At 40.0% G+C, this 45,898-nt stretch carries 44 protein-coding genes; 30 read left to right on the forward strand and 14 right to left on the reverse strand.

The features are described 5' to 3' along the window. Positions 1 to 2 precede the first annotated feature (2 nt). From A5875_RS13020 to aroD, 3 genes are all read left to right on the forward strand, one after another. A complete protein-coding gene (locus tag A5875_RS13020) occupies positions 3 to 1,184 on the forward strand; it encodes an MFS transporter (protein WP_254911872.1) in 1,182 nt (393 codons plus the stop codon). A gap of 171 nt (positions 1,185 to 1,355) precedes the next feature. Then, positions 1,356 to 2,234, forward strand: coding sequence for a shikimate dehydrogenase (locus A5875_RS13025; RefSeq protein WP_088933990.1), 879 nt, complete (start codon positions 1,356 to 1,358; stop codon positions 2,232 to 2,234). A gap of 10 nt (positions 2,235 to 2,244) precedes the next feature. Beyond that, positions 2,245 to 3,000 (forward strand): type I 3-dehydroquinate dehydratase, encoded by a 756-nt coding sequence (gene aroD / locus A5875_RS13030; protein WP_088933991.1) that lies wholly within the window; start codon positions 2,245 to 2,247, stop codon positions 2,998 to 3,000. A gap of 149 nt (positions 3,001 to 3,149) precedes the next feature. On the opposite strand, the gene mnmG is transcribed toward aroD, so the two are convergent. The 6 genes from mnmG to rpmH all read right to left on the reverse strand — a co-directional run bounded on the left by mnmG (position 3,150) and on the right by rpmH (position 8,958). After that, on the reverse strand, positions 3,150 to 5,048 hold the full coding sequence (gene mnmG, locus A5875_RS13035) for a tRNA uridine-5-carboxymethylaminomethyl(34) synthesis enzyme MnmG (RefSeq protein WP_088933992.1): 1,899 nt from the start codon (positions 5,046 to 5,048) through the stop codon (positions 3,150 to 3,152). 15 nt (positions 5,049 to 5,063) lie between these two features. Next, entirely contained in the window at positions 5,064 to 6,461 is a 1,398-nt protein-coding gene (gene mnmE / locus A5875_RS13040; protein ID WP_088933993.1) for a tRNA uridine-5-carboxymethylaminomethyl(34) synthesis GTPase MnmE, read from the reverse strand. Between the two features lie 218 nt (positions 6,462 to 6,679). Further along, positions 6,680 to 7,432 (reverse strand): RNA-binding cell elongation regulator Jag/EloR, encoded by a 753-nt coding sequence (gene jag, locus A5875_RS13045; protein WP_088933994.1) that lies wholly within the window; start codon positions 7,430 to 7,432, stop codon positions 6,680 to 6,682. A gap of 79 nt (positions 7,433 to 7,511) precedes the next feature. Next, positions 7,512 to 8,333: a YidC/Oxa1 family membrane protein insertase gene (locus A5875_RS13050; RefSeq protein WP_088933995.1), complete on the reverse strand. Its 822-nt coding sequence runs from the start codon at positions 8,331 to 8,333 to the stop codon at positions 7,512 to 7,514. Between the two features lie 17 nt (positions 8,334 to 8,350). Then, positions 8,351 to 8,686, reverse strand: a complete 336-nt coding sequence (gene rnpA / locus A5875_RS13055; RefSeq protein ID WP_088933996.1) for a ribonuclease P protein component — start codon at positions 8,684 to 8,686, stop codon at positions 8,351 to 8,353. A 137-nt stretch (positions 8,687 to 8,823) separates the two neighbouring features. Beyond that, positions 8,824 to 8,958 (reverse strand): 50S ribosomal protein L34, encoded by a 135-nt coding sequence (gene rpmH / locus A5875_RS13060; protein WP_006703104.1) that lies wholly within the window; start codon positions 8,956 to 8,958, stop codon positions 8,824 to 8,826. A 621-nt stretch (positions 8,959 to 9,579) separates the two neighbouring features. Between rpmH and dnaA the strand changes: the two genes are divergently transcribed. From dnaA to A5875_RS13135, 14 genes are all read left to right on the forward strand, one after another. Beyond that, a complete protein-coding gene (gene dnaA, locus A5875_RS13070; protein ID WP_088933998.1) occupies positions 9,580 to 10,905 on the forward strand; it encodes a chromosomal replication initiator protein DnaA in 1,326 nt (441 codons plus the stop codon). 266 nt (positions 10,906 to 11,171) lie between these two features. Continuing rightward, positions 11,172 to 12,302: a DNA polymerase III subunit beta gene (gene dnaN / locus A5875_RS13075; protein WP_088933999.1), complete on the forward strand. Its 1,131-nt coding sequence runs from the start codon at positions 11,172 to 11,174 to the stop codon at positions 12,300 to 12,302. Positions 12,303 to 12,535: 233 nt separating this feature from the next. Then, positions 12,536 to 12,778, forward strand: coding sequence for a S4 domain-containing protein YaaA (gene yaaA, locus A5875_RS13080; protein ID WP_010747417.1), 243 nt, complete (start codon positions 12,536 to 12,538; stop codon positions 12,776 to 12,778). Further along, positions 12,765 to 13,883 carry a DNA replication/repair protein RecF gene (gene recF, locus A5875_RS13085; RefSeq protein WP_088934000.1) on the forward strand — a complete coding sequence of 373 codons (1,119 nt, stop codon included), beginning with the start codon at positions 12,765 to 12,767 and terminating at the stop codon, positions 13,881 to 13,883. The genes yaaA and recF overlap by 14 nt, the downstream gene beginning before the upstream one ends. Further along, complete coding sequence (gyrB, locus tag A5875_RS13090) at positions 13,884 to 15,833, forward strand: DNA topoisomerase (ATP-hydrolyzing) subunit B (RefSeq protein ID WP_088934001.1); 1,950 nt, start codon at positions 13,884 to 13,886, stop codon at positions 15,831 to 15,833. Positions 15,834 to 15,921: 88 nt separating this feature from the next. Next, a complete protein-coding gene (gene gyrA / locus A5875_RS13095; RefSeq protein WP_088934002.1) occupies positions 15,922 to 18,450 on the forward strand; it encodes a DNA gyrase subunit A in 2,529 nt (842 codons plus the stop codon). A 287-nt stretch (positions 18,451 to 18,737) separates the two neighbouring features. Then, positions 18,738 to 19,040, forward strand: a complete 303-nt coding sequence (gene rpsF, locus A5875_RS13100; protein WP_010742561.1) for a 30S ribosomal protein S6 — start codon at positions 18,738 to 18,740, stop codon at positions 19,038 to 19,040. A 44-nt stretch (positions 19,041 to 19,084) separates the two neighbouring features. Beyond that, a complete protein-coding gene (ssb, locus tag A5875_RS13105; RefSeq protein ID WP_088934003.1) occupies positions 19,085 to 19,594 on the forward strand; it encodes a single-stranded DNA-binding protein in 510 nt (169 codons plus the stop codon). Positions 19,595 to 19,617: 23 nt separating this feature from the next. Next, positions 19,618 to 19,851 (forward strand): 30S ribosomal protein S18, encoded by a 234-nt coding sequence (rpsR, locus tag A5875_RS13110; protein ID WP_010742563.1) that lies wholly within the window; start codon positions 19,618 to 19,620, stop codon positions 19,849 to 19,851. A gap of 187 nt (positions 19,852 to 20,038) precedes the next feature. Continuing rightward, the gene (locus A5875_RS13115; RefSeq protein ID WP_088934004.1) at positions 20,039 to 22,003 is read left to right on the forward strand and encodes a DHH family phosphoesterase; all 1,965 of its coding nucleotides are present in this window, start codon (positions 20,039 to 20,041) and stop codon (positions 22,001 to 22,003) included. After that, a complete protein-coding gene (gene rplI, locus A5875_RS13120; protein ID WP_088934005.1) occupies positions 22,000 to 22,452 on the forward strand; it encodes a 50S ribosomal protein L9 in 453 nt (150 codons plus the stop codon). Before A5875_RS13115 ends, rplI begins: the two co-directional genes overlap by 4 nt. A gap of 127 nt (positions 22,453 to 22,579) precedes the next feature. Continuing rightward, positions 22,580 to 23,941 (forward strand): replicative DNA helicase, encoded by a 1,362-nt coding sequence (dnaB, locus tag A5875_RS13125; RefSeq protein WP_088934006.1) that lies wholly within the window; start codon positions 22,580 to 22,582, stop codon positions 23,939 to 23,941. A 175-nt stretch (positions 23,942 to 24,116) separates the two neighbouring features. After that, the gene (locus A5875_RS13130) at positions 24,117 to 25,409 is read left to right on the forward strand and encodes an adenylosuccinate synthase (RefSeq protein ID WP_088934007.1); all 1,293 of its coding nucleotides are present in this window, start codon (positions 24,117 to 24,119) and stop codon (positions 25,407 to 25,409) included. 74 nt (positions 25,410 to 25,483) lie between these two features. Then, positions 25,484 to 26,350 carry a DegV family protein gene (locus tag A5875_RS13135; RefSeq protein ID WP_088934008.1) on the forward strand — a complete coding sequence of 289 codons (867 nt, stop codon included), beginning with the start codon at positions 25,484 to 25,486 and terminating at the stop codon, positions 26,348 to 26,350. A gap of 37 nt (positions 26,351 to 26,387) precedes the next feature. Here the strand turns inward: A5875_RS13135 and A5875_RS13140 are convergent, their stop codons facing one another. Further along, positions 26,388 to 27,281, reverse strand: coding sequence for a LysR family transcriptional regulator (locus tag A5875_RS13140; protein WP_088934009.1), 894 nt, complete (start codon positions 27,279 to 27,281; stop codon positions 26,388 to 26,390). Positions 27,282 to 27,403: 122 nt separating this feature from the next. Here A5875_RS13140 and A5875_RS13145 point away from each other — a divergent pair, with 122 nt between their 5' ends. Next, a complete protein-coding gene (locus A5875_RS13145; protein WP_088934010.1) occupies positions 27,404 to 29,044 on the forward strand; it encodes a malolactic enzyme in 1,641 nt (546 codons plus the stop codon). Between the two features lie 17 nt (positions 29,045 to 29,061). Beyond that, a complete protein-coding gene (locus A5875_RS13150) occupies positions 29,062 to 30,027 on the forward strand; it encodes an AEC family transporter (RefSeq protein WP_088934011.1) in 966 nt (321 codons plus the stop codon). Positions 30,028 to 30,083: 56 nt separating this feature from the next. Here the strand turns inward: A5875_RS13150 and A5875_RS13155 are convergent, their stop codons facing one another. After that, positions 30,084 to 31,703 (reverse strand): ABC-F family ATP-binding cassette domain-containing protein, encoded by a 1,620-nt coding sequence (locus A5875_RS13155; protein WP_088934012.1) that lies wholly within the window; start codon positions 31,701 to 31,703, stop codon positions 30,084 to 30,086. Positions 31,704 to 31,842: 139 nt separating this feature from the next. Here A5875_RS13155 and A5875_RS13160 point away from each other — a divergent pair, with 139 nt between their 5' ends. Further along, the gene (locus tag A5875_RS13160; protein WP_242550872.1) at positions 31,843 to 32,220 is read left to right on the forward strand and encodes a PTS sugar transporter subunit IIA; all 378 of its coding nucleotides are present in this window, start codon (positions 31,843 to 31,845) and stop codon (positions 32,218 to 32,220) included. 41 nt (positions 32,221 to 32,261) lie between these two features. Here the strand turns inward: A5875_RS13160 and spxB are convergent, their stop codons facing one another. Next, positions 32,262 to 33,983 (reverse strand): pyruvate oxidase, encoded by a 1,722-nt coding sequence (gene spxB / locus A5875_RS13165; protein WP_088934013.1) that lies wholly within the window; start codon positions 33,981 to 33,983, stop codon positions 32,262 to 32,264. A gap of 248 nt (positions 33,984 to 34,231) precedes the next feature. On the opposite strand from spxB, the gene A5875_RS13170 reads away from it, so the two are divergent. Both A5875_RS13170 and A5875_RS13175 read left to right on the forward strand, forming a co-directional pair. Next, positions 34,232 to 35,050 carry a ZIP family metal transporter gene (locus tag A5875_RS13170; protein WP_088934014.1) on the forward strand — a complete coding sequence of 273 codons (819 nt, stop codon included), beginning with the start codon at positions 34,232 to 34,234 and terminating at the stop codon, positions 35,048 to 35,050. A gap of 164 nt (positions 35,051 to 35,214) precedes the next feature. Beyond that, positions 35,215 to 35,712 carry a hypothetical protein gene (locus A5875_RS13175; RefSeq protein ID WP_141108302.1) on the forward strand — a complete coding sequence of 166 codons (498 nt, stop codon included), beginning with the start codon at positions 35,215 to 35,217 and terminating at the stop codon, positions 35,710 to 35,712. A 76-nt stretch (positions 35,713 to 35,788) separates the two neighbouring features. On the opposite strand, the gene A5875_RS13180 is transcribed toward A5875_RS13175, so the two are convergent. Further along, the gene (locus A5875_RS13180) at positions 35,789 to 35,983 is read right to left on the reverse strand and encodes a hypothetical protein (RefSeq protein WP_010747399.1); all 195 of its coding nucleotides are present in this window, start codon (positions 35,981 to 35,983) and stop codon (positions 35,789 to 35,791) included. 287 nt (positions 35,984 to 36,270) lie between these two features. Between A5875_RS13180 and A5875_RS13185 the strand changes: the two genes are divergently transcribed. Continuing rightward, entirely contained in the window at positions 36,271 to 36,843 is a 573-nt protein-coding gene (locus tag A5875_RS13185) for a TMEM175 family protein (RefSeq protein WP_088934016.1), read from the forward strand. Between the two features lie 132 nt (positions 36,844 to 36,975). Here the strand turns inward: A5875_RS13185 and A5875_RS13190 are convergent, their stop codons facing one another. The 4 genes from A5875_RS13190 to A5875_RS13205 form a co-directional block, all read right to left on the reverse strand. Then, complete coding sequence (locus A5875_RS13190; protein WP_088934017.1) at positions 36,976 to 37,560, reverse strand: DUF2922 domain-containing protein; 585 nt, start codon at positions 37,558 to 37,560, stop codon at positions 36,976 to 36,978. A 21-nt stretch (positions 37,561 to 37,581) separates the two neighbouring features. Beyond that, on the reverse strand, positions 37,582 to 37,974 hold the full coding sequence (locus A5875_RS13195; protein ID WP_088934018.1) for a hypothetical protein: 393 nt from the start codon (positions 37,972 to 37,974) through the stop codon (positions 37,582 to 37,584). A 120-nt stretch (positions 37,975 to 38,094) separates the two neighbouring features. Then, positions 38,095 to 38,307 (reverse strand): DUF2922 domain-containing protein, encoded by a 213-nt coding sequence (locus tag A5875_RS13200; protein WP_088934019.1) that lies wholly within the window; start codon positions 38,305 to 38,307, stop codon positions 38,095 to 38,097. Positions 38,308 to 38,329: 22 nt separating this feature from the next. Next, complete coding sequence (locus A5875_RS13205) at positions 38,330 to 38,536, reverse strand: hypothetical protein (protein WP_088934020.1); 207 nt, start codon at positions 38,534 to 38,536, stop codon at positions 38,330 to 38,332. A 358-nt stretch (positions 38,537 to 38,894) separates the two neighbouring features. Here A5875_RS13205 and A5875_RS13210 point away from each other — a divergent pair, with 358 nt between their 5' ends. From A5875_RS13210 to A5875_RS13240, 7 genes are all read left to right on the forward strand, one after another. Then, on the forward strand, positions 38,895 to 39,572 hold the full coding sequence (locus A5875_RS13210; protein ID WP_088934021.1) for an HAD family hydrolase: 678 nt from the start codon (positions 38,895 to 38,897) through the stop codon (positions 39,570 to 39,572). After that, a complete protein-coding gene (locus tag A5875_RS13215; RefSeq protein ID WP_088934022.1) occupies positions 39,565 to 39,972 on the forward strand; it encodes a DUF4809 family protein in 408 nt (135 codons plus the stop codon). The genes A5875_RS13210 and A5875_RS13215 overlap by 8 nt, the downstream gene beginning before the upstream one ends. A gap of 362 nt (positions 39,973 to 40,334) precedes the next feature. Further along, positions 40,335 to 42,410, forward strand: a complete 2,076-nt coding sequence (locus tag A5875_RS13220; protein WP_088934023.1) for a BglG family transcription antiterminator — start codon at positions 40,335 to 40,337, stop codon at positions 42,408 to 42,410. Further along, the gene (locus A5875_RS13225) at positions 42,410 to 42,883 is read left to right on the forward strand and encodes a PTS sugar transporter subunit IIA (RefSeq protein WP_088934024.1); all 474 of its coding nucleotides are present in this window, start codon (positions 42,410 to 42,412) and stop codon (positions 42,881 to 42,883) included. The genes A5875_RS13220 and A5875_RS13225 overlap by 1 nt, the downstream gene beginning before the upstream one ends. Positions 42,884 to 42,915: 32 nt before the next feature. Then, positions 42,916 to 43,206 (forward strand): PTS sugar transporter subunit IIB, encoded by a 291-nt coding sequence (locus A5875_RS13230; RefSeq protein ID WP_088934025.1) that lies wholly within the window; start codon positions 42,916 to 42,918, stop codon positions 43,204 to 43,206. A gap of 145 nt (positions 43,207 to 43,351) precedes the next feature. Then, positions 43,352 to 44,620: a PTS galactitol transporter subunit IIC gene (locus A5875_RS13235; protein WP_088934026.1), complete on the forward strand. Its 1,269-nt coding sequence runs from the start codon at positions 43,352 to 43,354 to the stop codon at positions 44,618 to 44,620. A 71-nt stretch (positions 44,621 to 44,691) separates the two neighbouring features. After that, positions 44,692 to 45,750: a zinc-binding dehydrogenase gene (locus tag A5875_RS13240; protein WP_088934027.1), complete on the forward strand. Its 1,059-nt coding sequence runs from the start codon at positions 44,692 to 44,694 to the stop codon at positions 45,748 to 45,750. The last annotated feature ends 148 nt before the right edge of the window (positions 45,751 to 45,898 follow it).

The raw sequence follows: 45,898 nt of genomic DNA on the forward strand, positions 1-45,898 counted from the left end.
TAATTTCTAGTTTATATTTTAATTATATTTTTCAAGGAATGGCTGCTATTATTTTATCTCAAAATATGGCAAATTTAAAAATACACTGGCAAGCCTCCACCGCTCAAGTCACGTTAGTCATGAGTGCTATCGGACTGGGAAGAATTTTAAGTTTATATTTTTCTGGTTACATTTCAGATAAATTCGGACGAAAAAAAACAGTCTTAATTGCTATCGCTTCTTATATGATTTTCTTTTGCGGCATGCTTCTTAGTCCTAACTATAAATTAGCGTTTTTCTTAGCTATGTTTGGTGGTGTCAGCAATGCCTTTCTTGATACTAGTACCTATCCGACATTAGTTGAAGCTTATCCTGATGAACGGGTAAATAGTTCTTTAAGTGTTTTAAACAAAGCTTTTATCTCTCTTGGTCAATTTCTATTACCCTTTATTACACGTTATTTACTGCAACATGATCTATTTTTTGGGTGGCCGTTTATCCTATGTGCATTGTGCTTATTCGCTAATATGTTTTACTTGCTTTTTGCTCGCTTCCCGAAGTCAGCAACGCTCATAAAAAAGGATATGGACATTACAACAGCTCCTACGCCTAAAAATCGTGGAAAATTTAAAATAGACGGAATTGCATTATTGATTTTTTCTTTTGTTTCCGTCTCATTATTTAATATTTTTATTTTATGGATTCCTCAATATGCTGAAAGTATGCAGATTGTTTCTCATGAAAATAGTTTGATTTTCGTCAGCCTTTACAGCACGGGATCATTTATCTCAGTATTCTTTACTTCGGGTATAGTAAAAAAAGGGATCAATATTCCTAAGTTTATCAGTTTCTGTCTTTTGATCTCGGGGATATCGCTGCTCTTGATGCTAATTTATCCAAGTTTCGCTACAGTCATTGCAGCAGCTATCTGCATTGGAATTTTTGCCGCTGGCGGTATTTGGCAGTTGGGGTTAGCCTTGATGCTGGAACTGTTTCCTAAAAAGAAAGGCAAATGCACTAGTTATTATTCACTAGCAACTTCTGTCTCTATTATGGTTACACCCTACATTACAGGCATACTTAGTGAACAAGGTATCGCTTATGTTTTTTGGTTCGTTATTCTTTTAAACGTGATTGGGTTGATTGCTTCACTCGTTATCGTTCATCGCTACAATAAATTAGTAAAACGATTAGTCTTAAGCTAATCGTTTTATTTATTCGCTTTATTGATTTTATCAATATAAAGCATTAGTTTTCCATCGAATTAAATTCTAAAATGGGTATAATCAATTGTGATTTAATTCATAAGAAGAAAAAATAGAAAACGCTTTGATTGAGAATTGTTGAACAAATAAATTGAAAAGAGGAATTTACAAATGACTGAAAGACTTACTGGACACACTTTATTAATTAGCTTGATTGCAACACCCATCCGCCACAGCATGTCTCCTACAATGCATAACGAAGCTTTTGCTAAGTTAGGACTTGATTATGCCTATTTAGCATTTGAAGTTGGTAATAACGAGTTGAAAGATACGGTTCAAGGGATTCGTGCCTTGGGTATCCGTGGTTCAAATGTTTCAATGCCTAATAAACAGGCTATTATTCCTTATCTAGACGAAGTTTCTCCCGAGGCCTCTTTAATTGGTGCAGTTAACACTGTTACAAATATTGATGGCAAAGGACACTTGGTAGGGTACAATACAGATGGAATAGGTGCAATGGAGGCGCTAAAGGATGAGGGCGTCGAAGTGAAAGACCAAATCATTACCTTAACAGGTGCCGGCGGAGCTGGTACAGCTATCGCCATCCAAGCTGCTTTTGATGGCGCTAAAGAATTACGAATTTTCAATATTAATGACGCTGTTTTTGAAAATGCTAAAGACACGGCACGTAAAATCAACGAAAATACAGACTGTCGGGCAACTGTAACTGATCTAGCCGACCAAGAGAGTTTCAAAAAATCTATCGCAGAGAGTAGTATTTATATTGACGCGACTGGTGTCGGCATGAAACCATTGGAAGATATGAGCCTAATTACTGATCCATCTATGATTCGGTCAGACTTAGTTGTTTTTGATGTTGTTTACTCTCCTCGTGAAACAAAATTATTGAAATTCGCTAAAGAGCATGGTGCCAAAAAAGCGATCAATGGACTAGGTATGATGCTTTATCAAGGTGCTGCTGCATTTAAACTATTTACTGGAGAAGATATGCCCGTCAACTATATTAAGGATCTTCTATTTAAAGACTAGGAGGAATAGAATGAAAACAGTAACTGTTGACCACGTTAAAATCGGGGAAGGTCTCCCAAAAATTATCGTACCAATAGTAGGTAAAACTACAGAGGACCTGTTATCAGAAGCAGAAACAGTCCATGCATTAGATTGTGACTTAGTAGAGTGGCGGATAGACTTTTTTGAACTCGTTCACGAGCCGCAAGCCGTCGCTAAACTTTCACATAATCTGAAAGCAATTTTAGAAAAACCGCTGCTGATTACTTTCCGTACGAAAAAAGAGGGCGGCGTTTGTGAGCTTTCAGATGATGATTACTTTAACCTTTACAAAGTAATTATTTTGGAAGGTGATTTAGATTTATTAGATGTGGAGTTGTTCATGCCAGAAAAAAAAGTTACTGAAACAATCGACTTAGCACATCAAAATGGAATTAAAATTATCATGTGCAACCACGATTTTGATAAAACTCCAGAAAAAAATGAGATAATCACTCGCTTACGTTCTATGCAAGAAAAAGGAGCAGATATCTGTAAGATTGCAGTAATGCCGCAATCTTCTGCTGATGTATTAACCTTGTTAGACGCTACACGCGAAATGTATGAAGAGTATGCCAATGTCCCATTAATTACGATGTCAATGGGGGCGCTAGGTATGGTCAGTCGCATTTCTGGTCAAGTTTTCGGTTCTGCCGCTACTTTCGGTTCTGCCGGAACAGCTTCTGCACCAGGACAGGTTCCGGTTGTTGAATTACGTAAAATGTTAACGACGCTGAAGTTAAGCTAAATGATTTTATCTATACTAAAAAAACAGACAAGAATGTAGGACCTTCAGAAGTTAGATTTTGGATCTAACTTCTGGGGGCGGTACAAACTGTCTGTTTTTTTAGTATTACGGTTTTATCAAATAAATCAACCTGATCTTATGCTGTTTCGCTACTTACCTTCACTTACCTTCGCTATTTTTCCTTGCTCCACATAAACCATTAGTATACTGATATCTGCGGGATTCACGCCACTGATACGGCTGGCTTGAGCAATCGTTTCTGGTTGAATTTTTTGTAATTTTTGTTTTGCTTCTGTGGCTAGGCCGTTAATAGCTTCGTAGTCAATTCGTTCAGGAATACGTTTTGCTTCCATTCGTTTTAATTTTTCTACTTTTTCCATCGCTTTTTTGATATAGCCTTCATATTTAACTTGAATCTCTACTTGTTCTACTTCTTTTTCTGACAGCTCATCATTCGTAGGAATAAATTGCAACAATTCTTGATAATAAATCTCTGGACGTTTCAAAAAGTCGCTCGCTAAAACACCGTCCTTCAATTCTGCGCTATTTTTAGCCCGTAGGAAGCTTTGAACTTCTGCATTAGGTTTTATGCGAATAGACTGCAAACGAGCCATCTCCGCTTCAATATGCGCCTTCTTGATCAAATATGCTTGATAGTTCTCTTCTCCCACTAAGCCAATCTCATGTCCTATTTCTGTCAAACGTAAATCTGCATTATCGTGACGTAATATCAAGCGATATTCTGCTCTTGATGTCAATAGTCGATAAGGTTCATTGGTTCCTTTTGTAACCAAGTCATCAATCATAACCCCGATATATCCATCGCTGCGTTTCATAATAAAAGGTTCTTTGTCTTGAATCTTTAACGCTGCATTAATTCCCGCCATCAAACCTTGACCGGCAGCCTCTTCGTAGCCACTAGTTCCGTTCGTTTGGCCAGCTGTATAAAGATTTTCAATTACTTTTGTTTCAAGTGTTGGGCGTAATTGATGAGGAGCTACCATATCGTACTCGATGGCATAACCTGTTCGCATCATTTCCGCATTTTCCAAACCTTCAATTGAATGTAAAACCTCGTTTTGTACATCTTCTGGTAATGACGTTGATAAACCTTGAACATAGACTTCTTCTGTGTGCCGTCCCTCTGGTTCTAAGAAGAGTTGGTGGCGTTCTTTGTCAGCGAATCGGACAATCTTGTCTTCGATGGATGGACAATAACGGGCCCCTACTCCATCAACAATACCAGTAAACATCGGCGCACGATGTAGATTATTTTGAATGATCTCATGACTTTTTGGATTCGTGTAGGTCAGCCAACAAGGAATTTGTTCTTGCAAGTATTGGCTATCTGGTGTTTTATAACTAAAATGATTTGGTTTTTCATCACCAGGCTGAATTTCAGTTTTGCTATAGTCAATTGAGCCTGACTTCACTCGCGGCGGTGTTCCAGTTTTAAAACGGTGGATTTCCAAGCCTAACTCTTGTAAATGATCCGCTAATTTAATCGATGGTTGTGAATTATTAGGTCCTGATGAATATTTTAATTCTCCGATTATGATTTCGCCGCGCAATGCTGTGCCCGCAGTAATAATTACTGCTTTTGCTGAATAAACAGCTCCAGTCGAAGTTACAACTCCCTTGCAGACACCGTCTTCAACAACTAAACGATCAACGACTCCTTGCTTTAACGTTAGTTTTTCCTCTTTTTCGATTGTATGCTTCATTTCTTCCGCATAAGCATGTTTATCTGCTTGCGCTCTTAACGCTCTTACGGCAGGACCTTTACCTGTATTTAGCATCCGCATTTGTATATATGTTTTATCAATATTGCGTCCCATCTCACCGCCCAGTGCGTCGATCTCTCGTACGACAACACCTTTAGCTGGACCGCCAATAGACGGGTTACATGGCATGAACGCCACCATATCTAAATTGATTGTGATTAATAATGTCTTTTGACCCATGCGAGCCGTTGCTAGGGCTGCTTCAGAACCAGCATGTCCTGCACCAACAACGATTACATCATAATTTCCTGCTTGATATTCCATGTAGCAACTCCTTCTTTATTTTCCTAAACAAAATTGGCTGAATAATTGTGTAATCAGTTCATCTTGTACACTATCGCCAACAATTTCACCTAAATAGTCCCAACAACGAGTCATATCTATCTGAACTAAGTCCACTGGCATGCCTGCCATAATTCCATTGCGAACTTCATTCAATGATTGTCCTGCTTTTTCGAGCAATGCAATATGTCGAGTGTTTGATACATACGTTGCATCTTTTTCGCCTGTTTGACCTCCAAAGAAAAGTTTAGCAATTGCTTCTTCTAACTGATCCATACCGGCTTTTTCTAAAACAGAAATTGCAAAAACTTCATCTTCATTTAGATAGGTTGCGAGATTTTCACGCGACAATTGACTTGGCAAATCTGTTTTATTTAATAAAATAATCCGCTTTAATCCTTGCGTTGCTTCCAATAACTCTTTGTCTTCTGAAGTAAGAGGCTCACTTTGGTTCAATACCAATAAAATCAAATCAGCTTCACTTAAAGCTTTGCGACTGCGCTCCACACCAATCCGTTCCACTACATCATCTGTTTCTCGAATTCCTGCAGTGTCGATTAATTTTAATGGTACCCCACGGACATTCACATATTCTTCAATTACATCACGTGTTGTTCCAGCAATTTCTGTCACGATCGCTTTTTCTTCATGCAGCAAGTAATTCAATAAGCTTGATTTTCCAACATTAGGACGACCTATAATAGCCGTACTTAAACCTTCACGTAAGATTTTTCCTTGTTTGGCATTCAATAGCAATGCATCAATTTGCTGCCCCACTTGTTGCGCTTTTTCTAATAGTAATTGTGTGGTTAACTCTTCCACATCATCGTATTCCGGATAGTCGATATTTACTTCCACTTGCGCTAATGTTTCTAAAATTTCTTGACGCAACTGCCGAATCAAATGAGATAAGTTACCATCTAATTGGTTAATGGCAATATTCATTGCGCGATCCGTTTTCGCTCGAATCAAATCCATGACAGCTTCTGCTTGAGATAAATCTACTCGGCCGTTTAAAAAAGCTCTTTTAGTAAATTCTCCCGGCTCAGCTAAACGTGCTCCTGAACGTAAAATAAGCTGTAGTAATTGATTAACAACCACAATTCCGCCATGACAGTTTATTTCAACGATATCTTCGCGTGTAAATGTCTTCGGTGCCCGCATCACACTGACCATCACTTCATCGACCACTTGCTGATCAGCTGGGTCAATAATATGGCCATAATGAATCGTGTGTGTCGGTACATCTAACAAACACTTTTTCCCGCTGCTAAACACACGATCTGCTATTGTTACAGCCTGGTCGCCACTTAAGCGCACAATACTGATTGCTCCTTCACCTGGTGGGGTCGAAATTGCCGCAATCGTATCAAATTCTAAGGTGATCTCTGCCACTTTTTTTCCTCCTATTAATTAAGAACATAAAAAAAGTGCCTACTCCACCCCTTGTTAAAGGAGTAGATTGAGCACTTTGACTGCTTTTTCTACAAAATTCTGGTGTAAGATTAGCACATTTTTTTTGACAATTCAAGCATACGTGCTGAAATAACGTCACTTTCTCAAATTTTGATAAAGAAAAAGCTGTACCGAATTATTCGGCACAACTTTCTAGTTTAGAAATATTTTTTCGCTGGTTCCACAACCAGATAGCGATAAGGGTCTTCACCTTCAGAATGAGTTTTAATATACTCATCTTTGCTTAACGCTGAATGAATCATTTTTCGTTCGAAAGCTGGCATTGGTTCCAAAAAGACTGGTCGCCCTGTTTCTTTTACTTTCTCTGCAGTTCGCTGAGCTAAACGCGTTAAGACTTCTTCGCGTTTTTGACGATAATTACCAACATTCACCACTACTGACAGTTTTTCTTTTGCGACACGATGCAGAAAAACTTGTGCTAAATATTGTAGAGCATTCAATATCTTACCATGTTTACCAATCAGCATCCCTTGTTTGCTAGTTTCTAAATTCATGATAATTAGGCCGCTAGCTTCATGTTGAATCTTGACTAACGCTGGCACGCCCATATCATTAGTAACATTTGTCAGGTAGATTGCCAATTCTTTAGTTGCTTCTTCTTCATCCAATTCGTTCAATTGATTAGTTGAAGAAGCTTCTTTTAGTACCATTTCTTCTGTTTCTGCTTCACTTGAGGTATTTTGCTCTTTTGTTGTTACATCAGGAGTAACCACAGGTTCTTCAACCTTGATCGCTTCAATTGAAACACGAGCATCCTTTTTCCCCATTCCTAAGAAACCCTTTTTTGCATCTGCTAAAATTTCAATATCAACAGCTTCTTTCTTCAACCCTAAGGCTTGCAATCCTTTTGAAATTGCTTCATCGATTGTTGGTCCTTCATAAACAGGCATTTTCTAAACCTCCTTATTTATAATTAATGTAAATTATTTAACTTATAGCAATGAAACGAATTAAATCCACTAAATAGCTTTATTTTTTACGTTTCTTCTTCGGATGCTTAGCCTTCTCCAGAGCTCGTTCTCTTGCTCGAAGCTGACGAGCTGCTTCTTCTCGTTCTCGACGGATTTTAAATGGGTTATTAATTAATAATGTTTGAACTACTTGGAATGCATTGGAGATAACCCAGTACAAGGATAATCCACTTGCTAAGTTCAAAGCCATAACAAAAATCATAACTGGCATTGCAAAGTTCATAATTTTTAGTGAAGCATTGGACTCAAGTTGACTCATACTTGATAAATAGCTACTTGCAAAAGTAAAGACTGCCGCAAGAATCGGTAAAATAAAGTAAGGATCAGATTGACTCAAGTTTAACCATAGAAAATGACCGGATCGTAACTCTGGAATTCGTAAAATAGCTTGATACAAAGCCATCATTACAGGCATTTGCACTAGAAGCGGCAAGCAGCCTGCGTAAGGGCTCACATTATTTTCTGCATATAACTTTTTGGTTTCCTCTTGCAGCTTTTGTTGTGTTTCTTGATCACGAGAACTATATTTTTCTTGCAACGCCTTGATTTTCGGTTGCAATTCTTGTGTTTTACGCATGCTTTTGGTCTGGAAATGCATTAATGGCATCAAAATGATTCGGATAATAATCGTAAATAAAATGATACCTATCCCAACATTGCCAAAAGCTAAGCCTTTAATAGCTTGACCGAAGTAATAAACCACATAGCGATCCCATACACCAGTACTGTGTGCACTGACTTCTCCTGTTCCACAGGCTGATAATAAGAAGACGAGGCTCAGCAATCCCGTCATCAATAATATTTTTTTATATTTCTTCACCTAAATCTGTTTCCTTCCTAACTTAATATTTTGGCTAATTTTAAAACATGTATAAGATTCGAACGCATTTCATCATGAGATAAGTCTTTTGTGGTCGGACGTGCAATCACAATAAAATCTATTGCCGGCAACTCCAATTTTAACTCTTGCAAGATAGCACGGATCTGCCGTTTCACTCGATTTCGCGTTACAGCATTTCCAACTTTTTTACCGACTGACAAACCTACTCGAAAATGTTTTTGACCAGAAGGTTCTAGACGATATACTACGAATTTTCGATTCGCAAAAGAAACACCTTCTTGAAACACTTTTTGAAATTCTCGTTCTTTTTTGACCCGATATTTTTTCTTCATCTAGTTTCCTTCGTTTCTTTTAAATCTATACCTGACAATAATACCATACTTCAAAATAAGGATTCATCCTTATTTGTCAGAAAAATTCCTTAAGAATATCATTTTAGATACAAAAAAAACCACTGACCGGCAGTGGCTTAAGCAGCAAGTACTTTTCTTCCTTTACGACGACGGCTTGCTAATACGCGACGGCCGTTTTTAGTGCTCATGCGTTTACGGAATCCATGAACTTTTTGACGTTTACGTTTATTTGGTTGATAAGTTCTTTTCATTAAAATACACCTCCATAGCTAACATTACATAGACATACCCGAATATTATAACGACTCTCCCCCTACTTTGTCAATCATGAAATGAAAAAGACCAGGCAAGATACCCAGTTTTTCGAATACAAATTGATCAAATGTTAAACGTCTTATTATCGAATCAACAATTTTTTCAAAAAGAAGAGCATCAAAATTGGGCGATTGTCTCAAAATATGGAAGAAATTTTTTATCCACAAAAACTGGGGATAAATCTCTTTTTCCTGTGCAAAACATTTTAGCGAAAAAAAGTTGGATAGATTTTCCAAAAGTTTTTCCCACAAAAATTTAGCACTTGGAAAACTTGTCCACATGGTGGATAAGTTTTGTGCATAACTATCTTCCGTATTTATCTATCAAGGTGCTTTTTTGCTTAGTTTTGTGAATTTGTTAGTGGAAAAAGCAAGGTTTCCACAATTTTTCTACAAGCTGTGAATATATTTTTACGCCTATCTGAATATCTTTTTGTATTTTTATACATTTTGTGGAAAACCAAGAATTTAACTATATTTATTTCTGGTTGTGGAAAACTTTTATAAAAAATGATAAAGTAAGTCTATCTGAATTTTATTAATTAGGAGGCGACTTATTTGACCTCATTGGACAATTTCTGGCAGGAATTGAAGGACAGCTATAAAAATGACCTCAATCCTGCCAGTTATGATGCTTGGGTAGGGACAGCTAAACCCTTAACTTTATCAAATAATCAATTAACTATAGAAGTTACAAGTGATTTACATAAACGTTATTGGGAGAAACATTTAGCCGCAAAAATCGTAGAAATCGGTTTTAAAGTAACCGGAGACGAGATAATGCCATTATTTGTGACTCCAGATGAAGCACCACCTGTCAGCATCGTGGAAAAAGAGGAAACACCAAAATTAGATACAACGAAACGTGCGATGCTCAATCCTAAATACACATTTGATACCTTTGTAATTGGTAAAGGGAACCAGATGGCGCACGCTGCTGCATTAGTTGTTGCTGAAGAACCCGGATCAATTTATAACCCACTTTTTTTCTACGGTGGTGTTGGTCTAGGGAAAACGCACTTGATGCATGCTATTGGCCACCAAATGTTAGCGATCAATCCCAAAGCAAAAGTAAAATATGTTTCTAGCGAGACTTTTGCTAATGATTTCATCAATTCGATTAAAAACAAAACATCGGAAGAATTCAGACAAGAATATCGGAAAGTGGATTTGCTATTAGTTGACGATATTCAATTTTTTGCAGACAAAGAAGCAACTCAAGAGGAATTTTTCCATACTTTTGAAAACTTGTATAACGATAATAAACAGATCGTATTAACTAGTGACCGTCTTCCTAATGAAATTCCTAAACTGCAAGAACGCTTAGTTTCCCGTTTTGCTTGGGGGCTGTCAGTTGATATCACTCCACCGGATTTAGAAACTCGAACAGCTATTTTACGGAAAAAGGCGCAAGCAGAAAATCTTGAGATTCCGGATGATACGTTAAGTTATATTGCGGGACAAATTGATTCAAATATCCGTGAACTTGAAGGTGCTTTGGTACGTGTTCAAGCATTCGCTACAATGAATAGTGCCGATATTACTACCAGTATCGCCGCAGATGCTTTAAAGAGTTTAAAAGGAACTAGCAATGCGCAACTTTCTATCAGTAAAATTCAAGATGAAGTCGCAAAATTCTATCATATTCAAGTAAAAGATTTAAAAGGGAAGAAGCGTGTCAAAGCAATAGTTGTTCCACGCCAAATTGCTATGTACCTATCCCGTGAGATGACGGAAAGCTCCTTACCAAAAATTGGGGCTGAGTTTGGTGGGAAAGATCATACAACTGTTATTCACGCACACGAAAAAATTAGCCAATTAATGAAAAATGATAGCAGTATTCAACAAGAAATTGCAGAAATCAAAAACTTGTTACTTGGATAGCCTGTGGAAATAATGAAAAGAAAAGGTTTATTTATCCACACCTTTTCCACAAGCAATAAGATGATGGCATCAGTCTTTTGTTTCAGTTTTCCACATGATTAACAAGACCTACTACTTTTATTACTTAATTATCTTAAATAAATAAAAGAAATACCTGCGGCTTTCAATGCAACTTAAAAACAAAGCTCATAATATCTGTGATGAGTATCTATTTAAATTAATACGTGACTTGAAAATAAATAAATTAATTGAAAAGGAGTTCCATCATGAAATTTACAATTAATCGTTCTCGCTTCATTCAAGAATTACAAACTGTTCAACGTGCTATTTCAACTAAAACAACTATTCCAATCTTAACTGGGGTAAAAATCGAGTTAAGCAATGAAGGGCTGAACTTGACAGGAAGCAATGCAGATATCTCAATTGAAACTTTTTTAGCCGCTGACGATGAAAAAGCGGAATTACAAATCACAGATTTAGGAACAATTGTTTTGCAGGCTCGTTTTTTTAGTGAAATCATTCGCCGCTTACCAGAAACAACCTTTACATTGGAAGTGCAAGAAAATTACCAAGTGTTGATTACATCTGGTGCAGCTCATTTTACGGTCAATGGATTAGATGCAGACAATTATCCACATCTACCTGTCGTAGAAGAACAAAATCAATTAAAATTACCTGTCCACATGTTGACAAAATTAATTGGAGAAACTGTTTTTTCTGTCTCACAACACGAAAGTCGTCCAATTTTAACAGGGGTTCACTTAACAATGTCGGGTAGCCAGTTATTAGCTGTTGCTACTGACTCTCATCGATTGAGTCAACGAATTGTACCTGTGGAAAATGCAAATAAAGATTTTGATATCGTTATTCCAGGTAAAAGTTTAGTTGAACTTTCTCGCTCATTAACAGATGAAGAAGCAGAAGTTGAAATAAGCATTATGGAAAACCAAGTTCTATTCAAAACACCATCTATGTATTTCTATTCTCGTTTACTTGAAGGAAATTATCCTGATACTAACCGTTTAATTCCAACAAGCTTCAATACAGAGATCACTTTTTCTGTACCAACATTCTTAGCAGCGATCGAACGTGCTTCCTTACTTTCTCATGAAGGCCGTAATAATATTGTTCGTTTAGCTATTGCAGATAATTCAGTTATTCTTTACGGAAACTCACCTGAAATAGGTAAAGTTGAAGAAGAATTAGCTTATGAAAAAGTCAGCGGTGATCCGCTGGAAATTTCATTTAATCCTGATTATATGAAAGATGCTTTGCGCGCTTTTGGTGACATGAGTATCAAGATCCAATTTATTTCAGCGATTCGTCCGTTTACTCTAGAACCAAGTGAAGGGGAAGTATCCTTTATTCAATTGATTACACCAGTGCGGACAAACTAAGAAATCAGTCGAGTTTCACAAGTTTTTTGAAAAATATGAAAAAAATGTGTAAAAACCGCAATTCCGGTAAAAGGTCTTAAAATCGATTTTAAGACCTTTTACTTTTTTTTGAGTGAAATAATTAAAACAGCTTAAAACTGCTTAAAACGAAAAATACAACGAATCAATTTGTTTTATCGATTAAAAAAGGGTATAATAAAATGGTGTTTCTAGCATGAAAATGAGGGATGAATGTGAAACAAAAAATTTTTTTAGAAACAGAGTTCATGACACTTGGTCAGTTATTGAAAGAGATCAATTTGATCTCTAGCGGAGGACAAGCTAAGTGGTTTCTAGCAGAAGAAACAGTATTTGTAGATGGCGAGTTGGAAAATCGCCGCGGCCGAAAGCTCTATCCGGGAATGATGATCGAGATTCCTGAGGTAGGAACTTTTTTTATGGTCAAAAATAAGGAAGAACAAGATGCGGCTGAATAAGCTTGAGTTAAGAAATTACAGAAACTATCAAGAACTTGTCTTGGAATTTCCCAACCGTTTGAATATTTTTCTAGGAGAGAATGCTCAAGGAAAAACCAATCTTTTAGAAAGTATTTACGTTTTAGCCTTAACTCGCAGTCACCGGACCAGCAGCGAACAAGAGTTAATCGGCTGGCAGGATGATTTTGCTCAAATTAAAGGGCGGATTGACCGGGGGACTAGTGAGTTGGAATTAGAGCTATTGCTAACCAAAAAAGGTCGTAAATCTAAAGTTAATCATATCGAGCAGAAAAAATTGAGCAGTTACATAGGTCAATTAAATGTCATTTTATTTGCACCAGAAGATCTTTCGTTAGTGAAAGGTAGTCCGCAGATCAGACGACGATTCATTGATATGGAATTAGGTCAGATTAATCCAGTCTATCTTTATGATTTAGCTCAGTATCAGCAAACTCTAAAGCAGCGGAATCTTTATTTGAAGCAATTATCTGAAAAGAAGCAGACAGATGAAATATATCTGGATATTCTGACAGAACAGCTAGTAGATTTTGGCAGCAAAGTTTTAGCGAACCGTCTGCAATTTGTTAAAAAATTAGAATATTGGTCGAATGACCTTCATGGCAAGATTACGAACCAAAAAGAAGAATTGGCGATCGAATATGAAGCTAGTATTTCGTTAAAAAGTGAAAATGTCGAAGAAATACGTACGGGTTTTCTAAATGAGCTGCAGAAAAACCGCAAACGGGAGATTTTCAAAGGAAATACTTTTTTAGGACCTCATCGAGATGACTTGATATTTAAGGTTAATCAACAAAATGTGCAGACTTATGGATCACAAGGCCAACAGCGCACTACAGCATTAAGTGTCAAATTAGCTGAAATCGATTTGATGAAAGAAGAAACAGGAGAATATCCGATTTTACTATTAGATGACGTCATGAGCGAACTTGATGACAATCGCCAGATTCATTTATTGGAGACTATCGAAAACAAAGTACAGACGTTTTTGACAACGACGACATTGAATCATGTTAAAGGGAAAATGACGGTTCATCCGGATATTTTTTATGTCCATCAAGGACAGATAGAAAGGAAAGAAACGTAAATGACAGAAGAGGAAAAGAGTTTACTAGAACGTGCTCAAGAGTACGATGCCAGTCAGATCCAGGTGTTAGAGGGGTTAGAAGCCGTTCGGAAACGCCCAGGAATGTACATCGGTTCAACAAGCACGGAAGGATTACATCACCTTGTATGGGAAATTGTGGATAATTCTATTGACGAAGCGTTAGCAGGATTTGCCTCACATATTCACGTGGTGATTGAAGAAGATAACAGCATTACTGTCAGTGATGACGGTCGTGGTATTCCAGTAGATATTCAAGCTAAAACTGGACGTCCAGCGGTTGAAACAGTTTATACTATTCTACACGCGGGCGGAAAATTTGGCGGCGGCGGATACAAAGTATCTGGTGGTCTTCACGGTGTGGGGGCTTCCGTTGTTAACGCCTTGTCAAAGACCTTAGATGTTCGTGTTTTCAAAAATGGTAAAATCTATTTCCAAGAATACCGTCGCGGCGCGGTCGTAGACGACTTAAAAGTGATTGGTGAAACAGAAAAACATGGGACAACTGTCCATTTTGTACCAGACACGGAGATTTTCACAGAATCAACAGTTTTCAATTTTGATAAGTTAGCGACTCGTGTACGAGAATTAGCCTTCTTAAACCGAGGCTTAAAAATTTCGATTGAAGATAAACGTGAAGAAAATCCTGTTTTACGTGAGTATCATTACGAAGGCGGGATCAAAAGTTATGTTGAACACTTAAATCATAGTAAAGCGGTCATCTTTGACGAACCTGTTTATGTAGAAGGCGAGCAGCAAGATATTACGGTTGAAGTTGCTATGCAGTATACAGATGGTTATCATACCAATATTTTAAGTTTTGCGAATAATATCCATACTTATGAAGGTGGTACCCATGAATTTGGGTTCAAAACTGCTTTGACGCGGGTGATTAATGATTATGCTCGTAAGCAAAAAATCATGAAAGATAATGATGAAAATCTTTCCGGTGAGGATGTACGTGAAGGTTTAACCGCAGTTATTTCGATTAAACATCCGGAACCACAGTTTGAAGGACAAACAAAAACAAAACTTGGAAATTCTGAAGTTCGAACGGTTACAGACCGGTTGTTTTCAGAGAATTTCTTGAAGTTCTTGATGGAAAACCCATCAGTTGGGCGTCGGATCGTTGAAAAAGGATTGCTGGCTGCTAAAGCACGATTAGCTGCTAAACGTGCTCGTGAAGTAACGCGTCGTAAAGGTGCGTTAGAGATCAGTAATTTACCAGGTAAATTAGCCGATTGCTCAAGTAATGATCCGGAAAAATGCGAATTGTTTATCGTCGAAGGAGATTCTGCCGGCGGTTCAGCAAAACAAGGGCGCAGTCGAGAGTTCCAAGCAATTTTGCCGATCCGCGGGAAAATTTTGAACGTCGAAAAAGCATCGATGGATAAAATTTTAGCTAACGAAGAAATCCGTTCATTGTTTACAGCAATGGGAACTGGTTTTGGTGCAGATTTTGATGTGTCAAAAGCTCGCTATCATAAATTAGTGATTATGACGGATGCCGATGTCGATGGCGCTCATATTCGAACATTGCTACTAACTTTATTCTATCGTTACATGCGTCCAATTGTGGAAGCTGGATATGTTTATATCGCGCAACCGCCATTGTACGGGATAAAACAAGGAAAGAACATTACTTATATCCAACCAGGTAAGAACGCTGAAGAAGAATTAGCACAAAAAATGTCTGAATTACCTGCGACACCAAAACCAAACGTTCAACGTTACAAAGGTTTAGGTGAAATGGATGATCATCAATTGTGGGAAACTACGATGGACCCAGACAATCGTTTGATGTTAAGAGTCAGTGTCGATGACGCGATCGAAGCCGATCAAGTTTTTGAAATGCTGATGGGTGATCGAGTAGAACCACGCCGCGCGTTTATTGAAGAAAATGCGCACTATGTTAAAAACTTGGATATTTAGTGAGGATGTCAGTTTCTCTTACTCGTTTACGTTTTTAGAGAAATGATATACGTGGCGAGAAACAGACTCATTTTTCGGTTTTTGAAAAATGAATACATTAATACGAGATAGGAGGATCAATTTGGAAGATCGAAGAGAGAATATACATGACGTCAATCTAACCAGTGAAATGCGAGAATCCTTCATTGATTATGCAATGAGCGTTATTGTGGCACGTGCTTTACCAGATGTACGAGACGGATTGAAGCCTGTTCACCGTCGAATTTTATATGGAATGAATGAATTAGGAGTTACTCCAGATAAACCACATAAAAAATCGGCACGTATCGTTGGGGATGTAATGGGTAAGTATCACCCCCACGGTGACAGTGCAATTTATGAATCAATGGTGCGGATGGCTCAATCATTCAGCTATCGCAACATGTTAGTAGATGGTCACGGGAACTTTGGTTCTGTCGATGGCGATGGAGCTGCGGCGATGCGTTATACCGAGGCTCGCTTAAGTAAGATCGCTATGGAAATGTTACGGGATATCAATAAAGATACCGTTGATTTTCAAGGAAACTATGATGACAGTGAATCAGAACCAGTAGTATTGCCAGCACGTTTTCCGAATTTATTAGTTAATGGGGCAACGGGTATCGCAGTTGGGATGGCCACTAATATCCCGCCTCATAACTTAAGAGAAGTGACAGCTGGAATTGAACTGTTAATGGAAAATCCTGAGGCGACAACTCAAGATTTAATGGAGTGCATCCCAGGTCCAGATTTCCCAACGGGCGGTTTAGTCATGGGGAAATCAGGTATCCGTCGGGCATATGAGACAGGTAAAGGTTCAATCACTGTTCGTGCGAAAATCGAAATTGAAGAGCAAAAGAACGGTAAAGAACGTATCCTCGTCAGTGAATTGCCATACATGGTCAACAAAGCAAAATTGATCGAACGTATTTCTGAATTGCATAGAGATAAAAGAATCGAGGGTATCACGGATCTGCGAGATGAATCTTCTCGTGAAGGTATGCGAATTGTTATAGAAGTTCGCCGCGATGTCAGTGCCTCAGTCATTTTGAACAATTTATACAAAATGACATCCTTGCAAACTTCGTTTAGTTTCAATATGCTGGCGATTGAAAATGGTGTTCCTAAAATTTTAAACTTGAAGCAAATACTGGAAAACTATATTGAGCACCAGAAAATAGTTATTACTCGTCGAACAGTCTTTGATAAGAAAAAAGCTGAAGCACGTGCGCATATCTTAGAAGGTTTACGTATTGCTTTGGATCATATTGATGAGATTATTGCAACGATCCGAAATTCGGCTTCTGATGATATCGCAAAAGCTACATTGATCGAACGATTTGAATTATCTGATCGTCAAGCGCAAGCAATCTTAGATATGCGTCTGCGCCGTTTAACAGGCTTAGAGCGTGAGAAAATCGAGAATGAATACCAAGAGCTGTTGAAGACGATCAGTGACTTAGAAGACATTCTAGCGCGTCCTGAGCGTGTAGAAGAAATCATTCGGGCTGAGTTAGCAGAAGTTGCCGGAAAATTCGGTGATGATCGCCGAACAGAATTATTAATCGGTGAAGTATTAAGTCTTGAAGATGAGGACTTGATTGAAGAAGAAGATATCGTTATTACTCTAACAAATAATGGTTATATTAAACGAGTTGCCTCAACCGAATTCCGCGCACAACGTCGTGGCGGCCGCGGTGTTCAAGGTATGGGTATTCACGATGATGATTTCGTGAAAAACTTAATCTCTTGTTCGACTCATGATACACTGCTGTTCTTTACTAACAGCGGCCGAGTCTATCGAGCAAAAGGTTACGAAGTACCGGAATATGGTCGGACAGCCAAAGGGATTCCAATTATTAACTTGCTGGGGATTGACTCAAATGAAACGATCCAAGCTGTAATTTCAGTTAATGGACAGGCAGAAGATGGACATTTCCTATTCTTCGTTACGAAAAAAGGGACGGTTAAACGAACGACTGTTACAGCCTTTTCAAACATTCGTGCTAATGGTTTGATTGCAATCGGACTTCGCGAAGGCGATGAATTAGTTAACGTCATGTCAACGGAAGGCGACGAAACGATTATTATCGGTACTCACAATGGCTACTCGGTAACGTTTAAAGAAGAAGCTGTTCGTGATATGGGTCGTACAGCAAGCGGTGTTCGCGGAATTCGCTTGCGCGAAGAAGATTACGTTATCGGATCAGCTGTATTAAAAGAAGATCAAGAAGTTTTAGTCATTACCGAAAAAGGTTACGGTAAACGTACAAGAGCCACTGAGTACCCAATCAAAGGTCGGGGTGGTAAAGGTATCAAGACGGCTAATATCAAAGATAAGAACGGACCATTAGCTGGTTTGACTACTGTTGACGGCGACGAAGACATTCTATTGATTACAAACAAAGGTGTTATTATCCGTTTCAATGTTGGTGGAGTTTCACAAACAGGACGCGCTACCTTAGGTGTTCGACTAATGAAAATGGAAGAAAACACAAAAGTCGTGACAATGGCGATTGTTGATAAAGAAGTCGAAGATGCTGAAACAATTGAGACTGATGAAGTCGCTGAAGAAAAACCAAATGATACTGAAGAATAAAAAGTTTTGAAGGCTGGGAGCAATCCCAGTCTTTTTTCGTAACTTAGAGTAAAGAAACATTTGATTTTTGTAGGACGATTATGTATAATGAATATTTGTGAGTAGTCTATATATTTTTAGATCGCTCTCCTTGCTCTTAAAAAAGTTAAGAGCCTTATAGTCCATAGGGCTGTCTCTTATACACATCTAGATGTGTATAAGAGACAGGTAGTCTATATATTTTTAGATCGCTCTCCTTGCTCTTAAAAAAGTTAAGAGCCTTATAGTCCATAGGGAGGTGAAAATCAATGAGTCAAAACACGAAGTATGAAATCACATACATCATTCGTCCGAACATTGATGAAGAAGCAAAAACTGCTTTAGTAGAACGTTTCGATACAATCTTGAAAGATAATGGAGCAGAAATTATCGATTCAAAAGATTGGGAAAAACGCCGTTTCGCTTACGAAATGAACGGATTCCGTGAAGGCATCTACCATATCGTCAATGCAACTGCGCCAACAACAGCTAGCGCAGTTAACGAATTCGATCGTCTTGCAAAAATCAACGACGATATTATTCGTCACATGATTGTTAAGATTGAAGAATAATTGTTTCACGTGAAACAATTGACGAGAAGGGAGCTGGCTTTACTTTGATTAATAATGTTGTACTAGTTGGTCGTTTAACAAAAGATCCTGATTTACGTTACACCGCAAATGGTACTGGTGTTGCAACGTTTACCTTGGCAGTGAATCGTAATTTTACGAATCAAAGCGGAAATCGCGAAGCAGACTTTATCAACTGTGTGATTTGGCGGAAATCAGCTGAGTCTTTAGCTAATTATGCACGTAAGGGAACTCTTTTAGGTGTGACTGGCCGTATCCAAACAAGAAATTATGAAAATCAGCAAGGACAACGTGTCTATGTGACAGAAGTTGTTGCTGAAAACTTCCAATTATTGGAATCTCGCACTGCGAGTGAGCAACGTCAACAGAACCCAGGTTCTACTGATAGCTTCCAAGGTAGCGGGGGGAATAATTTTAACAACAGTAATAATCAGTCCTCTCAGTCAGCAAAGAACACTATGCCTGACTTCGATCGAGATTCAGATCCATTTAGTGGGTCCTCAATCGACATTTCAGATGATGATTTACCATTCTAACAATTGAATAGGAGGGAAACGGAATGGCACAACAAAGAAGAGGTCGCAAACGTCGTAAAGTTGACTATATTGCTGCTAATCATATCGAATACATCGATTATAAAGATATCGAATTATTGAAACGTTTCATCAGCGAACGTGGTAAAATTTTACCTCGTCGTGTAACTGGAACAAGCGCTAAAAACCAACGTAAATTAACGATCGCTATCAAACGCGCACGTATTATGGGCTTATTAGCATTCGTTTCTGAAGAATAAAATGTAATTTTAAAAGAGACTTCATTTTTGAAGTCTCTTTTTTTTGTTTCACGTGAAACATTCAAGAAAGTCGCTTGTAAAGACAGTGTGTGATAAAATTACACTGTTAGTCTATCTGATCTGTATGCTGAAATTAAAGTATATTTACTATAGAAAGGATAAGCAAAAAAGAATTAGGAGGTTATAAATGAAAAAGAATCTTCGGATTAAAGGGTCTTTTTTCTTTTTCTGTTTACTACTGATTCAATTAGCCGCAATATTCTTGTTGCCTTTCACTGCTGTAACAGCAGGAATTGTTATCTTAATCGACCTTTCATTATGGATGTATATGATTGCTTTGCGTAATCGTATTGAGATTAGTAATCAGCAAAAAATCCAATATGCTTCTCATCGTGCTCAAGAAGCCTTAGATTATGTATCCGTTGAAATGCCGGTGGGGATTATTACTTGGGATGATAACAATACATTCACTTGGACTAATCCAGCAATCACAGAGAGTGTTCAACAATTGACGAAAGATGATCAACAAGACATGATCAATGAATTGCTGCAGCGAGCCGAAAAAGGTAAAAACATTTATAAAATAGACAACATTCTTTATCACTTTGATTTAAATCTTGAAAAACGGGTTGTTTATCTGATTGACGTTACTAAAGAATACACACTGGAAAATAAGGAAAAGCAGCAACAAGCAGTTGTCGGGATACTCTCCGTTGATAATTACGATGACGTAATTGATCGTCGAGACGATAAAGAAGTATCCAATCTAAATTCTTTTATTACTACGATCATCTCTGACTGGATGGATTCGTATCGGATATTTTATAAACGTGTGAATGCAGAGCGATTCTTTCTATTTGGTCGCTATGATGATTTGGAAAAAATGATTGAAAATAATTTTGATTTACTAGAACATATTCGAGTATCAGCTGAGAAGCAAGATATGCTGATCACTATAAGTATGGGAATCAGTTATGGTACTGAATCCTTAGAAGTGATCGGAGATGAGGCGCAAAACAACTTAGATATTGCGCTGGTTCGCGGTGGAGATCAAGTCGTTGTAAAGAATGCAGCAGAGGGAAAGAAGCCGGTCTTCTACGGTGGTAATTCTGCGAGCGCTGCAAAGCGGACGAGAGTACGTTCACGAGCGATGTCAACAGCTTTGAAAAATGTCTTTAATCAAACTGGCAATGTATTTGTTATGGGACATCGTTTTCCTGATATGGATGCGATTGGTTCGGCCTTTGGTGTTGCCTGTTTAGCCCGATACCATGATAAAAAAGTTCGAATTGTCATCAATGAAGAAGAGACTATTCCCGATGTGGAACGTTGCTTGGAAGAGATTCATCAAAATGGTGAACTGGAAAATCTTTTGATTTCTCCTGAAGCGGCTAAGAAACAACGTAAAGCGGGAGATTTGTTAGTTATGGTTGATTACCATCGACCATCGTTATCGATTGACCAAGAATTATATGAGCAATTTGAAAATATTGTAATTATTGATCATCATCGAAGAGGGGATGAATTTCCGGATAATTCATTATTGACCTATATCGAGTCTTCCGCATCTTCAGCTTCGGAATTAGTAACTGAACTGATTCAATTTGAAAGCAACGAGCAACAAAAAATGAGTAAGATGGAAGCAACGCTGCTGTTAGCAGGGATTACTGTCGACACCAAGAATTTTGCAGTTCGGACGACTGCTCGAACATTCGATGTAGCTAGTTATTTAAAGACTTGTGGAGCAGATGCATCTTTAGTACAATACTTATTGAGTACCGATATTCAGTCTTATTTGGAAATCAGTAAATTAGTAGGCGAGAGTGATTATGTCAGAGACGATATCGTTGTGGCTACTGGGACTGAGGATCAAAAGTATGACAGTGTAACAGCGGCTAAGACAGCCGATACATTGTTATCAATGGTGGATATCAATGCTGCTTTTGTAATCATAAAGCGAACTGATGGAGTAATAGCTATTAGTGCACGCAGTTCTGGGACTATTAATGTCCAGCGGGTGATGGAGGTATTAGGCGGTGGCGGTCACTTTACGAATGCTGCGACCCAATTGGAGAATAGTACGATTGCTGAAGCAAAGCAACGGTTATTAGAGGCCATTAATAAACAGTTAACGGAGGGGACAGTAGAATGAAAGTAATTTTTTTACAAGATGTTAAAGGTAAAGGAAAAAAGGGAGATATCAAAGAAGTCCCAACAGGTTATGCACAAAATTACTTATTAAAGAACCATTTGGCGAAGGAAGCGACGAAAAGCAGTATCTCGGAATTGAGCGGACAAAAGAAAGCTCAAGATAAAAAGGCTGCTGAAGTTTTAGCGGAAGCCAAAAAATTAGCAGATTTCTTAGCAAAAGAAGAAACAGTTGTAGAAATCAAAGCCAAAGGCGGCGAAGATGGACGGTTGTTTGGTTCAATCCCATCTAAGCAAATTGCTGAAGGTTTGAAAAAACAGTATGATCTAAAAATCGATAAACGCAAAATTGAATTAGAAAATCCAATTCGCACACTTGGTTATACAAAGGTTCCCGTAAAACTTCATACAGAAGTTGAAGGAATCATTAAAGTGCACGTGGTGGAAGAATAATTTATTTAAGCAAATAATTACAAGAGAGTATGAGAGTTCTTGAAATTAAGAGAATTCCTCATACTCTTTGTTGTATTTAACAGGCAGATTTTGTAAAATAGATGGACGAAGAGGAGCGTAAAAAGACATGAGCGAAATGTTACAAGATCGTGTGCCACCCCAAAGTATTGAAGCCGAACAAGCGACCTTAGGCTCTATTTTTTTGGAGACTGATGCTTTGATTACGGCCATGGAGTACATAGTTCCAGAAGACTTTTATCGTCGTGGTCATCAACTGATTTTCCGTGGAATGATCCAATTAAATGATCGTAATGAAGCGATCGACGTAGTGACGGTTAAAGAGTTGCTGGAACAGCAAAATCAGCTGGAAGATGCTGGTGGTTTAAGCTATTTATCTGAGCTTGCTTTGAGCGTTCCGACAGCAGCTAATGTAGGTTATTATGCCAAAATCGTAGAAGAGAAATCGTTATTGCGAAATTTGATCCAAACGGCTACGAATATCGTAACCCAAGGTTTTGAGCAAGGAGACGACGTACAGACGATTTTAGATGCTGCCGAGCGGAATATCATGGAAGTATCAGAACGTCGCAATAAGAGCGGTTTTTTGACCATTAGTGAGGTATTAAATACCGCAATAGAAAATATTGACCAACTAGCAAGAAATGATGAAGAGATCACGGGCTTACCGACAGGCTATGCGGCATTAGATAAAATGACTGCTGGGTTACAATCGGAAGAATTGATCATTTTAGCGGCTCGTCCAGCGGTAGGGAAAACAGCCTTTGCTTTGAATATTGCCCAAAACGTTGGAACGAAGACAGATAAAGCTGTCGCTATTTTCAGTTTGGAAATGGGTGCCGAATCATTGGTTAACCGGATGCTGTGTGCAGAAGGATCAATTGAAGCGAGTCATCTGCGAACAGGTCAGCTGTCTGAAGAAGAATGGCAAAACTTGATCGTAGCAATGGGGAGCTTATCGCGAGCAAATATTTATATTGACGACACACCAGGGATCAAGGTGTCTGAGATTCGGGCAAAATGTCACAAGCTGGCAAAAGAAAAAGGCAATCTTGGGCTGATCCTGATCGACTATTTGCAATTGATTGAAGGAACAGGTCGAGAAAACCGCCAACAAGAAGTATCTGAAATTTCACGTCAATTGAAGAAATTAGCGAAGGAATTAAAAGTACCAATTATTGCATTGTCACAGCTTTCTCGTGGGGTTGAACAACGTCAGGACAAGCGTCCAGTTTTAAGTGATATTCGTGAATCGGGTTCCATCGAGCAAGATGCCGACATCGTAGCCTTTTTATATCGTGATGATTATTATGACCGTGAAGGCGAAGAAGAGGAAGAATCGATCGCAAACCGAAACATCATTGAAGTCATTATTGAGAAGAACCGGAGCGGGGCACGAGGCACGGTGGAGCTGCTCTTTATTAAGGAATACAATAAATTCTCTTCTTTATCACCCAGAGAGGATTTTTAGCGCAAGTCTTGAACTTGCGTCTTTTTTTGCAGTTTTTTATCATTATAAAAAATAATGTTCGTGATTTACCCCGTTTTTATAATCTTTATATTTTAATATTCGAATTTTCATTGAAGTATAGCGTTATTCTTGATACAATGGTTCAGGATTAAATAAAAATAAATGAGGTGTTCAGATGTCATCTGTAGTAGTTGTAGGGACGCAGTGGGGCGATGAAGGTAAAGGAAAAATCACGGATTTTTTGAGTGAGAATGCAGAAGTCATTGCTCGTTACCAAGGTGGAGACAATGCAGGTCATACAATCAAATTTGACAATGAAACATATAAATTGCACTTGATTCCTTCTGGGATTTTCTACAAAGAAAAAACCAGTGTCATTGGAAACGGTGTCGTGGTCAATCCGAAATCATTAGTAACGGAATTAGCCTATTTACATGAACGCGGGATCACAACAGAGAACTTACGTATTTCTGATCGTGCGCATGTCATCTTGCCTTACCATATCAAATTGGATCAATTGCAAGAAGATGCAAAGGGCGAAAACAAAATCGGGACAACCATTAAAGGGATTGGACCAGCTTATATGGATAAAGCAGCTCGTGTCGGTATCCGGGTAGCTGATTTATTAGACAAAGAAATTTTTGAAGAACGCCTGAAGATCAATCTAGAAGATAAAAATCGTCAATTCGTCAAAATGTTTGATGATGAAGCGATGGACTTTGATGATATTTTTGAAGAGTATTACGAGTACGGACAACAAATCAAACAATACGTGACGGATACTTCTGTTATCTTGAACGATGCGTTAGATCAAGGCAAACGTGTGCTGTTTGAAGGTGCTCAAGGGGTTATGCTGGATATCGACCAAGGAACGTATCCATTTGTTACCTCGTCTAACCCAGTTGCCGGCGGTGTCACTATCGGTAGTGGTGTAGGACCAGCGAAAATCGATAAAGTCGTGGGTGTATGTAAAGCTTATACATCACGTGTCGGCGATGGACCTTTCCCAACAGAACTATTTGATGAAGTAGGCGGTCAAATTCGTGAAGTGGGTCGTGAATATGGAACGACAACAGGGCGTCCGCGTCGTGTTGGCTGGTTTGACTCTGTGGTAATGCGTCATTCAAAACGAGTTTCAGGGATTACCAATCTTTCTCTAAATTCGATCGATGTTTTGAGTGGATTAGAAACGGTTAAAATCTGTACTGCTTATGAATTAGATGGAGAATTGATCTATCATTACCCAGCAAGCTTGAAAGAATTGAATCGCTGCAAGCCTGTTTATGAAGAATTGCCTGGCTGGAGCGAAGATATTACGGGATGTCGTGATTTAGCAGATCTACCGGCAAATGCGCGGAATTATGTCCGTCGTGTTTCTGAGCTTGTAGGGGTGCGCATCTCAACCTTCTCCGTTGGACCAGATCGGACGCAAACTAACATTTTGGAAAGTGTTTGGGCGCAAATCTAACATATTATGGGACAAGCAACCAATTATCTAGTAAAATAGATTTACTATTAAGCGGGTATTTGGAGGATTTTAAAATGTATCAGATTCTGACAGATTCATGTTGCGATGTGCCTTATGAATTATTAGCTGAAAACAACGTTGATTTTATTTCGATGTACGTAACAGTAGATGGAACGGAATTCGCCGATGACTTGGGGCGCAGCTTTAAGATCGATGATTTTTATAAACAAATCAAAGAGGGCGCGATGCCAACAACATCACAGGTTAATGTTGGCCGATATGTGGAATTTTTCCGCAGCTATGCCGAAAAGAATATTCCGATTTTGTATATTTGCTTCTCTTCTGGAATGAGCGGTTCTTATCAAAGTGCCCTGCAAGCAGTTGAGCTTTTGAAAGAGGACTTACCTGAGGCGGAAGTCTATGTGGTGGACTCTTTGGCTGCCAGCGGCGGTGAAGGGCTGATGGTCTATGAAGCAGCTCAGAAGCAGCAAGCAGGCATGTCTTTGACTGATCTCTATCAATGGCTAGAAGAAAACAAACTAACGTATCATCACTGGGTAACGGTTGATGATCTGAACCATCTGCAACGAGGCGGACGTATCTCTAAAACGAGTGCAGCGATTGGCGGCTTGATGAACATCAAACCAATCATTACTGTCGATGTTGAAGGGAAGCTGCAAAATGTCGAAAAAGTCCGCGGACGCAAAAAAGCGTTGCAGCTCGTCGCTGACAAAATCAGTGAAGCGACAACCGATCCGACAAATCAAACGATTTTTATCACAACGAGTGCCGATCAAGCAGGTGCTGAAGAAGTGAAGCGTCATTTAGAAGAGAGCATCCAACCAAAAGAGATTCGGATTTTTCCATTGGGAACAACGATCTCGAGTCATACTGGTTTAGGGTGTATCGCAGTCTTTACTCGCGGTGAAAAACGAGATTAATAAAAAAACGAGGAAATCAAATTGATTTCCTCGTTTTTTATTGTTCTTTTTGCTGACTAAAGCCGCGAATCAACTCGATCAATTGACCGCGAAGCGTTGAATCTAGCACTTGTTCACGTTGAACCAGTGAAATCATAAAAGTAGGCTGCGGCTGATCCGTAATCGGGATCATGACCAAATTGTCTTCTGGCGAGATCGCAAGTTCTGTTAAAAAACCGATGCCGATCTGCTCGCGAATCATCCCTTTTAAAATATTCAAATTACTATTTTGATAAATAATTTGCGGTTCGAAATGGGCTTGCTGCGCCATTTTTTTAAAGGCGGTCGGGTGAACGTAGTGTTCATTCAATAAGACGAAGGGTTCATCTTTTAATTCGGAAAAGGAGATCTCTTTGCGTTTGGCCAACGGATGATTGGGACTAACGACGATCATAAATCTTTTTTCGATCAAAATTTCACTAGTCAAATCATCATCGCGGATGGGCTGCGTCGAACCAAGCAAGGCAAGATCTATCTTCCCGCGGCGCAAAAGTCCGTAAAGGTCCCTTGATCCGCCATCTACTAAGTGAATATGGCTCATCAAATCATTTTTAAAAAGATAGGAAGAAAGTTTAGGAAAGTAAAAGTTTCCGATAATAGGCGGCAACCCGAAGTCTAACGTGTCTTCTTTTAAGCGATCGATCTCAGTGACCGCAATCGTTACCTCTTTTAAAATATTTGAGATGTGGCGGGAAAGAACGATCCCGGCTTGTGTAATAATCAATTGTTTGTGTGATTGGTCGCGATAAACGAGTTCTGCTCCCAGTTCGTCCTCTAGCCGTTTTACGGCATAGGTGATCGTGGGCTGGCTGACGTGAAAGGCATTTGCTACCTTGGTAAAACTCTTTTCGCGCACCAAACGTTGGAAGTATTCTAAGTCTTTAAAGTTCATAATCGTCTCCTCTTGTGAAAACAGATTATCATATAAATAAAATTTATCCTAAGCTTTTGTTTTGACTATAGTTTGCGAAAGCGCGTATTCTCCTAGTTGTACTCAATAAGGAGGAGAACATTATGAAAGGATTCGAAATTTTAAATAACCCATTTTTAAATAAAGGAACCGCATTTACAAAAGAAGAACGGAAGCACTATGGTTTGACCGGTATGCTGCCAGCTAAAGTTCAAACCTTGGAAGAGCAGGCTGAACAAACATATGGACAATATCAAAGTAAAACCAGCAATTTGGAAAAGCGTTTATTCTTAATGGAAATCTTCAACACGAATCGCACCTTGTTTTATAAATTAATGGGACAGCATGTCGTAGAATTTATGCCGATCGTTTATGATCCAACGGTAGCAGATTCAATTGAACAATATAATGAATTATTCGTTGAACCGCAGGATGCCGCATTTATTTCAATCGATGATCCGGAAAGTATCAAGGAAAGCTTGCAGAATGCAGCTGCTGGGCGTGACATCCGATTGATCGTTGTGACGGATGCAGAAGGTATCTTAGGGATCGGCGATTGGGGTGTCAACGGAGTCGATATCGCGATCGGTAAATTGATGGTCTACACTGCAGCTGCAGGTATCAACCCAGCTCAAGTTTTGCCAGTATCGATCGATGCCGGTACAAACAATCAAGAATTATTGAATGATCCATTATATTTAGGAAACAAACATGAACGTATCTATGGCGATAAGTATTACGAAGTGATCGATCAATTTGTGGAAGCTGTAGAAGAATTATTCCCTGAAGTATTGCTGCACTGGGAAGACTTCGGCCGCTCCAACGCAGCGAATATCTTAGAAAAATATCAAGACAAGATCACAACTTTTAATGATGACATCCAAGGAACTGGGATCGTTGTTTTAGCAGGGGTCTTAGGTGCCTTGAACATCTCACAAGAAGACTTGACGAAACAGACAGTGATGACCTTTGGTGCCGGAACTGCAGGTGTTGGGATCGCCAACCAATTGTTAGATGAAATGAAACGCCAAGGACTATCTGAAGAGGAAGCTCGCAAACATTTCTATATGGTAGATAAGCAAGGCGTTTTGTTTGAAGATACAGAGGACTTAACTTCTGGTCAAAAAGCTTTTGTCCGTCAACGCAGCGAATTTTCAAATGCGGATGAATTGACGAACTTAACCGCCGCAGTCAAGGCGATCCATCCTACGATTATTATAGGTACTTCGACTCAGCCAGGTGCCTTTACCGAAGAGATTGTACGCGAACTAGCCGCTAATACAGAGCGTCCAATTATTTTCCCATTGTCGAATCCAACGAAATTAGCAGAAGCAACCGCAGAAGACCTAATTAAATGGACAGACGGAAAAGCATTGATTGGAACAGGAATTCCTGCTGATGACGTAAAATACAACGGTGTCACTTACCAAATCGGCCAAGCCAACAATGCGTTAATGTATCCCGGTTTAGGACTTGGTATCATTGCTTCAACCGCAACCCGCGTCAATGGTGAAATGCTGTCGCAGGCTAGTCATGCGCTAGGCGGAATTGTTGATACAAGCAAACCAGGTGCCGCAGTCTTGCCGCCAGTATCAAAATTGACGGAATTCTCTCAAACGATCGCGGAAGTTGTTGTGAAAAGCGTTGTTGATCAAAAATTAAACAAAGAAGAAATCAAGGACATCAAACAGGCTGTAGAAGATATGAAATGGTATCCAGAATATCAACCGCTTGATGCTGACTAAAAGGGGAGGAATAAAAGATGATTTTCTTTCAATCGATCCAAAGTGTTTTAAGCATCATTATTATGATTGCTTTAGGTTATATCTTGAAAAGACAAGGTTGGTTTGATGAAAGCTTTGGCAAAAGTATTTCGTCATTGATCACACGCGTGGCGCTGCCAGCCTCCATCTTTGTATCAGTCCTAAAGAACTTAACGAAAGAAAGCTTGTTCCAGCTATCGGGCAGCCTGATCTACCCGGTTGGGGCGGTTATTATTTCTTACATTTTGGCCTACGCACTAGTCAAAATTTTGAAGATTCGTCCAGGACGCCGCGGAATATTCATGAACGCGGTAGTTAATGCCAATACGATCTTCATCGGTTTGCCTTTAAACATCGCCTTGTTCGGTGAGAAATCCTTGCCATATTTCTTGGTTTATTATGTGACGAACACCGTTTCTACTTGGGCTTTTGGGGTGTTCTTGATCTCGAATGATGATCCGACCAAAGTCAAAGGCGAAAGCAAAGCTAAATTGAACTGGAAGAAATTACTGCCGCCGCCATTATTAGGATTTATCGTAGCGATCATCTTCTTATTGGTAGGGATTCCTGTGCCAAGCTTTATCAATGCTACGCTTGGTTATGTAGGCAGCATCGTTACACCATTATCGCTGCTTTATATCGGGATCGTTTTATACGATGCTGGGTTGAAGAGTATTCGCTTTGACCGTGATACGGTCGTCGCTTTGCTGGGACGTTTCGTCTTGGCACCAGCTGTATTGATCGCATTAATCGCGCTTGGATCAAATGCGTTTGGAGCCAGCCTCGCACCGCTGTTGAAACAAACCTTGATCGTACAATCGGCGACACCGATGCTGGCGGTATTGCCAATTTTAGCTAACGAGGCGCATGGTGACGTTAAATACGCGACGAACTTGGTAACAACGAGTACCGTTTTGTTCGTGATCGTTGTACCGATCTTGATGGAACTTGTTCAATTCATTTAATTTGCTTCCCCAATAGAAAAAGCATCCGCGATTTTTTCTCTCGCGAATGCTTTTTTTTAATACAATTTACTTAATTGCTTTTGTACTTCTGGATTTTCTAAGAATTCATCGTAGGTTGTTTCTGCACGGTCAACCACGCCATTCTCAGAAATAGCGATGATGCGGTTAGCGATCGTTTGGATGAATTGGTGGTCATGAGAGGCGAATAAAAGCGAACCTTTATAGGCGATCAGACCATCATTCAACGCGGAGATCGATTCTAAGTCTAAGTGATTGGTTGGATCATCCAACACTAAGACGTTTGATTTTGACAGCATCAGTTTTGACAGCATGCAACGAACTTTTTCGCCACCGGATAAGACATTGACGGGCTTCATTACTTCGTCGCCAGAAAACAGCATCCGACCTAAGAAGCTGCGTAAGAAGGTGTTGTCATCTTCTTCCTTGCTGGCATATTGACGCAGCCAGTCAAGGATCGGCATTTTGCTGTCGAATTCTTTGGTTGTATCTTTTGGCAAGTAAGCCTGACTCGTCGTTACTCCCCAACGAATCGTTCCTGTATCAGGCTTGAGATCACCCATGATGACTTTGAATAAGGTTGTCGTTACTAAGTCGCTTTCGGCAATGAAGGCCACTTTGTCGTCACGATTCAAGGTGAAAGAGATATTGTCTAAAATCTTCTTGCCGTCGATCGTCACACTGACATTATCGACTTGCAGTAAATCGTTCCCGATTTCCCGTTCTGGTTTAAACTGAACAAATGGGTAGCGGCGCGAAGACGGCTGGATATCATCCAATGTGATCTTATCCAGCATTTTCTTACGAGAAGTCGCTTGTTTTGATTTCGACGCGTTGGCGCTGAAACGAGCGATAAATTCTTGCAGTTCTTTGATTTGTTCTTCTTTTTTAGCATTTTGCTGTGATTGCAATTTTGTTGCTAACTGGCTTGATTCCAACCAGAAGTCATAGTTTCCGACGTATAATTTGATTTTCCCGAAATCGAGGTCGGCCATGTGGGTACACACTTTGTTTAAGAAGTGGCGGTCATGGGATACGACGATGACGGTATTTTCAAAGTTGATCAAAAATTCTTCCAACCAGTTGATTGATTGGATATCTAGTCCGTTTGTTGGTTCGTCTAATAAGAGCACGTCTGGTTTGCCGAAAAGTGATTGTGCTAGCAAGACTTTCACTTTTTGACCAGCCGTCAGTTCGCTCATTTTAACTTGGTGCAGGTCTTCAGGAATATTCAACCCCTGCAGCAATACTGCTGCTTCAGGTTCGGCTTCCCAACCATCAAGTTCGGCGAATTCGCCTTCTAGTTCTGCTGCGCGAATACCGTCTTCGTCAGAAAAATCTTCCTTCATATAAATGGCGTCTTTTTCCTGCATGACTTGGTATAAGCGTTCGTGGCCCATGATGACTGTTTCAAGAACGGTATATTCTTCAAAGTCAAAATGGTTTTGTTTTAACACGGCCATCCGTTCGTTTGGTCCTAAAGTAACCGAACCGGTAGAAGGTTGGATATCGCCTGCTAAAATCTTAATAAAGGTTGATTTACCGGCGCCATTTGCACCGATCAACCCGTAACAATTGCCGGGAGTGAATTTAATATTTACGTCATCAAATAATTTACGGTCAGGAAACTGTAAACTAACGTCACTTACTGTAATCAATGATTTTCCTCACTTTATCAATATTGGCTCAGAGCCTCTCTGCATTATATCGGGGAACATCTGAAGTTTCAAGTCAACCGTTAAGAATTTACTTGGGAATTAAAATAGGATAGACTTGGCATTGAAGGGATGTGCCAGTATGATCGGGATAATTATCGCGACCCATGACCATTTAGCGGACAGTCTGTTAGACACGGCTGAGTCCATCTTAGGTGAGCAAAGCTGTGTGGAAACATTAAACATCGAGCCGGGAGCTACAGGTCTGCAGGAAAAAATTGAGGATTTCGCCAAGGAGTTGTTAACGAAAGTTGATGAGCTTGTTTGGCTGGTAGATATGTTTGGCGGTACACCATTTCGCTACGCCAGCTTTTGTGTAGTGAATGATTCGCGTCAGTCTTTAGTGACAGGCGTGAATTTGCCGATGCTCTTGCAGGCTTTAGTCAATCGCGAGCTGCCGGCGGAGGATTTGACGAAACAATTGGAACTAGAAGCGAAACAGACGATTCGGAGAATGTAAAAAGGTTGCGCCAAAAATATTTGGCACAACCTTTTTTCGATCTATTTTAGTAGTTCACGTAAAGTAGGCATGTCGTGGACTTGATATTTTTCTTTGAAGGCCTTGATTTGTTCTGCTGAGAATTTTTCTGGTTCTAATTCTAGTGCTTCAACAGGTAAAGGTCGTTCGTCCTTGATCTTAACATCGATCACGATAGGTCGTTTGCTGGCTTTGGCGGCTGTGAAAGCTGGTTCTAATTGACTGTACTCAGTGATCGTGAAGCCATCAGCTCCTAACGCTTCGCCAACTTTTCCGAAGTCCGCACCTTCAAGGAAAACACCGAATTTTTGTTGTTCAGTATCTTCTTGTTCGGCTTCGATGAACCCAAAGGCCTCATTTGAGAAGACCACGTTGATGATCGGCAAGTTGTATTTTACTTGAGTGATGATGTCTTGCATCTGCATGGCAAAGCCACCATCTCCGCTGAAGGTAAAGACTTGTTTTTCTGGATAGGTCAATTGGGCGGCAATTCCGCCTGGCACACCATTTCCCATGGTTGCGAACCAGCCAGAGGTCGTAAATTGCTGCTCGCCGTTCATTTCCAGATGACGAATGGCATTCAAGGTAACATTACCGACATCGGCAACATATACCGCATCTTTTTCTGCGATCCGATTGATTTCTTTAAAGACCGGCTCTGCTCGTAGCGGTGTTGAATCATCATTATAGAAGCCCTTGCGCCAAGCGTGCCAGTTACGAATATTTTCTTGATTTGCTTTCAACCAAGCATCCGCAGGACGTGCTTGTCCAAGTTCGACCCAGCGGCGCAGTGCAGTCGCACCATCACCTAATACAGAGTGGTCGACATTGTGCCGACGACCGAATTTAGCAGCGTCGATATCGACTTGGATAAATTTCGCATCCGAGTTGAAGAAATAGCGGCCAAATGGGAAGTCGCTGCCGACAAATACGATCAAATCAGCATCGGCTAAAGCTTCATTAGCTGGTTTGGTAGCGACACGAGCGGCAAAGCCCAAGAAATTCTCATATAGATCAGGGATGATTCCTTTGGCTAAGACAGCTGCTGCGACTGGCATTGAGAAGTGCTCAGCAAATGCTTTGATGGCATCAAAGCCGCCCCGCACACCTTGACCGATATAAAGCACCGGCTGTTTCGCTGCTTCAATCAAAGGCAGTGCCGCCTCCAGATCCGCTTCATCAGGAAGCAGGACACCAGTTTTATGATTTTTCGCCGTTGCGATCTCTTCTTCTTCGATTTCGGCAAAACCAAGATCAACCGGGATCGTAACAACGGCGACACCTTTTTGCTGGTAAGCCGCTTTAATGGCTTCGTCAATCACGTGAGGCAAGCTTTCAGGTGTCATCACTGTTCGATTATAAACACTGACATCGGCAAACATCGGATTTTCATTTAATTCTTGGAACGCGTCATAGTTCATGGCAGTAGAAGCAACTTGACCTAGTAAAGCTAAAACAGGGACGTGGTCCATTTGCGCATCGTAAAGACCGTTGATCAAATGGCTGGCACCAGGACCGGCGGAACCAAAGACCGCACCGACTTTACCTGTAAGTTTTGCGTCAGCCGCAGCTGCTAAAGCACCTGCTTCTTCATGACGCACTTGGATATATTTAACAGCTTCACGTTCGTGATACAAGGCATCCATCGTAGAGTTGAATGATCCGCCGGGAATTCCATAGATATGATCGATTCCCCAGGCTTCCAAAACGTTGACCATTGCAACACCTGCATTAATTTTTGACATCTTCTTCACTCACTTTCTTTTTGTAAGTTCCTACTCAAAAAGTATAACGCGTCTTAAAAAAACCAGCAAAGAAAGTGTCTTCAAAAGAAGTTTACAGGTATACCTAAAACGTGATAAAGTTAAAGCAAATAAACGTTTTCAGTATACCAGTTCAAATTTATCGGTTCTGCTAAGTAACTTCAAATTACTTATGGCGAAACGGTAATTCTTCTGAAAAAAAATAGATTAATAGGAAGTAGGAGGTTCTTATGGTTGGATGGCTACTTGATTTAGCAGCTTGGCAGCAAGCATTGGTAGGAACACTGTTTACCTGGGGAATGACCGCGTTAGGTGCTGCATTAGTTTTCTTCTTTAAAAATATCAATCGTAATGTATTGAACCTAATGTTGGGTTTTGCCTCTGGTGTGATGATCGCAGCGAGTTTTTGGTCGCTGTTAGATCCGGCGATCGAAGCGGCAGAGGAGAATGGATCGATTCCTTGGCTGGTGGTTAGTCTTGGGTTTGGTTTAGGCGGATTGTTTCTTTATATCGCAGATAAAACGATCCCCCATATGCACTTTGGACCGAACAAAGAAAAAGAAGGACTGCCCAGTCATTTGAAGCGGACGATTTTGCTGGTATTTTCGATTACCCTGCACAATATTCCGGAAGGATTGGCCGTCGGTGTCGCTTTCGGTGCCGCAAACGAAGCAGCAAATCCAACCGCCGCAGTTCTAGCGGCGATCTCCGTATCATTAGGGATCGGTATCCAAAACTTCCCAGAAGGCGCTGCAGTATCGATTCCTTTGCGTCAGGAAGGTCTGAGCCGGACGAAGTCATTCCTTTACGGACAAGCGTCAGGTCTGGTAGAACCGATCGCAGCTGTCGTAGGAGCGATTCTGGTAACAAGTGTTAAGCCCTTGCTGCCATACGCCCTTTCCTTTGCAGCTGGAGCCATGATTTATGTGGTGGTGGAAGAATTGATCCCGGAAGCACAGGCAACAACGGATAGTAAACATCACTTTGGCGTATTTGGCGCGATGACAGGCTTTATTATCATGATGATTTTGGATGTAGCGTTGGGATAGAACTTAATATTGGCTAGAAACCTTGTTGTGTAAGGTTTCTAGCCTTTTTCTTTTATCGAAAAATAGGCAAGGCCTGTGAAAAAGTTAGTGATTAACATTTATTTGTCTTAAATGATAAAGAACATGATAGACTTGATGTTAAGCCAACCAAGAATGATTACCCATTGAGAAAAGAGATCAAGGAGAGGTTGATAATAAAAAAGATGGATATTCAAAAAAAGAAGAAAATATTATTAAGAAGTACTTTAAGTAATCTTGCGTTGCTTTTAATGGTGTTTTTGTTTGCAGGCTGCTCGTATCAAGAAACTAATAGAGATCTTGTAGAAAATGATTTTCGTATTGTTCGCGCGGGTATGGCAGCTAAAAAAATAAAGAAAGAATTAGGAAAACCTGATCGTATTATAAAAGATAAAGAAAAGATAGAGGCTTTAGAATCTGACGATTTAGAAGCTTCTGATCGATGGGTAGAAGAAGATCCATCAATTTATACTAAGTTTTATGGCAATGAGAAAAAAATGAATGATTACTATTCTCTTAGTAAAGAAAATGGATATTCCGCATGTTTCGAGTATGACTACAAATATGACGATAAAAGTTCTGAGATTGAGAAGTGGCATATTTATTTTATAGATGACAAGGTTGCATGGATGTCGTTTCCATGAGTGAACTTAATAATTAGCGTTGGGATAGATCAAAAAAAACGTCGAAAGCTCAGCTTTCGACGTTTTTTATCTTTTTTTAATATGTCCGTCCGCGACGTTTCGTCAACCAGTTGACTAAGAAGTAAGCAATTGCCAATGGAATCGCGATTCTAAAGAATAAGCCAATCAAGCCTGATAGGATCGGCCCAACAATACTCAAAATCAAACTAGCAACTAAGAAAAAGCCGACAACAGCTAAAATTCGTACAACCATAGGATATTCTTTCATCATTTTAAATTCCTTCTTTCCGTTTGTTTTAACTTAAACTTAGTTTAGCAAAATATTTTCCTACTTACGTCCAACTTAAGACGTATTTATTGAGGAAATTAGGCTTAGCTGGTATTTTGCTGCGGAAACAAACAGAGGACTAGCCGTGCAATAGAAATTAAAATAACAATGAAAAAACTTTTATGAAAGAGCCTGACATTATTCTTGATATTTTAGATATTGTTTTGTTTAATAGACACAGCAAATAAGCTTATTTATTATTAGTATTTTTATCGGTTAGGAGTAGAAAAATGCCAAAGTCTCGAATTGAAGCTTTCACAGATGCGGTTATCGCGATTATTATGACCTTATTAGTTTTAGAATTACATGAACCAAACGGCCCAACCTGGTCAGCATTTTTACATATGGAGCATAAGTTTATCGTCTATTTGATTAGTTTTGTAAACTTAGCGATTTATTGGAACAACCATCATCATCTCTTTCAGTTAGTGCGAAAGGTAGACGGCTGGGTCTTGTGGGCCAATAATTTTCTAATTTTAATGATGACCCTATTTCCCTATGTCACAGCTTGGGTGGGGGATTATCCCTTTTCTTGGGCGCCGCAAGCGTTGTATGGTCTGGTGGCATTAGGAACAGACTTTGCCTATTATTTGTTAGTTAGAGCATTGGTACGAGCAAACGGAAAAGACTCTACGATCGGGCAATTATTCAGGCATTATCCCAAATTGTATTTATCAATTGGTTTAGCGATTGTGGCGTTGCTTCTAGGAAAATTGATTGCGCCGATCGCGGTATTGATCGTTAATGTTCTAATTTTATTGATGTGGTTTATTCCAGAAAAAGCAATTGAAAAGACGCTATAAGATAGAAATCAACATCTGCGATTTACATAATCGCGGGTGTTTTTTCCTGCAGTAGTCACCGACCTCCTTTTCCGGAATGAGAGGTCGCCGATGACTTGAGTGAGCTACTGGTTATTTATTTTTTGAAGACCTTCATGAAGAATCATCTTTGTTCTTGCCTTTTCTACCCCAGAGTCGCGAGAGCTTTCGTTTAAGAATTCCCTCGTGTCTATTCGGTGATTGTGAAGGTAGTGCTTCCTCGGTATCCGAATATATCGGTGATTCTAACGGATCAAGTTCACTCATACTTGGTGTTACTACTGGTAATTCTACTGCTGCAACTTTTGGCGCTAAGTCCTTCTGTGATAGTTTCTCTAAGACAGGCGGACAAGCTAAATCAACGAATTTATCGTATTTTGGTTTTGAATAATTGGCAGCAGGGAATTCAATGGACTTCGGTGCGACAGGTAGTTCGATGGCTTCGACAGGATATTCTGGATCGAATTGGATATATTTAGTGGTTTCAACGTATTTGCAAGTATCGACCTCCGCATATATTTTCACACCATCTTCTTCTTCAAAGATATCCAAGGTCGTTAATAATTCCAAAGCTTCGCGGATTTCTTCGGCCGATTTTTCGACTGTCGGATTTTTGACGGTTAGATTGTGCTTCTTGCCGTTGCTTTTATAAAAAGTGGAGACTAATTTTTTGGTTTGGATCGTTTTTACAGCGTACATTTTTTCATTCCTTTCTTGTGATTATTCAACTTGCGCTTCTGGAGCGCCAAATAAATTACTGATAGAGAAGCGACTTCGCACAGCGTTGATCGCTTTTTCGGCGTATTGGCGGACAGGGAAGACCCGTAAGTTTAAGTATTTCCATTCCTTTGAAGTGAAATAATGTTTGAAATAGAAAAAGAATTTTTTGATGATCTTGGTGACTTTTCGTTGAGAGAATAGGTGCTGCACCAGTTCTTTTAAGATTAAATGAAACTCGCCATCTCCTAGGCGTTCGCGGATATTAAGTGCCATCAGATATTGCACAGTGCTGTCGGTATCACCAGATATTCTGTAGTACGAGTCGATGCGTTTTTCAAGGGTGTTTTTCTTTAAGCTAAATAGTTGTTTGGATGTAAATGGTTGTTCGTTCATAGTATTTTCTCCTTTTTTATAGTTCCCGAAGCTTGCGCAAGTCTTCTGGGATAAATCAATCCTCGGATCTATGTATAAGTGAGAGCGGCAGACGATTACCGCCCTCTAAAACTTCAACGATTAAAAAAGAATCGTCTCATTGATTTCCACGAAACTTGCACTTTCAGCGGTGTCGTAGAGATTATTGCCATCTTTACTGAATAATTCTAATGGTCCGATTTGATCTAGCAGCCCTTTAAGTTCAGCAGGCGTATTGGTCGTATCTGGATTCGGAAGGCTCCAAGTCTGTTTTTTGCCTCCGCTGGTTTTAAAATTTGCGACTAGTTTTAGCATTTGATTTCCTCCTCGTAAGTATTTACTTCGTATAACGCTTTTGACTGGTCAATACGACACCATCTAGCGAGCTGCCTTCTGGTGACAGCGTGGTCATGATCTCCCCGAGCTTCAACACCGCATGTTCATCTGGTTCATCAACGACATGTTGAAAATTGATGTTTTGCAATTTCTCCTCATTGGGTGTGTCGATCTGTACTTTTAATTTGCTACTGAGTTTTTGAATCATGCTTTTTCCTCCACATTTCCTTTTGTTCCGGCCGGTGACTAAAAGATAAATGATTTCAAAAAAGAATGCGAATTCGAATTTGGCAGCAGCACCCCCAATTTGGCAGCTTTTGGGGCGAAAATGGCCGATTTTGGCAAAAAAGCTGCCAAATTGAGGGGGGTAAGAGCCAAATTGAGATTTGCGAAAATCTTCGGCTTGTAATACAATTAAGAGTTTTATTAAATCGTCAAATTGACTTCAAGTTTGCTCCGCTATCGAATCGCTGAATAGATCATGTCCCAAATAATCAATCCACTTAATGAATCTCGTATGTTAAACTATTTGATGAATGTTTATGGTGAAATTAAGGAGGAGTTCTATGTTAGAGGCGATTATTTTCGATATGGACGGCGTATTAGTGGATTCGGAATATACATACTTCCAAAGCAAATCACAGATTTTAAAGGAAGCTGGTCATGAGGTAGAAGAAAGCTATCATTTTCAATTTATGGGGACGACCAGTGAGTATATGTGGGAGCAAATGAAGCAAGAATTTTCACTGCCTTTATCTGTCTCGGATTATGTTCAGCAAATGACCGCATTGCGTCAAGCGATGATCAAAGAAGATGGGATCAGAGTGATTCCTCATGTTCAAGAATTTGTGAAAAGACTGTCTGATGCTGGTCTGAAACTAGCTGTGGCTTCCTCTTCTTCCTTGGCAGAAATCAAGGTAAATCTGGCAGCGATCGGCTTGTCTGAGTATTTTTCAGAAGTTGTTAGTACCGAAGAAGTGAAGCACTCAAAGCCTGCACCGGATGTTTATTTAGCAGCGGCGGAGCGAATAGGTGTAAAGCCTGAAAATTGCTTAGGCATTGAAGATACGAAAAATGGCGCGGGTGCTGTTCATAACGCGGGGATGGTCTGCGTCGGCTTTGCCAATCCGGCGTTTCCGAAGCAGGATTTGGCCTATGCGGATATTGTGGTTTCGACTTTTTCGGATTTAGACGGCGAGGCTTTAACTAAAATTTATCAAGAAGTGAGGGAGCAGCATGCCTAGAGCGGCCATTTCCAGCAAAGCTTTTTTGATTGAGGGCGGCTGTAATGCCTGTGGTCTGCATAATACGGAGACCTTCACGATTCACTTTGAAGATCGGCGTTCAGAAGTGTTGGACAACTTCGATGTTCCTTCACTCGTTCAAACGATCGCGCAAAAAAATGGCTGGCGCGAGACGGCTATTCCGATCGGTATCAGTGAAGAAGAGATCGTTTTGAAAAAAGGGAATGAGGTAATCAAACCGAAATATCTCGGCGATCAAATCATCTATCAAGCAGTCGACCAGCGGCTTCAAACGAAGCAGCGGTTTGATAGCAACGAGGAATTGTTTGAACAGGTCAACAGTATTTTAGTCGAGCTTTTTAAGCTTGAACCTTATGAGATAAAAATTGCGGTTGAATAAGCTCATGCAGCATTTTTTAAGCGAAAATAGTAAAGAAAAGTCTGATGAATCGGTTATCAGACTTTTTTTTGCGGCAAAAACCGCAAAGTCTAGCTTACATAAAAAACAGACAAATAATGAGACTCTTGCTAAAATGAAGGAAGAATAAGAGTACCAAGTTGCATAATATGTGGCTAAAAACAGGAACGCTAGGATGAGATTTCCCCTTTGTTTGGGAATTTCTTGTTTTGCTTTATTTTTTTTTGTGAAAAAAAGCATTTGTTAGCACCAAGTTGCATAAAGAACACTGAATTATTGGGTAACAAAGAAGATGGAAATGTAAGCGTTTTTCATCTAAATTGAAGATGTAAAGAGGGATGACAATGAATTTAGAAGAACGAACGAATCAGATTTTTGTTGAGTTAGTCAACAACCCGCAAATCGCTAGTAAAGCATTGTGTGAGAAATTTGATTTGACGCGAGGGCAATTGAACTACGCGTTAAAAAAGATCAATGATTCTTTAGTAGACGAAAAGTTGAGTGAGATCAAACGGACAAAAAATGGTCACTTTCTAATTGCAAATGAGATTCTTTCAAATTTTAAGGGTGGTGATGAGCAGCTCGGGGAGCCGACAGAAAGCTATGTGTTTTCCGGCAAAGAACGAGCAGCCATAATTGAATTGATGTTACTGAGTAAAGAAGAGTATCTATCCTTGAATCATTTCATTGATGAGTTGAAGGTCAGCCGCAATACAGTGCTGCGAGATCTAAAGGAAGTCGATCAGGAGCTTCAGCAGCATGAACTAGCGTTGAAGTATACTCGCCAAAAAGGGTATTTCATCCAAGGCGATGAATGGAATAAGCGAAATCTGCTATCTGATTTATTGAATAATCTAGCGGTGATGTATAACGGAATCAATGTCATCATCCAATTTGCCAATATTGATCCGCAGCAGATCGAAACCTTTCGCAAACGCGTCGAGCTGGTGGAAGAAGAATTGGAGGTCCAATTCACGGATGAACGACTAAGGACCTTACCATTATTGATCATTCTGATGATCAGGCGGGCGCAAAAAGGAAAGCTGATTTCTTACAGCTTCAAGGTGAACTACCGAGAACTAGCCGATACGAAGGAATACTTAGCAGCGGATCGGGTCATTTGGGATGTTGACGGCTTAAGTGAAAATGAACGTGTTTACGTGACGATGCTGCTGCTGACGACGAACCTTTCCCGCGGCGACATTTTATCGGTAAAAGAGATCAACAAGATGAAGGAAGCTTTGGAAAAGGTGATTGCGAATTTTGAACGCATCGCAGGAGTCAATTTAGAGGAGAAGGAAAAATTATTGGAGCGGCTGCTGGTGCATATGCGTCCAGCGTATTATCGGATCAAATATCACTTGAATTTGCAAACGCGCTTTTATCAAGAGAATAAGGATGCCAATCTGTTTTCACTGTTTTACTTGGTCAAAGAAGCGAGCGGCCCATTAGAAACATATTTCGGTCAGTCAGTGCCGGATGCGGAATTGTTTTTCATTTCGCTGTTTATCGGCAGTCATATCGTAGAGAGTACAGAGATTGTTCATCCGGAAAATCGGAAACGAGCGATCATCGTTTGTCCCAATGGGATTTCAATCGCGGCTTTGCTCGAAAATACGTTGAAAAATCTGCTGCCGGAAATTGATTTTGTCCTTTCGATGTCGGCTCGAGAATTTTACCGAACTGATTATGATGTGGATTTTATTTTTTCAGCGGTTCCGTTAAAAACCGAGAAGAAGGTATTCGTCGTGAATAACTTTTTATCGGATCAGGAAAAACGGCAGTTAAGAGAACGCGTGCTGCGCTCTACGGCGATCATCCAGACAGAGATCGTCACACCGGAGAAAATCTTGGCGGTAGTAAAAAAACATGCGCAGGTCGTAGATGAGACCAGTCTTTATGAAGAGTTACTCAGCTTGTTTACACCTAAGGAATCCATCATTTTAGAGAAGAAGCGACCTCATCTGATCGATCTGCTAAAAGATGAAACGATCCAGATTTTTGAAGACAAAGTCAGCTGGTCAGAGGTTTTAGACGCGTTGGCCCGTCCGTTGGAGCGTCAGCAGGTTATTACGACAGACTATATCAAAGCCTTGAAAAAAGAGATGCCGATCTTGCCCGCTTATACCGTCTTACGCCATAAAATCGCGCTGCCCCATACCGTAGCGGAGGCAGGTGCGATCGGAGTTGGCATCAGCTTGGGATTGGTAAAAAAAGGCATTATTACAGAGGATGGCAGAAAAATCCATACCGTCATTCTATTAGGCTCCAACGATAAAGAAGAACACTTGGATTTGATTTTTGAAATGATGAGTTTAGCAGGCGCAGACGAGCTGGCGCAATTAGAAAATGCAGCAACGAAGGAAGAGATTCGGGAGGCGTTGATTCAGTTCAACGATGAGTATTGGAGGGCGAAATAATGACAAAAACGACACTAAGTTCCTATGTGAAAGAACCATTAGTCTTTGCACAAGAAAATTTTTCTTCCCAAGCAGAGGTATTTGAGCAGGTGGCCCAAAAAGCCTTAGATTTGGGCTGGGTGCGGGAGGACTTTTTGGAAAGAATCGGAAGACGAGAAGAAACCTTTCCAACAGGCATTCAATTAATGAACTTCGGGGCAGCGATCCCTCATACAGATGCGGAATGTGTGCTGGAAGAATTCGTGGCCGTGATCACATTGCAAGATCCCGTCGTTTTTTACAGCATGGAAGACAACAGTCAGCAGGTTAAAGCACAAATTGTTTTTGTTTTAGGATTAAACCAACCCCATGCGCAGTTAGAAATGCTGCAATCATTGATGGGGCTGTTGCAAAACGAAACCGTATTATCGGAACTATTACTAGCAACAACAGAAAATGAGTTAATCAGTACGATCAAAAAAAATCAACTATAAAAAAATCAGCAAGAAAAAGGAGAGAAACAATTATGAAAACAATTCGCGTATTAGTAGCATGTGGAGCAGGAATCGCAACATCAACGGTGGTCATGAAAAAGGTCGAGGATCTATTCGCTAGAAATGAAATGCCGGTGGAAATCACACAAATCAAAATCGCTGAAGCAGCCGGAAAACAAGATGAAGCCGATATGTTGATCTCAACTACGATGCTGCCGACGCAATACAAAATTCCAGCAATCACGGCTATGGCTTTCTTAACAGGGATCGGGACTGAAAAAGTCGAAAATCAAATCATCGAGGCAGCTAAAGGGATTCAGTAAATATAAGTTCATGTGTGTCATTTCCGCTTTACTCAGCATTTCGGGATTCAGCAGTTTAGCGGAGAGACACATATGAGGCGAATCAGGTTTATTTTTTCCAAGGGAAAAAGATAAATATATTAAACGAATTAGGAGGATTGTATCAATGGATGGGTTAATGAATGTGGTACAGAGTATTTTAGGTGCTGGCGCAAGCGTCATGCTGCCGATCATTATTTTCATTGTTGGAATTATTTTTAGGGTTCCAGTAAAAAAAGCTATTATATCGGGGATAACTGTAGGTATCGGGATGATCGGTATCAATCTGGTGATCAATGTATTGACTACAAACGTTGGTCCAGCGGCGCAAGCGATGGTTGAACGATTTGGGTTGAATCTGACGATCATTGATGCTGGCTGGCCAGCAGTCTCAGCCGGGACATGGGCGCAACCAATCGCGGCTGTGATGATTCCAGTGATTTTAATCGTGAATTTAATTATGCTGGCATTAAATCGAACGAAAACACTGAATATCGATATCTGGAACTACTGGCATGTTAGTTCTGTGGCAGCAACTGGTTATATTGTAACAAAAAGTTTTTTCTTTGGCATCCTGTGCGGGATTTTGTTTACGATTATTATCCAAATTATTGCAGACAAAACTGCCCCTAAGGTTCAAGAATATTACGGACTTGAAGGAATCAGTATCACCACCGGTTCAGCGCAAGGGTATGCTGTTTTGGCATTACCGATCGGTTGGTTAGTAGATAAGATTCCAGGCATCAATAAATTAGATGTGAAACCAGAAACGATCCAAAAACGTTTCGGTATTTTCGGCGAACCAATGATCATGGGGATCATCATCGGGATGTTCCTTGGTTTGCTAGGTGGTTATGATTTCATCGGTATCTTGCAGATCGGGATGAACATGGGCGGAGTGATGTTCTTGATGCCGCGGATGGTAAAAATCCTGATGGAAGGCTTGATCCCAATTCAAGAAGGGGCTCAAAAATTACTGCAAAGCCGTTATGGCGATCGCGAGATCTATCTAGGGATGGATGCGGCATTAGCGACAGGTTCGCCAGCAGCACTATCAACAGGTCTTTTGATGGTTCCGATCACGTTGTTCTTGGCAGTTATTTTACCGGGGAACCGCGTATTGCCTTTCGGTGACTTAGCGACGATCCCATTCTTCGCGGCGTTGGTTGTACCTAGTCGTAAAGGAAATATTTTACACTCGGTTATTTCTTTGACCGTTGTTATGGCATTAGCGTTATTAATGGCGACAAACTTTGCACCAGTGATTACTGAAATGGCCGAAGGAATCGTAAAATTCCCTGACGGAGCAGCTCAAATCACGAACTTAGATACTGGTGGGAACTTCTTAAAATGGATCTTCTTCAAATTATCAGAATTAGTCGCACAAGTAATGTAGTCTTTGATTTTTGATAATAGAAAAAAAGCGAATAAATTAAGTGTTATTTTCCTAAAAGGAGAGCGAAAGTAATGAGTAAAATGATGAAAGGTGTTTCTAAACAGGCACCTGGCTATGACCAAATGGAATTTATTGATTTACCTGTACCTGAAGCAGTAGATGATAAGGTACTGATCAAGGTCGCATATACCGGTATCTGCGGATCAGATATCCATACCTTTAAAGGAGAATATAAAAATCCAACGACACCAGTCGTGCTGGGGCATGAATTTTCCGGACAGGTGGTCGAAGTTGGCGATAAGGTAACAAAGTTCAAGGTTGGCGACCGCGTAACCAGTGAAACGACCTTCTACGTTTGCGGCGAATGTGATTACTGTAAAGAAAAACAATACAATTTGTGTCCGCATCGTAAAGGAATCGGGACGCAGCAAAATGGTTCAATGGCGAATTTCGTCTTGGCCAGAGAAGAAAGCATTCATTTGCTGCCAGATCATTTGAGTTATGAAGGTGCGGCGATGAGTGAACCTTTAGCCTGCTGTGTGCATGCGATGTATCAAAAGAGCCGTTTGGAATTGAAAGATACGATCATTATCATGGGCCCTGGGCCGATCGGTTTGTTCTTATTGCAGATCGCCAAAGAAATCGGCGCCTTTGTTATTATGACCGGAATCACAAAAGATGCACATCGTTTGGAATTAGCGAAAAAGCTTGGTGCGGATATCATTGTGGATACGATGAAAGAGGACTTGGCTAAAATCGTCAACGAAGTCACTGACGGCTATGGTGTCGATAAAGTCTATGACGCATCGGGTGCTGTGCCAGCGGTCAACGCTAGCCTGCCGTTGATCCGCAAGCAAGGACAATTCGTGCAAGTTGGTTTATTTGCCAATAAAATGGTGGACTTAGATACCGAATCGATCATTCAACGGGAGATCGAATACATCGGCAGCCGTTCGCAAAATCCTTATGACTGGCCGATCGCGATTCATCTATTAGCCAAAGGGGCAATCAATATCGATGAAATGATCACCAAAAAATACCCATTGACCGAATGGCGCGAAGCCTTCGATAAAGTGATGGAAGGAAACGAGATCAAAGTCATGATCGAGTCCAATCCGGGTGAATTTTAATCACGCAAAGAAAAACTGTACCAGAATTTCTGGTGCAGTTTTTTTGACGGATAGACTATAAAACAATTACTTTCAAAGTTAAATATAAAGTTTCACGTGAAACTGAAAGCTAATATTTTATAAGGAAAAGTAATCTAAATGAAGAAAT

It is taken from the genome of Enterococcus sp. 3H8_DIV0648 (assembly GCF_002140655.1).
GTDB lineage: Bacteria > Bacillota > Bacilli > Lactobacillales > Enterococcaceae > Enterococcus_A > Enterococcus_A hulanensis.

Coding starts and splice junctions, on each gene's coding strand:
- A5875_RS13130 (WP_088934007.1), top strand. CDS start 24,117: ATGTCATCTGTAGTAGTTGTAGGGACGCAGTGGGGCGATGAAGGTAAA.
- mnmG (WP_088933992.1), bottom strand. CDS start 5,048: ATGGAATATCAAGCAGGAAATTATGATGTAATCGTTGTTGGTGCAGGA.
- A5875_RS13215 (WP_088934022.1), top strand. CDS start 39,565: ATGCCTAGAGCGGCCATTTCCAGCAAAGCTTTTTTGATTGAGGGCGGC.
- A5875_RS13160 (WP_242550872.1), top strand. CDS start 31,843: ATGATCGGGATAATTATCGCGACCCATGACCATTTAGCGGACAGTCTG.
- rpsR (WP_010742563.1), top strand. CDS start 19,618: ATGGCACAACAAAGAAGAGGTCGCAAACGTCGTAAAGTTGACTATATT.
- gyrB (WP_088934001.1), top strand. CDS start 13,884: ATGACAGAAGAGGAAAAGAGTTTACTAGAACGTGCTCAAGAGTACGAT.
- A5875_RS13225 (WP_088934024.1), top strand. CDS start 42,410: ATGACAAAAACGACACTAAGTTCCTATGTGAAAGAACCATTAGTCTTT.
- A5875_RS13180 (WP_010747399.1), bottom strand. CDS start 35,983: ATGATGAAAGAATATCCTATGGTTGTACGAATTTTAGCTGTTGTCGGC.
- A5875_RS13230 (WP_088934025.1), top strand. CDS start 42,916: ATGAAAACAATTCGCGTATTAGTAGCATGTGGAGCAGGAATCGCAACA.
- rpmH (WP_006703104.1), bottom strand. CDS start 8,958: ATGAAAAGAACTTATCAACCAAATAAACGTAAACGTCAAAAAGTTCAT.
- A5875_RS13240 (WP_088934027.1), top strand. CDS start 44,692: ATGAGTAAAATGATGAAAGGTGTTTCTAAACAGGCACCTGGCTATGAC.
- A5875_RS13150 (WP_088934011.1), top strand. CDS start 29,062: ATGATTTTCTTTCAATCGATCCAAAGTGTTTTAAGCATCATTATTATG.
- A5875_RS13190 (WP_088934017.1), bottom strand. CDS start 37,560: ATGTACGCTGTAAAAACGATCCAAACCAAAAAATTAGTCTCCACTTTT.
- A5875_RS13210 (WP_088934021.1), top strand. CDS start 38,895: ATGTTAGAGGCGATTATTTTCGATATGGACGGCGTATTAGTGGATTCG.
- A5875_RS13235 (WP_088934026.1), top strand. CDS start 43,352: ATGGATGGGTTAATGAATGTGGTACAGAGTATTTTAGGTGCTGGCGCA.
- rplI (WP_088934005.1), top strand. CDS start 22,000: ATGAAAGTAATTTTTTTACAAGATGTTAAAGGTAAAGGAAAAAAGGGA.
- A5875_RS13195 (WP_088934018.1), bottom strand. CDS start 37,974: ATGAACGAACAACCATTTACATCCAAACAACTATTTAGCTTAAAGAAA.
- rnpA (WP_088933996.1), bottom strand. CDS start 8,686: ATGAAGAAAAAATATCGGGTCAAAAAAGAACGAGAATTTCAAAAAGTG.
- jag (WP_088933994.1), bottom strand. CDS start 7,432: ATGCCTGTTTATGAAGGACCAACAATCGATGAAGCAATTTCAAAAGGA.
- A5875_RS13170 (WP_088934014.1), top strand. CDS start 34,232: ATGGTTGGATGGCTACTTGATTTAGCAGCTTGGCAGCAAGCATTGGTA.
- recF (WP_088934000.1), top strand. CDS start 12,765: ATGCGGCTGAATAAGCTTGAGTTAAGAAATTACAGAAACTATCAAGAA.
- dnaB (WP_088934006.1), top strand. CDS start 22,580: ATGAGCGAAATGTTACAAGATCGTGTGCCACCCCAAAGTATTGAAGCC.
- A5875_RS13200 (WP_088934019.1), bottom strand. CDS start 38,307: ATGCTAAAACTAGTCGCAAATTTTAAAACCAGCGGAGGCAAAAAACAG.
- aroD (WP_088933991.1), top strand. CDS start 2,245: ATGAAAACAGTAACTGTTGACCACGTTAAAATCGGGGAAGGTCTCCCA.
- A5875_RS13220 (WP_088934023.1), top strand. CDS start 40,335: ATGAATTTAGAAGAACGAACGAATCAGATTTTTGTTGAGTTAGTCAAC.
- A5875_RS13185 (WP_088934016.1), top strand. CDS start 36,271: ATGCCAAAGTCTCGAATTGAAGCTTTCACAGATGCGGTTATCGCGATT.
- A5875_RS13115 (WP_088934004.1), top strand. CDS start 20,039: ATGAAAAAGAATCTTCGGATTAAAGGGTCTTTTTTCTTTTTCTGTTTA.
- A5875_RS13205 (WP_088934020.1), bottom strand. CDS start 38,536: ATGATTCAAAAACTCAGTAGCAAATTAAAAGTACAGATCGACACACCC.
- A5875_RS13025 (WP_088933990.1), top strand. CDS start 1,356: ATGACTGAAAGACTTACTGGACACACTTTATTAATTAGCTTGATTGCA.
- A5875_RS13140 (WP_088934009.1), bottom strand. CDS start 27,281: ATGAACTTTAAAGACTTAGAATACTTCCAACGTTTGGTGCGCGAAAAG.
- gyrA (WP_088934002.1), top strand. CDS start 15,922: ATGAATACATTAATACGAGATAGGAGGATCAATTTGGAAGATCGAAGA.
- A5875_RS13145 (WP_088934010.1), top strand. CDS start 27,404: ATGAAAGGATTCGAAATTTTAAATAACCCATTTTTAAATAAAGGAACC.
- dnaN (WP_088933999.1), top strand. CDS start 11,172: ATGAAATTTACAATTAATCGTTCTCGCTTCATTCAAGAATTACAAACT.
- A5875_RS13135 (WP_088934008.1), top strand. CDS start 25,484: ATGTATCAGATTCTGACAGATTCATGTTGCGATGTGCCTTATGAATTA.
- rpsF (WP_010742561.1), top strand. CDS start 18,738: ATGAGTCAAAACACGAAGTATGAAATCACATACATCATTCGTCCGAAC.
- spxB (WP_088934013.1), bottom strand. CDS start 33,983: ATGTCAAAAATTAATGCAGGTGTTGCAATGGTCAACGTTTTGGAAGCC.